This is a genomic window from Lentilactobacillus senioris (genome assembly GCF_026798195.1).
GTDB lineage: Bacteria > Bacillota > Bacilli > Lactobacillales > Lactobacillaceae > Lentilactobacillus > Lentilactobacillus senioris_A.
The window spans coordinates 172133-228649 of record NZ_JAPQEZ010000002.1 but is presented as its reverse complement, the minus strand read 5'-3'; the positions used below and the strand labels follow the sequence as shown (position 1 = coordinate 228649).

The following is a 56517-nucleotide window of genomic DNA, read 5'->3' as shown; positions in this document are numbered from 1 at the left end:
AATATATACATTCGTTGTTGTCCAACCGTCAGCATTATTTTCATACTCTGAGTTGTAAACTAGATTTCTTTGTCCGGAATTACTTATATCTTCAACAGTTTGCTCAATCGAATTAGCCGTTTGACTTTTAAACGAATTGAAGTCGTTATTACTTACTTTGTCAGCAATTTGTTGCGCTGTTTGTAGTCGATCGGAATCGTATTGACCTTGTGATACCTTACTATCAATCAGTCCCGTTATTGTTGTAATTTGCGTTTGCGTAGCCATATCTTCAGGAGCGGGTGTCCAGTCGGTAGCCTTGTTACCACGTTCTAACTTAATTTGTGAAATCCAAATTGTCCCTTTTCCATTATTGCCAAAGCCGACATAGGCATTCGTAGTTTTAACTGCAGAGCCAGTTTTAAAAGTAAACGTGATTCTGGTTTTTCCACTAGGGATTGTAAATTCTTTTGCTTCCCATGGATCTGCATTACCGTCACCATGCTGTAAAGCAACTGTGGTTGTCGTTGTAGCACCAACTAACGCAGAGATTACGTAGTAAGCATTGTCATCTACTTTAATCCCATCTTGAGCGTACCCCCACTGGCCACCGTTGGGATTATCTAGTCTCATTAAGCCGGGGGTGTTAGCTGGCCAATCGTCACCGGCCGCATTAATTGTACGGGTAGCCCCGGTTGCACCATTCCAATCGCGCCAGTACTTACCAGTTAAATCAGCTAGGTTACCATTACGAACATAATTCTGACCACCAATTTGAAGGTTATCAATCTTATTCAACGTTAGTTGATACCCATTATTAAGCGTGTCAAATTTCGCTTGTGTATCACTACTTAAATTATCAACACGGCTGTTGACCAATATCAGCTTATTAAGCGCATCTTGAGCATCGCTATAGGCAGAAAGTGCCTTATTGTTAGCATTAGTGATAGCAGTATTTGCATCACTAATTTTTTTGTTAACATCGGTAATTGATGCATTCGCGTCACTGATTTTCTTGTTAACATCGGTAATTGATGTATTAGCGTCACTAATAGCCTTATCAGCAGCGGCAATTTTGTCGTCAGCTTCTTTTTGGTTAGCTAGAATGCTGTCATTGATTTCATCTTTAGATTTATTCCAGTCAGTAACCGCCTGATCTACTTTATCGTTAACGTCGTTAGCGGCATCTTGAGCATTTTTTACATCGTTTACCGTATCGTCAATTTGTTTTTGCAGATCAGATCCGGTTAAATCGTCAGCTTTTAAAACCCATTCGCCATTTTCATAGATGTACATTTGGGTTTTACCGTTAACATCTTTGTACCAAATATCATTTTCCTTAGGATATGCGGGTTCATCTGTGCCAGTGTAAACAAAGTTGCCACCGCCAGCGCTGATTCTGCCGTTCATATCATGAAGAACCTGATTAAGAGAACCTTGGTATGAATAGCTTGAACTGTTAGTTACGGTTTCTGAGGTTGAAGAAACGGCTGAAACCGATCCATCAAAAGTTAAAACATAACTATTATTAGGAACTTTAAATTTATTTCCCTTGGTATCTTCAATTTCTAGAAAGTCACCGGCTTCAACTGCTGGATTACCAAACCAATTCAGGGTATAAGGATAAAAATTAAGTCCTCTAAGTTTGAAAAGTATATCGTCCAGTAAAGATTGGGTCATCGAGGGATTATTCAGTGCAACTTGTGATCCAGTTTCTTTCCCAGTATGAAGAGAGACAGTGGAATCACTTGAATTTCCATCACTATCAGTAGATGTTTTAGTTACTTCACACGAAATACCAGAAAGTGAGTATGGTGTTTCGCTTTTAGTTAACCCTTGAAACTCATAGTTATCTGGAGAGACTGGATAAACGGTATCGCTCAGTCCTCTAATCTCTAATTCACCAGCACGGTTAAACACCACATAGCCACCGACAAATTGAGCCAGCATGCCAAGAGCTGTTCGATAAGTTTGTTTAAAGATAGGAGCAATACTAATTTCAGTAGGAAGCCTTCCGATATTTTCTTCATTGATAACTACTCCAGCCATGTTGGCAATTTCTAACACCCAACTTCTGACTGATCCCGGTGTATTTATTGAAGGCGTATAAGTTCCTTCAAGATACGCCATCTTGTCCACTGCAGTAACAGTGGTTTGCTCGTTATTTCGATCCTGTTCAATTTGATCAGAAACAATAAAAACCCCAAGTGGCGAGTATTCAAACGTTCCGTCTGGAAGTTGAATGCCAATTTGAGGTTTTAAAATATCATTTTGTTTAATGTTTTCTTGTAGTTCAGAAAATACTACTTTAATGCTGTTCTCATATGTTGATCCAATACCGAAGGTATCCCCCGTGTAGGCAGCCGAATCATACTGAACGCTGACAATATCTTCTGACGTAAACGGCTTTTCATCATCATTAATCGTCATTTTAATACTTAAGGTTCGATCAGTATTGCGAAAAGCAGCGTTAAAAGCGTCTGACTGTTTCAGCAATTTATCACCTCCTACTGTTCAATGAAATCACATTGCAGTCCTTGCCAAGCAGACAATTTTAATTTTTCGTTCCACGAATATGCCGGCGATGTTCGATCACCTACATAAAAAGTTTTAGTCATCATTTTACCTTCTTGTCCATCAAGATAAGTGCATTGGAAGAATGGATCTTTGATAGCTTGAAGGATTTGGCTAAGTTGTTCAATCGACAACGGCCCCCAATTAATTGTAAGTTTACGTTTAACTGCAACACGATCTCTGGAAAGTTTTCCATTTGCGTTACGTGTTGACTTACCGTCAATATCGTTAACGGTAAAAGAATACTGATTCGGTGCTGGTAAGGTGGTCCCGTTGACTGCCAAATAATAATTCACCGTCTTTCATCTCCTATTTTATAAATCTAGCATTTGTCGACCGTTTTTTCGGTTGACCTTGTTAATACCTTTAATAGTATGTTTGGCAAGTGTTTCATCGCCCACTTTAACAGTAATCTCAATAGGCTTTTGGTTGCCTTGAGAATTACTATTAATTTGTTGATTAGCAAATGAAGCACTGATCGCTTGCATAAGTGCATCTTGAAGTCCACTAGTACCGCCTCCACGGATTTCTGATGGTGAGGTTGATACGTTAGGAATTTCGCTATTAAGGCTTGTCATTGTTTGTGGAATGCCGATTCCACCACTGAAGTTAGTGTGCATAAACTTCATTGCGCCTTGGATCAAGTCCATAGCTCTTTCAGGTTGTCCAAGCGGAAGAATTACTTCTGGGGTGTCATCTTCGGACAAGCTATACATGCCGCTCTTGTTTACAAATCCACCATTACGGAAGTGCAAGTGACTTAAACTGTCCAAACCGCTTAAGTCAATATTGAATCCACCGCCACCAAAAATTGAACCTACTGAATCTTTAACGGAATCAGCAGCTTTTTTGGCTGCATCGTATGCTGCTTGTGCTGTTTTTCGAGCTTTATCTTCAGCCTTTTTAAGAGCATCTTTTAAAGCTTTTTCAACAGTAGAAACAGCACCATCTTTAATTTGGTCAACACCACCCTTGGCTATATCTAAACCAATTCCAGTTGCTGAACCGAAATTCAAGAATTGACTAACACCTTTATTAATAACTTCCTTAGGGTGTGTAGCATCGTAAGCAATGTTACCTGCAATGCCTTGAATGCCACTAATGATGTCTTTTACACGATCTTCAACTGATTCAATAGCACCACTAACAGCCCCACCAATGCCACTAAAGAGGTCGCCAAAATCTGGCATATGAAGATCAAATCCACCAAATAACCCACCAGCATAGTGAGGTAGTTTAGCCTGAGTTTCTCGCAAAGTTTGTTGAGCATTTTTAATGCGAGTTCCGGCTGGCAAGTTAACCATCATATTGCGTTGGGCTGGGAAAATGCCTTGTTTACCATTAGGAAGTTGATAAGCTTCTCGGTAATGTTCAGCATTTTCATCATTGACGATTGCTAAGCCGCCTCTATGTTGACCACCAGTAGCGAACTTAGGAACGTCCCAATAAGATAGACCACTTGAAGCACCGTGAGCGCCAACTTTATCAAGAATCCATTTAATACCTTTGATAACGCCATTAACAGCTTTACCGATAGTACCTACAATTCCATTAGCGATTGAAGCAGCAGCATTTTTAATGGCAGAAACGCCATTCTTTAAACCTTTAGCAATTTTGCCACCTAAACCGCCTGACCATTTAGAAATGGTTTTGCCAACGCTAGTAATTCCTTTGCTTACCCAGCCACCAACTGTTTTACCAGCTTTAGAAGCAGCAGACTTACTACCAGATACATGTTTGCTGATAAAAGATCCTAAACCCTTAGACCAAGACTGAATCTTTTTGTTAACGCCGGAAATGCCAGAATGAACCCAGCCACCAACTGTCTTACCAGCTTTAGAAGCCAACGATTTAGCTCCAGAAGAAGCTTTATTTATGAGCGATCCTAAACCTTTTGACCAAGATTTAATTTTTGTATTCAATCCAGAGATTCCAGAATGAACCCAGCCGCCCACAGTTTTACCGGCTTTAGAAGCTAACGATTTAGCACCAGAAACAGCTTTATTAATGGTTGATCCCAAACCTTTAGCCCATGACTTAATAGTCGTAGATGCCTTAGAAATACCAGTGTGTACCCAGCCACCTACCGTTTTACCAGCTTTAGATGCTAAGCTTTTGGCTCCTGATATTTTGGAATTAATATCTTTACCGATATTTTTAGACCATGTTTTTATGGCTGTTGAGCCTTTTTTAACGTTATTAGATACCCAATTACCAACGTTTTTACCAGCTTTTTCAGCCCACTTTTTGCCGGAAGATATTTTGTCACTTATATCTTTACCAACATTTTTGGCCCAATTAGTAGCTGCCTTAAGGGCTTTTTTACCCCATTTCTGAATCTGCTTACCTGTTTTAGTGTCTTTGAGGAACCAGTTAGCAATGCCACCAACTGGATCTATGATAAATAGAGCTACATCTTGCCAATTCTTCTTAAGCCAATCAATGGCCTTGCCCATCCATTTTTTGATGTTGTTATAAATTCCGTTAACGAAATCTCGGAATTTTTTATTGTGCTTATACAACGCAACTAAGCCAACAACTACTGCAGCAATAGCGGCAGCAATTAGTACATATGGATTAAGTGCCATAACAACATCTAAAGCTTTTTGAGCGACCGCAGCTGCTTTGCCCCAAATTGACCAGTTCTTAAGAGCTTGCCAACCATTAGAAATTGCTGAAGCAAAACCTTTCCAGTTGTTTTTGGCATACCCCCATAAGTCTTTAACGTTAGAAACAGCGTTTTTAAGGTCTGTAACGCCTGTGATCTTGCCGAAAAATTCCTTTAATAGCGATTTTTTACCACTAAGCTTAGTGCTGCTTGTTAGTAAGTCTTCAACAAGTCCAGCACCTTTGTTTAATGCGCCAAAGCTCGTTTTAACAACGAAAATAGTACCAAGAATTTTAGCAAAAGTTTGTACAGCTTTTTGATGTTTATCAATCCATGTAGATAGTTTGCCAAGCGCTTTAGAAATACCCTCAATAGCTCCAATACCTTTACCACCCGTGAATCCAGCAATAGGTTTTAAAAATCCATTGATTAGGGATTTTCCTAATGGCGCTAAAGCTTTTAAAACTGAATTAATTACTTTGATAGCTCCAGAAAGTAAATCAAAGAAAGCTGGTAATGCTTTGGTGATTGTGAATTTCCCAAGTGGTAAAAGAACATTCTGATAACCCCAACTAAGTGCGTCCCAAACCGTTTTATCTAATCCTTTAATGGATTTAAAAAGGCCTTCAATAGATTTAAGTAGCGGTGTGAAATCTAATTTTTTAGCCCATTTAGCGGTAGCACCAGCCATATCACTAATGTGATCAGCAATATCTTTAACAGCTTCAAGAATGGTATGAAAAATACTTTGACCAGTTTTTCCAGCGTCCCATGCTTTCTTAAACTGACCAGCTAAGTTACCAATGGTCTCACCAATACTTCCTGAAATTTTGAAAATGTCTTTAAAAATGCCAGTTCCTACAGCTCCCTCTTTCCAAGCAGCAGTAAAGGAACTGACAAAATCATCAAGTACAGCAAGGACGTTTTTAACTGCACCAAGCCAACTCTTGAACATTTTTGTTCCAGTATTACCAGACTTCCAAGCGTCACTAAAACTATCAGCAAAAGCACCAATTAATTTCCCAATGTTAGTAACGATGCTAATAAGTTCTTGAAAAATCTTTTTACCAACATTGCCAGAATCCCAAGCTTTTTTAAATGATCTGACAACTTCGTCTAAATCTTTAAGGATCTTGGCAATATCTTCGAGCCATACCTTAAATAGCTTAGTTCCGGCGTCACCTTCATTCCATGCAGCACGGAATGAATCGGCAAAATCCGCAATCATGTTGTTAATGTCGGTGAACAAAATTAACAAGTTCTTAGCAATTCTTTCGCCAGTGCCGTCATTCCAAGCCTTACGGAATGAATTAGTGATGTCATCTAAAAGCTTAAAAATTGCGTCTAATGCTTCAAAGATTGATTGGATGTATTTAGTACCACGTCCGTCATCTTCCCATGCTTTGGCAAACGCCTTAGCAATATCACCAACTAGTTTAAGCATATCTGCTAGCAGTTTCAGTAGATCAGTAAGTGTCTGAATCCCCAGCTTACTATCCCAAACTTTAAGGAAAGACCGCCCAATGTCGCCCAGCAGTCGCCCAATTTCTTTAAGAGCGTACTTCAAGGAGTTAATGACATCTTTACCTTCAGCGTTCCATGCAGCTTTCATAGGCTTGTAAAGATCAGCTAAAATATCACGAAACTTCTTAGCTGCTTCATTAGCACCACCAAAAGATGGTCCGAGGTTACGCAATGCTTTTTGAACACCATCTAATTTCTTAGCTGCAGTATCTAAAGCATCATTTAAGGACTTGGTTTGTTCAGGATTAAAGGTCTTAAGTGCCTCATCGCTACCGTTGTCAGAAACTGTTGGTTTTGGCTTGTACTTTTCTTTATCCTTGTGATCTGCAGTTTTAGGTGTGTAGTCGGGAATTTCTTTAGAAACATCAAGGGTATTGATTTCATCAAAGCCCATCAGATTATTTTTGTAATCTTGATATTTTTTCTTGAGTTCTTCAATGCGTTCTTTTTGTTTCTTGTTATAGGCGGCTACAGCGTCATCAGCTTTCTTATTTGAAGCAGTAATTGCGGCATTGGCCTTCTCAACTGCTTCCTTTCGTTTTTGATTAGCTGATTTGATAGCAGAATTCTGTTCTTGAATTGCTTTACGCCTTGCAGCATTACGAGCTTTAATTCTGGCGTTTTCTTCTTGAACCTGTTTACGTCCAGCGACATTACGAGCTTGAATTGCAGCATTCTGGGCTTGAATCGCTTTCTTAACGGAATCGTTGTTGCTATTAGAAGAAGTACTCTTACCTTCTTCACCAGCAGCTTTAGCACCGTCATACAATTTGATTGCCCCTGCTTGAGAAGCTGCATTACTCATGCCGAAAAGCGCTGAACTAAATTTAGCTAGCCAACCAGTTGCCTTAGATAAGACTTCCATAAATTGGTTGATCCACGGCATAACTGTTGAGTAGAGTGGATAAAAAGCAGCAATCAAGTTAGCCTTGATCTGATTCATGCTGTTATTAAATTGTTTATTTGCCTTAAAAGCATTTGCAAATCCTTCGGAAAGTTTTTGCAGGGCAGCAAAACCAACACCCCAAATTAAGAATTGCGCTGGCAATGACTTAATGCCACGAGATAACTCTTTTAGTTGGCTGTCAGAGTGTTTGATACCTTTGTTCATCTTGTTCAGTGAACTATTGGAACGATTGCCTAGCGAAGTCATAATGCTTCCTAAGCTGCGAGCCTTACGACCCATGTCACCCATTCCGTTTGATCCACGTTTGAGCAAGTAAGAAATACCCGTCATTTTACCGGCAGCACTAGCAACTAACTTCAAAGCTTTTTGAGCCTTAGTTCCAGATGAGCCTAACTCACTTAATGACGCTCTAACCTTACGAGTAGCCGTATAGTTTTCGTTGAAATCGGTATTTACCTTAGGGATTGCTTTACCTAGTTCACCGTACCGATCTTCTAACTTACCATACTGGCTGTTAAGACTATCACTGGTATGAATAGCCTTATTCATTTGCGCTCTGACCTTTGCTACTTGGTCAGCAATCTTGCGTGATTCTTCAGTAGAAATTGTTGGTTCAGCGTTAAATCCTTTGGACGAATCAAACTTCATAGCGTCCTTTTCAGCAATTTCTAGTGCCTTGATCTTACGCTGATAAGTATTAATTTTGGCTTCGTTATCGTCCATCTGACTAGCAATCTTTTCTAATACAGACGGAATCTCCTTGTACTCGTTCTTCATTGAGCGAGCAAGGTCTTTGGCTTGGTTAAGCTGTTTAACCATTTTGGATTGTTCACTGGCTGCTTGCTCATTAGTTTTAGTGGCTGTTTTGTAGTCACCACGGTTACCAGCCATGCCACTAATGTTTTTAAGATTTGACATTCGTTGTTGAGCTGCTCGTGCCTGATCCATTTTGGCATCAATTTCAGCTACCATGGCATCAACATCTTTACCCACACTAGATCGCATCTTCGTAAAATTTTTAGTTACGGACTTAGTACCGTCATCAGTGCCTTCAAGAGAAGATTTAACCTTATCAGAAAACTCATCAATCTTCTGTTGTGTGGCCTCAAATTCTTTACCCATTTTTTCAGTAATGCGAGAAAAGTCGATATTATCACCGGCTTTATCGGTTTCTTTTTCTGTAGTATCAGAAATTCCACCTAGTGATTCAGAAATTGTCTGCTTCAACTGATCCAACTTAGGCTTGATGCGTTCGGTATTCATATCAAAAATAACTTGTAAAGTGTCTAAATCCAAAATTACCCACCTCCTTTTTTAGCGTTATTAGTTGCTTTGATGAGTTCAGCTTGCTTCATAAACTCAAGCCGATCTCTTTGCCAATCCTCCATAGGTTCAGATTGATCCGCTGCTTTGTCACCATCATCTAAAAAGCCATACATCTTATCGACGTCCGGCATTTTATTAGGTTCATTAAAGGCGTAAGCCATTAATTGTGATAACTTGTGATCCATAACAGCTCGTTCCTTTAATTCACGCATGTGGCGCTCTTTGATCCCTTTAGACTGGACAATAATTTCTTCAAGTGTCATGTCCCAATACTCTGTAGCATCAATGCCAGCATTAACGGCTAGAGGATACATGGCCCACAACATTTCTGAAATTGTTTCGTATTGTTCAGTCTCTAAAGAATTTCTTCCTGATCGTCCAAGCTGTTGTCCAGAGTTGCTTCTTCCTCTTGTTCGTCCGAATTCTTCTTCCCGAAAAAACCTGCAGCTTCAACTACTTCAGTTAATTTCAAGAAAAGATCCATAGTAGTATTGCCTTCATCTAAATAAGTTTGGAAGTTCTTAACTAACATCGCATCATTCACACCACTAGTTTGATTAGCAGCTTGTAAAACAATTAGAACTTCGTTAGTAGCAGGTAATTGAACGCCACCATTGCCACCCATAAAAAGACCCATGATTGATTTTCCTAAACGTTTTTCAGCTTTAAGCACTGCGTTACCATCTAGTTTTAAGTTAAGAGTTAAAGTACCAAATTGAAGTTCGATTCCGTTAGTAATTGCAGTTTTTTTTGCAGTCATATAATTGTTCCTCCATAAATTAAAGTAATAAAAAAGCCGCCCCATTCGGTATTGTGAATTTCGTTGGCGACTATAAAAATTATTCAGTTATCTGCTTAGCATTTTCTTCATCAGATAAAATATTTTCTGATAATTTAGGCGTTACTCGGTGCTGCTTCACCAGTAGATGGTGAGTCAGTGAAGTTTGGTCCATCTGATACAGAAACCGTGATGGTATAAGTTAAAGCACCGTTAGATTGCGCTTCACCAAATTGAATTGAGAAAGATCCAGTAAAAGTTGCTTGCATTCCATCTGGATAAGTAACTCGCCAGTTGTATTGCTTACGATCACCAGATTTGGCATGAACTTTATTCCATGATGGCCCCTTGTATTGAACAGAAAAGGCAACAGATGTTGCAGCTTTAATCCCTTCAAGTTGTTTAACTTGATCATCAGCCAAAGTAGTAACATCAACTTCTTGTGGCGCACCACCTAAAGCAGGAACGGTTTTGATGTCAGCAACATTTTCATAGTCGCTGGTGTTACCCGGTTCAGCCATTTCCAAAAGTGTACCAGTTGATACAAGCCCACGGACTGAATCAACTTTTTCTGCATCTGCAAAGCGTTGTAGGTTTAAACGCACTTGATAAATTGAGTTCTTTAAAGAAGTTTTCATTTTATAATTCCTTTCTTAGTTATCGAGCTTGATAAACTCGATTTGACGTGTTGTCAACAACACCAACCAGCGTAATAATCGAACGATTAAAGCCAGCTTGATTGGCTTGTTGAACAGTAGCAACGAAACCGATATTGGCAAAAGCTTGAGTTATTTCATCAACGATAGGAGTTAAACTCCCTTCTTGAATAAAAACATCAATGACAATCTGCCATGAAGTATCAGTTTCAACGTTATGCGCATCTCGACTGTAGGTGGTACGCCTCGTTTGATATACCGCCATTGGAAAAGTCGTGATTTCATCAGGATACGCTGGACGAACAACCTTTAAGGCATGTACAGACTTCAAAATGGAATTCACATCTTGATTGACGTTATAAATCACTTAGCTCACCTAACTTTCTATGAATGCGATCTTTAATAATATCTGGAGCTTTTTCGCCAGCTTCTTTAATTGCTGGGGTCATAAATTGCCTTGCTGGTTGACCATTAGTCCGGTAATACTCTTTACCACCTATTTTGATAAGCGGCATACCATAAACCTCATTTAGGTCAACATCAACTGCAGTAGCCGGAATGAACCATGGGTGTTGAGTATAAACGGGGTCAACCCCTGTAGGTAAATCTTTACTGGATCGCTCACCGACAAGACCAGTACCAAATTCACGGTACATTGCGACCGGATCATTTGAAAAAAGACGACCACGTATATGGCCATCCTCATCTTGTGATACCTCGTAATGTAGCGAACTGGCTAATTCACCGCTGCTGTGGATCATAGACGATTGCAGCTCTCTGACTGCGATTTGATCGGCTTCTTCCACAACATCAAAGTTAGCGTCCCAAAGGGCATCACTAAACTTTTCAGGTAGCATTTCCAGCTTTTGCATTAATCCATCCAGGCCCTCAACTCTTACCTGAGGCATGAGTATCCACCTTCTTAATTAAGACCTTTAAATGGTCAAAATATTGCGATATGGAAGTTATCTGATAATCAGGGTCATTCGTGCTGTCAACATTTAAGCAAATACCATCATTTTCATTTTGAGTTTCAGCAATTAGATCTCCTTGGTACAACATCACTTTCATGTAGGCTAAATCCTGCCCATAAATGGCCGTATTAACACTTCCACCTGCGGACTGAATATTTACCTTAATTGGGACTGGATCACCCCAAGAATCAATGGTATTGCCCTCAAGATCTTCACCAGTCACTCTATGCTTTAAATAGACAGTTTTTAGACCTTGCCTTGCTAATCTCATCTGGACACCTTCTTAAAAACTACTCTCCGGTAGCGATTAAGTGATTGCTGAATATCTAGAGGAATCCCTTTTTCAAAGTAGCGGCTAACGCTTCCTTCGTTTCGTTGGGTTTCGCCCTCAGTATTCATGCGATTGTAAGCTATCACTGCCAATTGCTTAGCATAAACGGCCATAGTTCCAGTCATTTTAGTTCGATTAGTATAGTCCAGCACTTGAGCCACTGCATCAGTGTACAAATCTTTAAGGATTGAAGCTTCATCGGTGCTGGGGTCAACACCGAATCGAGTTAGCAAGCTATTGATTTGAGCATCGTTATCCATGCACCTCACCTCCAATTACTTAATTACTTGTGCTTGGAATACTTCGCTTGCGCCAGGGAATGAAGGCAATGCAACAGCAGTAACCTTTGCAAAAGTGCCAACTGGATCTTTGGTTTCGGTGTAGACGGTAGCAAACAAGTTACCAATAGCAGTCTTTTGTACGCTAGGATCACCAGCTAAACCAATTTCTTCTGGTGTAGGGCCAAATAGTTTTTCACCGGGGTTATCGTCACCAAGCAAAACGAATTTGTTTTCTGGGAAGTAACGCTTAGTAACGTATTTACCAGTAGCGCCTTGGTCACGGTATTTGTCATCATAACTCCGAATAACTGGTAACCCTTGAGCTTCCATGAAAGCATCAAGATCAGCTTGTCCCAAAGCACGGGTAGAAGTACCATAAATCGCCTTTAAAACATTTTCATTTTGAGTAAATAACCGATAAATTTTCCGAGATGTAATAACACGGGTGGCAGTAATATCCATTGCGTCTACCCAGTTTTCAATATCCTTTAATGGATTAGAAGAAGCATCGTCCCAAGCAGTTCCCTTTGAAGTCAAGTTAGCTTGATGAGCAGTAGGAACTTTATAGTCAAACAATGTTTCTTTACCACTATCGGGGTCAATAACAGAAACTTTACCGTTAGCCAAAGCGTCCATTGACATCTTTTCTACTTGAGCTAAAACTCCTTGGCTCAAAACATCAATATCATCATAGACACGATCTTTAAGATACTTAGCTTCTGCAGCAGTACGTGGATTTTGCAAAGCGATTAAATCTTCTTCAGATAGCTTCATTTTCCGCTTGATCAAAGCAAGTTCTAAAGAACTCTTGTCCGCTTCACGACTACCAATTTCAGCTTCAGCATCAAAGGCAGCAACGTGAGCCATAACCGGAGTACGGTTACCTGCATAAACTTGATCTAACTTTAATGAATTTACCCGTCGTGATGGGAATAATTCATCACCCTTAAAAGCTGCATATTGACGATCACGAACGTAATCTAAGATTTCTGGGGTACTAAAGTTTTCAGCGATTGAAGCAAAACGTTGTAAGTTCAACGCAATTTTTTCTGTATACATAATTTTCCTCCTAATTACTTTTTAATAGATTATTTTGCTGGAGTGCTACCAGTATCACCAGTACCAGCATCGCTAGTATCACCAGCATCTGTTTGATCAATAAAGTGAATGCCGGTCATAGCAGTTTTAGCAGCTGCATCAACGGCAACTGGTAGGCGTTTGGTGTAAACCCATGCTCCACGTAAAACGGCTGCCATTTGTGGTCCTTCAGTAAGATCAACGCTATCAAGCAAAATACCTTGAGCTGTAGCATCGTTAGCAGGCACTGGAGTACCCGCCTTAATAATTTTGTGACCTGTTACTTCGTCCACGGTAGCCAATGCGTTGTCAGCATCAATCATCATTGAAAAAGGTACAGTTTTATCAGATGCTAAAAAGTTAATTTCTTCAAAATGTTGGTTTTTTCCTACAAACATAATTGTTCCTCCTATTTGGTTTTCCAAAGACTGTTGCCAGTCGTCTGTTTATTGCTATTACGGCGTTCCGCAGCACTTTGACCTGCTGACTTAGTAGCAGATGATCCAACGCCCGGAATGACAGCAGATCCAGCAAGTTGCTTATCCACGCCCTCTTTAACTGCATTACGGTAAGTATCAGTAACGCTCTTATAGGCTTCATCAAAGTTTTCAAAATCAGCAAGTGCCGGTTCAAATACTTTAGCTAAAGCAACTGGCAACTCATCATCAGTTAATTGCTGGATAACAGTTGCACGATTTTCGTCAATCGTTACTTTGCGTTCCCGTTCAGCTAATTCTTGTTCACGTTGATCAGCGTCATAGGCACGTTGTTCTTCTGGCGTCATTTCTTCATAGGATTTCTGGGTAGCTTTTTCCTTTTCCCAGTTAGCCCGTAAAGTATCTGTAGCCTTGTCTAATCGCTTATCAAACCAGCTATCAAGTTCTGACTGATTTTGAAAGATAATAGCGTCTGGGTTACTCCCTTGGCTGCCTTGATTGTCGTTTGATAGATTTTCGTTGTTTCCACCATCATCACCGCTACCACCGTCACCATCATCAGCAAACATTTGTAAATTCAATTTCAATAAATCACGCATAAGTAAAATCTCCTTACTCACACACGCCTAATTTCCGGATAACAAAAAGACACCCCACAGAAACCTAACGGCTCCCACACAGTGTCCTCGATACTTTCCATTAAACCCATGCAAATATAATTTTATTAGCAGTTTAACGACATGCTTAGGTCGGCTATTATGCAAGAACTAGTGCTGTTACCATTACCACTGCCCAACAAATAATTGAGGCAATACAAACAGCAGCGTACTGCTGATATTTTTGTCGATCGCCTAGTAAATCTTGGCTAAATAACGCTAAACACGATAGCAGCATGACGATAAACATTCCAATACTAAAAAATGTAATCATTTGTGGTCTCCTTTGATAATCATTTGCTCCCATTCACGATAGGTTGCATCACGTGGAATCTTCATTGTTTCCTTGGTTTTTGGATCACGAGCAGTACGATAACCGCCATTTTTTGACTTCCCATAGTAAGCAACTGGAACAGTACGGCAGAAAGGGTGAAACGGTGGGAAGTTGCCATAGAAGCCATTGCATTTTGCATCGGCTACTTTATAAACTCGCCCATCATGATCCCGACAGAATTCAGAAGTTCTGAAATCTAAAACGGCCACCAGTGAGTATTCCTCAACGTGGTGGTCGTTCCATGCTTTTAGTCTGGCTTGATTAGCCATATAAGCTGATTCAGTTCTAACAAGTCGCCGTGCTTGATAAGCACTAACGCCGAATTCTTTTTGTAATCGTAGTCTCATCTCACGCTCTGGCATGCCCGATAATTCTTTGGCAGTGAATAATTCTTGTAAGCGATCAGCCAATTCATCAGTGTTCTTCCAGATACGTTGAGAGTAGTTCTTACCTTCCCATGGAGCAGTCAACTGCTGCTTAACTGTTTCAGTAGTAAGCTCTGTTAGCTTAGTAGTAGGCTTATCAGGCATTACATCAACTTCATGCAGTACCTTACCCGATTCAGGTTCAGTAAACTTGATAGTTTTCTTAACCTTACTAGCTTCCGGAACAGCTCCATTTTGATAGACGTTAAAATCTTTTTGAGTTTGTCCAATAATAGAACTGGCGGCAGTGTGTTTATAGGCATCTTCAATGGTCTTGGTGTAATACTTGGTAGTTTCAGTTAACTGTACGTCAGCAAGCTGCTTAGCTACTAGATAGGCTTTAGCTTTAAGTAACTCCAGCCGACTAATACGTCCTTTAGCTGCTAAACCACTTAAATAAATTTGCAACTGCTTTTTGAGTTCTTTATTCTCGGTCTTTTTAACCATGGCCTTAAGCTCTACCAGTTGGTCCGAGGTAATAGCGGTATTAAGAATTTTATCGACTTCACTCTCGCTTAACCCTGACCTACTCAAGTATCGCTTGTAGATCTTTTCAACTTCACCAGTAAGATACTCTTGAGCGATCCCGTATGACTTAGCGAGCTTAGCAATGACTTTATCACCGTCATCATGGTTAGATTGCTCCAGCTCTAATGCACGCCGTTCCCAATAACTAAGCTTATCCTTGTCCGTCATAACTAATCACCTTGAATCAACGGAGGAACGTTATCCTGAATTAGTAAATGAACATTATCAGGATATTGTTCAGCAATTTCTTTTACAGTATCCTCAAACATGACTAATAATCTCCTGTTGGCTGGGTTGACATCATCAGCAGAAATAATCGATTCGTCACCAATAAAATCAACTACTGGGTTACTTAAGTGGTTCGCAACCGCTGTAAACAATACGGAGATAGCAGCACAAACAATATCCTGCCCATATGGTGCAGACATTGCATGACCACGCACGCTGATTTCAACAGTTGAAGAAATAGCAGAAAGTTTATTTTTCGTCTTCGTTATTTGTACTTGAATCACGGTATCCCTCCTGATCTTCTTCATTTACATTAGCAGTTGATTCTTCGGGATCACCCTCGCCAATAGCATCTTTGTTCTGTTGAATTTGCTTAGCATTCTGCTCATCCATCATTTCAATAAGCTTTTGTGGGTCATATCCTTCCGGTAGCCAACCAAAGGTTACTTGACGTGGGATAATGCCATCGGCGTTGCGGATATTGGTGATAGTATCTGTCAGGTTAACCGGAATGTTAGGAGTTAACTGAATTCTTACCCCCGTAATATCAACAGCCTGTTGCTTAACTCCACCAATCATGTGAGCTAGTAGCTTAAGGCGTCTTTTCAATCCTTTATTTAGGTATTGCTCTTTAACTGAAATTAAATTAAGTAAGCCAAATAGCTTATACTTCATAGCCTCACCAGAAATATTACCGGCAAAGTCTTTGTCAGTCATATTAGGAACGTTAGCCATTTCATGGAGATCATTCTTGATTGAATCTGACAAAGTTTGGACGTCATTTTCTTCAAGGGCTTTAGTTAGCCATTCAATCTTTGCATCCGATGGCAAATCATCTAGCATCTGCCCTTTTTGAAGATTGCCTTCAACAGATGTTCCATAAGCCAACAGAATTGAATCAATAAAGTTATCTTTATCAGTAATCCGATCTGACTGTAAAGAATTATATGAATCAATCAAAGGAATAAGCTGTTCAAAGTCCCCTTGCTGTTGGCCGTTGTTGTAGAACTCGGTGATAGGTTCTTCGCTCCAGTAACTTTCAATTTCAGTAGTCTCATCAATGTTGCCTTCACTTAACTGGTACCCCATTCGGGTTCGATACTGAATTAATTTATCAGGTGTATAAACGCTGATCAGATAACCATTGTCCTCACCTTTTAAAGTCTTTTTAGGCTGCAAGTAAATACCGTAGATTTCGTTCTCTTCTTCAGTATCATCAGTAATCACAATGGTGTATCTAGGATCTAAGCAGGCAATTTGCTCTTCAGTTTTAGCGCCCTCAACTACTTTTAAGTAAACCAACTCATAACCCACACCATAAATGCTTAACTGCAATTCTAGGTCAGTGTCATGGGCTGCAATATCCATTTTGCTTAATGCTTCAGTAATCGCATCAATGTTGTTGCCATCTTGTGGCACGTAAGTGATTGGATTACCAGTCATCATGCCAGTGATCATATCAGTAAAATACTTAGCGTGATTAACAACTACATGCTGATCATTAACGGCAGGATTACCAAAGTTTCGATTTAATATTAACTGTTGACCAAGATAGTAATTGTAGAGCTTATCGTATTCCGTCCATTTGTTCATTTTTTCAGTGATAGCGTAATTCAACAGATCAAATGACGGATCGTCAACATTTTCAATTAATTTTGCATCAATTTTTAATGCCATATTTACCTCCTTATCTAAATGCTTTTGGCTTAACTTTAGGTTTCACAACGCCACCAGTTCTTATTACACGGTAAACAAAGTATCTAACAGCATCACAGGCATGGTCATGTTGCTTGATAACTTTATCTTCACCATGCTCTGCTGCTTTAGGGTCCCATGCGTAACTGGCTAACTCTTTAAATAAATTAACCAAACCGGGCGCAAACATAATCTTGCCAAGGTTCATTGCTGATTGGGTTTCACGAATACCATCTAAAACATCGTTTTTTGCTTTCTCAACACTAACGCCCTTGGCTCGTAACTGTGCTATAAAACTAGCAGCAGACGGATCAACAATCGCCTTTACTTTTAACTTGCCAACAAACTCAAGAAAGTCATTAGCATATTGTTCGTCAGTCTTTTGGCGTGAGCTGTGCCGCCCATCATAGTAATACTCTTTCAAGCACCACCAAACGCCATCAAAACGACCCCACAGCAAGAATACCGTAGGGTTTTGCGTACCATAATCGACTGATACATAATACTTTTCTGCTACACCTTTTGGTGGAGTGGCAACCATAGTATCTTTATTGAAGTTGTCATAAACAATTCCATCAGATAATACCCACTCGCCTAAAATATAGCGCTGATAAAACACCCCTGAAAAGGTTCGCCTGTTTCTATCTTTAACGGATTCTGCTAGTGACGGATTGTCATCCATAGTGAAGTGAATGTGAATTGCCTTATGTTTTTTTAATTTATCTAGCCATTCGGTCTTGAACCAATGATAAGGGCCAGCCGGATTACAGTTAAACCACAGCTTCCCACCATCAACAGAAACACGTCCAGCAGCCTGATTGACAAAGCTTTTTGGCATTAAAGCTACTTCATCAAAAAAGAATCCTGCTACAGTTAAACCTTGAACCAAGTCTTGGCTACCTTCATCTTTACCACCAAACAGGTAGTAATGATTAGTGACGCCGTTGTAGGTAATATCAAGAAGATTATCAGCTCGTCGATCTTTAACCCTGTAGCCTTTACGTCCAGCCAACATGCGTTTTAATGGTGTGATAACGTTACGCCTTAGTGATCCAATCGTCTTACCAGCAATCCCAAATTGTTCATTGCTGTAGTTAGTCATTGACCACTCAATGTAAGACATGGACATAATCAGCGTCTTACCTGCACGAATAGATCCGTCAGCAATCAAAACTTCTTTATCACTGCGGTTAAGCCACTCCGGATGCTTTTTTTTAACTTCCGAAAGATTGCCAAATTGTTTGGCTCTTGGATCTAGCCACCAACTTAAAACCTGCAACTGTTTCCGAGAGAACGGAGCGTATTTGAATTGTGGCGCCTTTAAATGCACGCTACTCATCGTAATCACCATCCTCATCGTCGTCATCGTTCAACTGGGCTACACCTTTACTGATAGCTGACAAGAACCCATCAGCTTCTTGATCGTCGAACATATCAATGTCGCCCTCAATTCTGGCTCTAGCTTCGGCAATATCTGCTTCGGCGTTAGCTTTTCTGATTTGAGCTTTCCGCAATGCTGGGTCAGTTTGGTCATCAGTGTACTTTTCACGGTAGTTGTTTTTCAAAAAGAAAATCATTGCGGTAACATTGCCGCTCTTAGCTTTCTTATACAACTCATTTTCGATAACAAAGTTAGCTACTTCCTTACCGCCTTTTATAGCCTGACGAATCTGACTATGATCATTTTTCCAACGTTCAAATGTTCGATGAGAAATACCGATGTTATCTGCTATTTGCTCATCAGTTAGGCCCTGCATCTTCCAACCACGAAGCCTAACCAAATTCTCTGGCTCTAGCCACTTTTCGTATTTACCTTTTGCCATTTCATTGATTAGCCTCCTTTCGGTTAGATTACACTTCGTTGCCCAATGAATAGCCGCCATCAATGCTAATCACTTGACCAGTGATGTACTTAGAACTATCAGACGCCAAGAATAAAGTTAAGTCAGCAATCTCTTCTGGTGCAGCATAACGATTAAAAACTGTTTTCTTTGCCAGTCGATAATCTAGTCCACTTTCAAAATCGTCTCGTACCATATCAGTTTTAACTAAGCATGGCGCAATAGCGTTAGCTCTGACACCACGTCCACCATACTCAAAGGCAATTTCTTTAGTTAAACCATTAATGGCGTGCTTTGATGTTGTGTAGCTTACTCCACCACCACTAGCAAACAATCCAGCGTAAGAACTCATATTTACAAACGTTACTGGCTTATCCTGCTCAATCAATCCTTTGGAGATTAAAAACATAGCGTCCAAATTAACTTTCATAATGTCAGAAAAGTAAGAGTAATCTGTACCCTCAACACTTAGAAAGTCATCTAGAATCCCAGCAGTATTACATACAATGTCAAACTTACACTGCTCTATAAATGTTTCTAAACTATCAGTATTTCTTAGATCCATACGGATTGATGAATAATTCGGATCAACTACATCACTCTTTTTAATATCCAAACCAGTGACATTTGCGCCTTGCTGTAAAAAGGCAATTACTTGCGCTCTACCAATTCCACTAGCTGCTCCGGTAACTAATACCTCTTTACCTTTTAAATCGTCATAGCGAGCCATTATTTAACGACCTCCCAGTCATTAGCCAATACCTCACATGAATTTGGTTGAAAAACAGAATATGCTGGTACTTCATTGGTTTTAATCAGCATAAAGGGATTAATGACGTTATCTCCCCATTTGTGGTTAGCAACTTCAAATACAAATTCTTCTCCAGCACTCCAAGAAGTTCTCCGGATCCGCTTGCCTTTTTTTAATTGTGTTAATGCTTCACTAAATTCCATTTGATTACTTCCTTTTCCCGTTAGTAAAATCAATTCTTTTACTTAGCATTTCAATTACCACTGCACCTACCGCCATTGATAGCATTTCACCTACAAATACTGAACTTAATGTAAGCCAGAACGGAATGTGGTTCACAATAGTTAATTCAGACGCTACTAAAATCACACCCGGAATTTGGCATAGGCTAGCAATCATATACCACCATAAATGCTTAGTTGTTTTTCTAGTTAAGTAGTAGGTAGCAGTTGAGCCAATTAAAGTACCAGCCGTACCGACAACAATGTCAATGATCCCCAGTGGGCTAAACATGTTAACGATCAAACAGCCTAAAATCAATGAGTAGATATATCGTTTATTAAACGCTGCTAAATGATTAAACATTTCCGCAAATCTTAGTTGTACTGCTCCAAAACTAATTGGTGCTAAAACTAAAGAAATCGCCACATATAATGCAGCGATCATTGCAGGTAATGCGATGTTTTGTGTTTTTACTTTTGTTGCTTTCAAATTAAAATACCACCTTAGTTTTTTGAGTTAGGCAGGAAATTACGAACTGCCAAATTTTATATAGATCGTGATTGACGTGATCCCACATGGCGTTATAGTAGTCAGCTAACTGCATATACGCTTCAAGACCTATCGTCATCAATTCTTTAGTGTCAAAACGTCCAGAAACATTTTTAGTCTTGATCCGCCCCCCTTGATAAGTCAGAGCGTTTCCGTAAATTGCTCCTTGTTTCCAAGAAGAACTATCTACATAGTCAAACGGAACTTTTCGTAATACCTTTTGGCGGGTCATACCTAATGCATGGACTTTTTTACCCCTGTGGTGGGCATAGTTAACAAACTTATTAAACTGGTCATCTGAAATATCTTCATTTTGGAAACCAGCAACGGCGATGATATCACCCTTAGTTTCCTTGACCATTTTCTTAAATTCGCTAATACCTCGGTTTTTATGCCAAACGGGGATAATTTTATCTGTAGCCTGATCCAATATCTTTCTTAGTTCCAGAACTTTCTCATAGCCGATGACGTTATCAACGTCCATTTCAAAGAAGCCAATAATTTGATCACAATCAACTTTTTTGATCCACTCTGCATAACGTTTGGTGTACTCAAGCCAACTCACGCGAGCGCCACTCTGGAAAGAATGCGCCCCGCTATCGACTAGTAGTTCATCGCAACGCATTTGAATATCTTCAAGCAGGTTTGGACGGCTCTTTTGGTTCTTTTCTAAGTAAAAATAACTAATCAAACCAGACTTAATTTTCTTGCCTTTTTGGTCTAAGTAGTTAAATGTTGAATCGACATTATTTTCTAATGCACTTAGGAAAATCCTCATGACTAAAACACCTTATTTTTAAGCCACTCTACAAAACTTTCGCCACGGGTAGTTTGGTCAAACAGATCATAAATTTCATTAAGAGCGTCTAACTCCATACCGCCAAGGTTAATAGTCGTGCCGGGCCATTTTAGTTGCGTTTTGGTTGAACCATCGCTAGGTTCTTCGTAGTCGTCTAAATCTTCGTCTTCATCATCATATTCAAAGTCAGAGAAACCAAACTCAGTCATATCAATATCCATAATGTCAGACAATTCAGAGCCTAATTTATCGAAATCCCAGTTGGCTAGCTCACCAGTCTTGTTATCAGCAAGTCGGTAAGCCTTAACCTGTTCTTCTGATAAAGTATCAGCAACTACTACTGGCACTTCCTCCAGTTTCAACTGCTTAGCTGCCTTTAAACGGGTATGCCCAACGATAATCACTCCAGCTTTATCAACCACGATAGGTTGCTGCCAACCAAATTGTTTGATTGAGTTGGCTGTGGATTCTACGGCATCGTCATTACTTCTCGGATTGCGTTCATACGGCTTAACATCATCAATGCTCCAATTTTCAATCTTCAAGTGATAACCACCTTTCTAAATTTGCGTATAAAAAAAGCGTGCTATTAACACGCTGCTACTTTTTGGGAATTAAAAAAGACGTTCCCAACGCCTTTACCTTGTACTTGGTTTGAGTACGTCTATTCGATTGTGTGCCTCATACAAGTTCAACCACAACGTTAATTTTTGACAAGAAAGAGGGGGTATCCTCCTAGTCTTTTTTAAAGTTGGGTTCATGTGGTCTACGGAGTAGCGAGGATTTGAACCTCATAGCCTTAAAGCCTACTCCAATTTGCCCCAGATTAGATGAAACGTTGCTTATGGCAGATTTTTGAATTTTAATTTTTGAACTTTGATGTTTTGTGGGGCAAAATGACTAAACGTGGAATCGAACCACCATGTGTCTACCAGTTAGAGTTCAGTCACGGGGGTCATCGCATAACCTGTCAGTCCGCTCTCCCCTTTAATCCAGTCTAAACTGCGAGGTAAATACACTGGATAAACTCGCTTATACCGGCTGTTATGTAAGCGTAACAGTCACACTCGGAAGCATAGGCGATAAAATATCTAGGGCGGGCTTAAACCGCCATGCGTTCTTAGCGCTAGACACTACCAATCATGACTTTTTTTAAGGAGGCAAATGATCGAAAACCATTATCCAAATCATCTACTCTACAATAATACCAGCTAGGCTCTATCAACGGACTATCAACTATCTTCCAATCGCTTTAAATTACTATCAATTTACTATCATCGCTTATAAACGACTAAATCGGAGTAATCTTCGCCGTTTAATGGCAACGGTGGGCAAATTTCAGCGAAGCAGTAGCATGCAGCATTTTTCTTCCGGTAATACTGCGCTTCGGACAAACTAGCACCAAATGAAGATGAAATATTTTGGATAACATCTTTACCCGTATAATCGCTATCCTTGATATAAACATCAGTCAATATTTGCTGGTAAACATCATTTTCAATGGCTCTGATCACGTGCCTGACGATTGAGCAATACTGTGAAGCTTCCATACGGCTGATATTTTTATTTTCAGAAGAATTGCCTGAACCAGATCCTCCACCGGGCAAGTCTGAAATCACAGACGCTTGAATGCTTTCCTTAATCTCCACCCGATGTAATCTTTGGTAGCTGTTTAACACCTGCTTAGCTTTTTCGATTGTTTTTTTAACGTCGATTTTGTCGTTGATCAAGTCTAACTCTCCTTTAAAATTTAATTACGGCTTACACCTATAAAGATTTGATAAAGTCAACGGGCTCCCAAGCATCATAAAATTCAAGCAATCCAGCATCTTTATAAGCTACATAGAAGTCCCAATTTCCTTCTAGCCATGAGATAGTAAATGTTGTTTTGCAATAACCCTCTTCTTCTTCGAAATCTGACAAACCAAATATGTCATCTTCCTCAAAAAATTTTAAAAAGTTGTTTTGCCTGTGATAATCTGAAAATCCTTTAACTCGTACGTAATACTCTGGATCAGCAAGCTCAATATCAAAACTATCAAGAATTGAATCAAAGATGAGACGAGCTTCCTCAATCTCCTTTTTTAACCAGCATGATTTGTGGTTTAAGGCGTAATTCCAAAAAAAGCCAGCCACAACAATAGGATCTTCCCCATTGTGTAGTGCAATTACTTGTCTATACATGTCGTATAATTCTTTACTTTGAATTTGTACTTCCATGATTTCCTCCTAAAATGTGATTTTTATTGATTTCTCATCATTATTCCAACCGTAGGGAGTGTTACTAAAACACCTGCAACTATTGCTAAAATTTTTAAATGTAAAAAATATAAAATTAAAGGTAATAAAAGAACAGCTAGTAATACAAATACAAAAAACAGAAACACGATCCCTAATAACCCGTTACCCAAAGCAGATAAATAGCTTTTAATATATTTCATCATTACCCTCCAATCACATACATAGATTGTCCGGTTTCGTCATCACAAATTTCAATGCCACCTTGTAATTACCTCCAATGAAATTGTTATTTTATTTCCATATCCAGTGGTAGCCCTTTTTGCTTAGCTTCACTTTCAGGTAAGTACCCATACATCATTCCGAGCGCAACAACTATTTCGTGATTATCAGCAAAATGTTTGTCACGCCACTCTTTAAATTCATCAGATACCGGAAGCCATTCACCGCCTTCCTCACAGTCTTGCTTATCACGTTCTTCATCGTAAGCAAAAATAAAATTCAAAGCTCCTGTGAACAGCAATCCATCTCCCATTTGGTCAACGAAAAATTTGATTCTGTCAGCTACCGCATCAGGGAAAATAATTAATGGTACCTTTGGTTTCCCATTTTCCTCATCAACAGACCATCCAAAAATAACTTTTAATTCGTTTTTGTAATCTGAAATTTTGTTTCCCAATTTTTAAACCTCCAATAAAACCGCTATTTTAATGCCATTGCTTCACTTAGCAACGTTATAAATACATCATTAGACTTAGCTTTAAATATCCAATCACTGAAACTGTAATCAAGAATATGAGTTCCTAAATCTTCTGCTGAATATCCAAGTAAAGTTTCACTCGGACCGAATTTTTGGGTAATATCGTCCATTGAGTAAAGTTCAGCTTCATTAGGATCATTCGTATATCCGCCAAATGAACGTGTTTCATTATCTTTGGTACGACTACCCCAAAATAAAGGGTGTTCTACTGAAGCATGTTTAGAAGTCATAAGTACATATTTCCGTTCTGAATTTTTCATCGCTATTCCTCCACTTCTACCTGCGTTACGGTGTATATCAATTCTTGAGCGTTGTTATAAATAAAATCTTCAACGTTTCCACCAGATTTAAACTGCATAGCGTGGTCAATTTGAGATAGATCTTGAATAACGCTAATAGCCTTTTTTCTGGTTTTGAATACTCCTATAGGGGCAGTGCTGCCGACTTCTTTAGTTTCGTCGGAATATTCCGTTGAGTAAGCCAAATACATCTTCATCATTTCGCCTCGTTGAATACAGCTACATAACCATCAACATCTTCGGCGATTTCGCTAGCTTCGTCATAATCGCTGAAGAAATGAATGTTTGAAACATTGCTAGTAACCATAATATTGTCACTCAAAGATTCATAGCTTCTTAAAAATACGACATCATTAAATTTAACTGCGTAAACTTTCATCGCTATTCTCCAATCTGGCAACAATCACCAATCTTCATGATGACGATTCCTTTTTGATTTTTAGCGTCTTTTCTGGCTCGGTAGGTATGAATATGCCCCCACGTGGTATTTAACGCCCCACGATCCATCATGCCTTTTAGTGTGGAACTGTCAGCGATAACCTTTGCACCAATTACGGCTACAAAATGGTCATAGCCTTCAGTTTTATGAACTTTCGGCTTTCGTTTGGGCTTTTTCTTTTTGTTTTCGGGATTGTCCGGATCATAAAGCGACTGTAATTTCTTGTAGTCTCGGTCATCATCAGTCACTTTTTTAGTCCAATTCAACCCGTAACGGTCTTGAAGCTTAAAAATCAGGCTGTACATAGTTTGCTGCTTAGGATTAAGCAATCTAGTTTTGTTTTCGCTAAGTTTAATCACTTTTTTCACCTTTCCAAAAGGCTGTATAACTCCGATCAGTTACCACTAGCGGATCGCCTGTATTAACCTGATAATTGCCAATTTTGAGCATTTCAGCAATTTCTGGAGTAATCTTCAAGCCTTTGACTTGATACTTCTTCATAAAGGTTTTAATGCCGATACCGTGCTGCGTAGTATGATGTTCTCGGCACAACGCCATGACGTAATTTCCAATATGGCTGATTTTGTTTCGGTTACGTCCAATTCCAACGGCATAGACGTGAGCAATATCAGCATGCTTACCGCAAATAATGCACTTACGGTACTCTAGGCATTTCATATCCCAGTTGTACTGCTCTTGGATCATATCCAGCGGCATGGTTAAAAATGGGACGTTTTCACGTAAACAGTAGTCAATTAGAAACTCAATGAACTTATTAGCCAAACTGATTGAGCAGTCACTGAACGAAAATTCGTGATAATACTCGTTTTCAACACAGAACTGCTCTTTCAGCTGTACCTTGGTCATCTCTGGCAAGTAGTTACCCATATGAACATCAATTTCGCCGATCATGGCATGTATTTTTTTACGTTGATCTGGACTGATTGTGCGTTCATCATCGACATTAAAGTCAACGCTGGGGGTCTTTCCGTCTAGCAGCATGGACAGCTTGTCAATGTCGGCGTCTTTATCCAAATGAATCAACGCCCAACGCTTGTTAATCCGCTTTAAAACACCGCTAAACAGCATGACTATTCCTCTTCTAGGTAACTTGAAATTTCACCAGCCAATTTTGAACTGGCGTCATTTAGAATTGATAAGTATTGAAGCATTCCTTTATCACTTAAGACAACATGGTGTTCGACTGTGTCAAAAATCCATGCTATCAATGAAAGCATTGCTTTTTCATCTTTTGGCAACTTGGTGGAAAATCCGTCCTTACTCAAAACCACCGACAATGATTGATCACCAAACATATCAAAAGACATTTCACCAATTACTTCTTCAGCACGTTGCATTTGATCATCTTGATTTGACTGATTTTCTTGGTCGTCCTTCACGTTGTTTAAAAATTGTTCGGCTAATTGCTTTAATAATTCTTCGTTCATTTTGATTTCCTCATTTTCTTTTATTAGTTGATTTCTACTACCCTAAATCCTTAGCTTGCTTCCAAAATCCTTTTGTACCGGAATTTTTATGTTTGCGGTAGTCCATGGCATTTTGGTAGCCATATAATCCAAATTCTAGTAGTAGTTGCTTTTTAAGCTGCAAAATACTGATACATAAATCATTCAAATCATCAGGAGATAAGTCATAAAATTCACGTTTCCAGTCATACTTTGAAGCTACATATCTTGGCCCTCGGTACTTCTTGATAACGTTGAATCTGTAATTCAAGTGCTGCTTACCTTGATGATCGCTTATCCGAATGCTGTACAACAATCCATAGTCAAGTTTCAGATAAATGCTGTTAGTTGAGTAGGAATCATATCTCATGATCTTGATTCCCCTGCTTTGAAAGAAATTAATCAAAGTCCGAGCTGCTTTATTAATTTTCATTGCTAACTTCCTTTTTTATTTACTTTATTTCTTCATGAAATACTTTTGCTTTGGCGTCCCACTTGGCGATAACTACTGGAACTCGGTACTTTTCCATAAACATCACCATACGCAAGCGAGAATCAGCAGTTATGGTGGCATTCCCACCTTTACAGTCAATTACACTTACTAGTTCGCCTTTGCTGTATATCGTGAAATCTGGCGTATAAATACGGTGCTGATAATTCTTACCTGACAGTGAAAACTTAGGTAAAATTTCAAACGATTCATGATATTTAAAGTCAAGCTTCAACGCTTTGATGTGCAGGTAGTAATTACCCTCTAGCTGGCTATCAAACTCAATACCGTCAATAACGACGTGACGGTTATTAAATTTACTTTTGCGCTTAGCCTTACTATTTCTCTTAGCTTTAGGGCGCTTAGTGCCAGTTGGATACTTAACCATGAACTAATTCCTTAGGAGCATATGGCGCCCATTCTTTCCTGATTGCTTCAATTCGCTTGTGTGATTCTTCTTCACTAATTGGCCCACATACTGGACAAGGTTCAGCAGTCATTTCAAACTCCGGACCCGACCAGAAAACGTGAGTTCCACTACATAAAAGACAGTCTGTCATACGTTCCGTACTCCTTTCATTCCTTCAAAAATTAATTGATGAGCAGCATTATCTGGAAACAATCGGTTGATCAATTTGTGATCGTACATCTGTTCCAGTTCGCTCTGGGTGTTGTTAGTGGTGATGATCGTTGCGCCTTTGACTTTGTTGTTATTGAAATCAACACGGGCATTGGCTACTTGATACATAAGGTCTTGCATATCTTTATGAACGGGTTTAATGCCACTCGCTGTCATGCTTCCCTCTGTTCCAAAATCATCAAGAACTAAGACATTTGCTTCAATCATTGACCGTTTAATACGGTCTATTTTTTCGTTTAATGACGGATCATCATAGCGCCGATTAATCAAGTTCAACAGTTCGGCAGTTGAAACAAAGATGACACTTTTCTTCGCTGCTTTTAAATCACTCAGCATAGCTAACGCCAATGAAGTTTTCCCAACACCTTTATCACCTAGCAAAACGACGTTAAAACTTTTAACTCGTAACTGTTGAGCTAACGTAAAGGCTTGGTTGCCTAACGCTCTGGCTTGATCTCGATTAGTTTGTAAATCAACATTCCAATCTTTAAACGTGAAATTCAACTCTCGATTACCACTCCACAACGAGTGCTTGAAATAAATTTTTCGTTTCTTTTCCTCGTTTTTTTCAAAAGCTTTTTGTAGTGTTTTCTGGTTGATTTCTTCTTTGGTAGGCAAAGTGTCCATATCAACACCATGTTCTTTGGCGAATTGTTCAATCTCTTTTTGAGTGAATAATCCTTTAATTGACTTGAGCATTTGTCCACCTCTTTTCACCAGAACTAGTAGTATCAGTAGTATCAGTCATCTTAGCTTGCAGCATTAACCTATCAAACTGTTTCCGCAAATTCTTTGGTGACAAGATGTTTGAACACCAGAATGGATCTTTTTGTGTCCAATCAATAAGTTTCATAACATCACGCTTAGAACGCTTATCAACATCAAATATTAGGTGAAAATCATTAGCCCAACTTTGGTAATTCGGTTCTTTAGCGTTGTCATTATTACTTTTGATTTTTGAAAAAAGATACTTGGCTGCCTTGAACTCTTGCGAATCCTCAGAATATTTTGGCTCTTGTTTTTTAGGCTTTTTCGGTTTCTGTGGTTTGGGTTCTTCCGGTTCAGGTGCTGGATCTTCTTCCACTTGCGTACTGCCTTGCACACCATCTTGCTTACTATCTTGCGCACTTGGTTGCACACTTACTTGCGTACTATCTGACGTATAAAGTACGCAAATGTGATAACTAGTGGCATTAGTGCCATGCGTTTCAAAGTCAATCAATCCCAGTTGTTTCAAGGTATTTCTGGTTTTTAAAACTCCTGATCGTGAGAGACCACTACTAATTTCAAGCGTTTTGCTGGCAGCAGTGAACCAACTTGCCCACCCAGTCTTGTTGTTGATACTCATAAGCGCATGCCACAAACTGACTTGACCAGCGGAAAGGCGTTGTCGATACATCTTATAGTCATCAAATGCCAGAATCTGTTGTAAATAATTCATCAGCGCCTCCTAATTAGTTTTCGCCGGTAAGAAGAATTGATACCTATCTGTTTCAACTTTCCCCGCCTTGAGTGTTCTGCTTATATAACCGCTATACTTCCCCAAAAATTTATCTGCTTCTGAAAAACTTAAACAAAAATAAGTTTGGGTAGTTTTTTTATCAACTAAAACAATTTCATTATTTTTTTCATTCAAATGATTCAAATATGCGTGGTGTAGATTTTCTGAATAGTTACACCATTCAAGATTAGAAACTTGATTATTTGCTGGATTACCATCTTTGTGGTTGATAAGTTCTTTCCCTGATATTTTAGGAATGAATGTTTCAGCAACTAGTTTATGAACCAGATAGGTTTTTTCTTTACCGTTTTTCCATAAGCTAACTCGCTTATAATTTCGATGATCTGTTTTTTGTTTTAAGATTCGTACCTTCCAATGACGCACACCATGCCATCTTGTATACGTAGTTTTACCTGGAGCTGTTCTAACATCGCCAATTTCATTAACTTGATAAATATCTTCATATCCGGGGATATCTTTCCAATTATTCATTTAAGACACCCCCATTAATCAAAAGGGAGATCGTCATCAGAAATATCAATGGGATCACCATTGTTAGCAAATGGATCGCTGCTATTAGCAAACGGATCGCCTGCATATGGATTGCCTGCTTGATTATTTCGATTGCTGTTGCCATTTGAATTAGTATCTCGGCTTTCTAACAGAGCAAAATTTTCAACAATCACTTCTGTTACATAAACCCGATTACCTTGTTGATTTTCGTAGTTGCGAGTTTGAATGCGCCCGTCAATCCCAACAAGCGCTCCTTTATGAGTAAAATTGGCAAAGTTCTCTGCTGATTTGCGCCAGATGACGCAACTTACAAAATCTGCTTCCCGTTCACCTTGTTGGTTTTTAAAATTACGATTAACTGCAAGATTAAACGTTCCAACGGCTGTGCCGCCTTGTGTGTAACGGAGGTCAGCATCTTTGGTTAACCGTCCGGTTAAAGTAACCCTATTGAGCATTAGCCATTGCCTCCTTAGTAGCTTTTTGTTCAGCTTCCATCAGTTGAGTTTCAACTTCTTTTTTCATGACAAAGTAGTCGGTTTTAGTTAAGTTGGCCCAATCATGAGCATTTTTATTTTTTCGGATCGTTTCCAAAACAATGTTTGGATCTTCTACATCAGCAACAACTGCTAATTTTCTGATCAAATCAATTAGTTCTTGTCGTTGTTTCTCATCAGCTAAATTAGCAGGTACTGGTTGAGGACGCTGTTGTTTATTTGGTGCTTGTCGTGGTGCTTGAGCGCCGTTTTCGTATGATTCAGTAGCAAGTTCCCCGTCATCGTCTGCATCGCTGCTAACGCCAAATGTCGCACTTAGTGAATAACGCTTAGCGTAAGTAATTGCGCTACCAATGTCTTGAGCTGAACCCTTTGACGGAAGCTCTGTCCAACTACTAGCTTCTGACCAACCATTTACGCATCTTAGTACCGTACGCACACGGGTAAGCCCATTGGCGTTAACTGTATCTTGCGTCCAAGTAATGCCGGTATCTTTAATCGCTTTATCAATAGCGGCAATTAAATCATCAAGAACCACATAGTCGTATTTAATTCTTCCACCTTTTTTACTTGGAAAATTAGCATGACCATTTTTCTTAGGGGCTTCTACTTTGGATCTAAACTTAGCAAGACCATTGTTAAACTCTGCTTTGAGTTCCATGAGGTACTTAGCCATTTCCATATTTCCGCTTTCGATTGCGGCGTTTAGCAATTTTTCATCTGCCATTATTCTTCCTCGCTTTCTGATAACCCGATTGCTTCCATATTAGGCTTGTAAGTTACTTTGGTTTCTTCTTGAGTAGTGATTCCCTCAACGATTTCACCATTTTCATCAACTGCCTTACCATTTACTGGCTTAAGCGTCCTTTTAAATTCGCCCCATTTAACTTTGGGATTGCTTTCGATAAATTCTGGGTGATTGGATTCAACGTAAGCCAGCAATACATTTTCGTCTTTGATGAACTTCTTAGTAGTTCTGACGGACGTTTTACCTGACGGAACATTAACCTTTCCGTCTGGCTTAGTTAGCCGATATTCTTCAATCAAACCTTGAAAATAACTAATTTGATCTTGAATGCTGGTATTTTGCGGGTTATACCAGTCATCAATTCGCTTCTGGTACTTCTTGGCAAATTTTTCTCGTTGGTTTTCTAACTGTTTGGATTGGCGTTTATACCCTGCCAGCTTTTCAAATGCCCAATCAGCTTCATCATCATTTTTGAGAAAAAAACGTTCTTTAACTTCGTCCATTTTTTATTGCCTCCATTTCTACTAACTGGATTTTCCAGACATTTCTTCGATTCATAAGTCCAGCGATATAACCATCAGAACTACCTTTGGCCAAAGCTTTTTGAATTTTGTTATCAAGCTGTTTAACGTGTTCATAACAGTTGATCATCTTTCGTTTTTCTCCTCCCACTCATGGTCGCCATTTAAATAGCGATCGTTTTCTTCTTCATCAGGATCAACGGGATCTTTAAACAAAAAATTGTTGTCTCCCGGAAAATATCCATCTTCAGGCCCCATCAGAATCCTCCTTCAGCATCAATCATTTGATAGAAAACCGAATATACTTCAAAACTAAATCCGGGTTCGCTTTCGTCTGTTTGATCCTTGTCAACTTTCCCTGACTTCAAAAGATCTTGATAAACATGATGAATAGAATTTATCAATTCATGCTGGTTATTTAAGTTTAAGAAGTTACGTTTAACTTGTTTCAATTCGTCAGTGGTTAAAATGCCGTTATAAAACCAATCCCACTTCAAGTCGTTTAGCATTTCAGTTTCATAGCTATTTAATGACGGAATGATATATTTATCCATGTATCTTTCCCACTCTTTAGCAACGGGTTCGTTACGATTAGTCATTAGAAGTCTCCTTTAATGCCGGTTGATAGCATTGAACACTTGGATTGGACGATCGATATTTACGAGGTACATATCGTCGCCAATTGGCTCAACATCAAATCGGTAACGGTTTTCTTTGTTCATTGTCTTACTGGCTTTTTTGATTTGTTTAACGATCGCATCTGAACCAAAAGCATATCCTGTACCCGTGCTATGAACTGACCATGTTTTGGAATCAAATTTTTCAACTTCCCGCTTAAAAATTAACAAAAGTTGTTGCTTGTTAATCCGGATTTCAACACTCTTATAGGAAGGGTGATGATTTCTAAAAGCTGTACTTAATCCCATTATTTTAGAAGCGACGGTGAAAAATTGTTTATTGCCATCTTGTTGTCCTGTTATTTTTAACAATGGCTTAAAGCTTGAAACGTCTACAACTGTTTTAAAATTTGAAATATTCATTACTTTTCTCCTTTGATTTGCTTAACAAAATATTGAAATAAGTTAATTTTGGGCTTATCATTAGAGGTAATAACATTTTGATAAGCAATTAACTTTTGCTTCGTAGCTCTAGACAATGCCGGTTGTTTAGGGCTATTTTTTTGTGCTTTTTTCAGTTCCGAAAAAATCATTGGTTAATTCCTCCCACATATCTTTAACTTTGGGAAAGTCAAACAACGCTTTGCGATGTTCAATCACAAGAACGATTGATCCATAAAAAGCTAGGCATAAAGCAAAATTAAAAATTCTTTCTAGCATTTTGTTATCCTCCTTAAACTGGTTGACTGCTGTTTAACATCCAACGCTCAACCGCTTTGCGTGAAAAAACTTTTTGGCTTCCTTTGTGGTTCACTGGAAAACCGGGCTGATATAGATAAAAATTTGTAACCATTTCCGCTGAACAATGAAATACTTCAGTGGCTAATTGCTGGGCGGTTAAAAACTCGTCATTCTTGGTTTTTTCATCAATCTTTTTATCCACAATCGGCATTAATTTATCCACAACCTTGTTGGCTAGTAGCTCTAAAAATGCGTCTGTGCTGACATCAATGTCACTTACAGTAATTGCCATTTTTTCTCCTTTCTAGATTGCTTTTTGCGGAAACTTATTAACCTGCCTATCACGCTTATAAGCCATTTCTTGCCAATTCTCATCTGGATAAGTGCTATACAAACTAGCAAAGAAATTAGTTAAAAATTTAAAAACGTCATAAGCTTGCTTAAAAGCTTCAACAACATCACGCCTATCAGTTACCACGCTAGGCATTGACCTTAGTTCATCTGCAGCGTCATTAAATGCAATAATCATTTGTTTGATCTCATCTTCAACACGACCGGTTAAATCATAAGGATCAACCCTTATTAGCTCGCTGCTGACCGTTGACGGGATCATGTGGCCTGTTATTTCAGAAGCAAAGTTAAACGACAATAGCGCCGCTTCTCCCGGCTGCAGCTCCTTCATAAGCCTTGGAAAATCTTCAATTTTTAACTTCATATTCCCTGACTTCATTTTGGAAATAGAAGATTGGTCATACCCCAAAACCTCTCCGGCTTTGACTGTGGTTAAATGTGAACGCTCCATGGCTGTTGCCAGCACACTGCTGACATCTGCTTGATCTGATACGGTAATTAGGTTCATCGCCATCATCTTCTTTCATAAGTTGTTATTTCATAGGCGTTTAACACGTCATACAATTAAGTTAATAAAGCAACACGGTAGTGAAGCCTTGAGAACGTGAATCCCTAACGGTTTTAACAAAATTGTTAATTTGATCATCGGAATACTTTGCTAACTGACTGGCGTCATTTTTAATCTTTTTCGCCATGTTGTAGCCGAGATTGCTGTGATCCATCAAATACTTGATCTTTTCATCACGTGACATAAAAACACTCCTTTCAGTCATTTTTTAAATATTTTGTTTAACTTTATTGCGCAAAAAAATATCTGGCGAAATACCCAAAGCCTTAGAGGCTTGGTCAATCATTTCCAAAGTTAAACTATTAGCCCCGTGCTCTATGTTCCATAGATGTTGCGAGCTTTTAAGCCCCATCTTGGAAGCTAATGACACTTGACTTAACCCACGTTTCTCACGTTCGATTCTTAAGATCTCACCAGCGTTTTCTTTTACCAAAGGAATTTCCATTTTTTCACCACCTTTAAATATTTTGTTTAACTTTATGTATTAAGTATACTTAAATAATTTGTTTAAGTCAAGATATCTTTTAAATGTTTTGTTTAAAAAACTAAATTTTTAATTTAATGATGTTATTCTATTTACCAGAGAGGTGTTGTATATGGAGGAATTGCCAAAGTTATCTAAAAAATTAATTAACCTACGTGAAAGCAAAGACTGGAGTAAAACCTTAGTCGCTAATAAATTGGGCCTTAAAAACATGCAAACCTATGCTAATTGGGAATATGGCAAATCAGAACCAAGTTCCGAAATGATAATTAGACTTGCTGAAATATACGGAATAACTACCGATAAATTGCTAGATAAATATAATACCGCAAGTAATATCATTCCCACCTCCCCCACTGACTTCACTGAAGTTCCGGTAGTCGGAACTATCAAAGCTGGTCCGAACGGTCTAGCACTTGAAAATTATCAAGGGGTTGAAAGCGTATTGAAGAAAGATCTTGGTGGAGGTCATGATTATTTTTGGCTTGTTGTTTCTGGTGATTCTATGATTGGTGACGGTATCTATGACGGTGACTTTGCTTTAATCAAGCGAACTCCTGAATTTAACAATGGTGATATTTGTGCAATCATCGTTGACGGTGAAGAAGGTACTTTAAAACATGTCACCAAATCAAAAGATTCAATCGTGCTGACAGCTTCTAACCCTGTTTACCAACCAAGAGTTTTTGTCGGATCTCAAATGAACGAAATTCTTATAGCCGGTAGATTGGTTGAAACAAAAAGAAAGTATTAGAAATTTTTTCGTCACGCTGCTAAGCGATGACAAAGTATTATTTTATTTAGTTTAGTTTATGTTTAGTTTAGTTTATATAATGGCGTACAAGTCTCGTACAACTCTCACACTAATTTGCGTACAAGTCTCGTACAACTCTCACACTAATTTGCGTACTATCTTGTGTACTAACTTGCTTACTATTTAACGTAGTGAAGCAAAAACAACATTTAAAAGGGGTAATTACTATGGAAAATAATGAAAAAGAATCCAGCAACAATAAGCATGGCGAAGTCTTTAACGGCGTTATCATATTCTGTCTAGTTGGTTTTTTAGGATTTTTTGTAAGTATGTTTACTGGTATTCATCATGTAGGCCTTACAGCCGGCTTAATAAGTGGCTTTGCAACTTGGTGGTTTAAACCTTTAAGTGATCGTTTTTCGTCATGGGTGGATAGCTCAAGCAACAATAATCACAGTGCAAATAAAGATCATGAGGTTATACATACTAAGGCTGTAGTAAGCGATCCAGCCGAAAATATTTCGGTATCTAAAAAAGAAATCAAAAAACAGGCTAAGCAAAAAGAAAAAGACAGTAAGGCCTTAGCTCAGCAAATTGTTTTGGAACAACAAAAAGCAGAAGCCAAAAAGAAAAAACATATTTCCAAAAAAGTACCACATTGTCCCAAATGTAAGTCTACTAATATCCAAATTTTGGATAACAAGCGCCACGCTTTTTCTTTAACTAAAGGAATCATTGGTGGCAGCATAGCTGGTTTTAACGGTAGTCATGGTAAAAAATATCGTTCTGTATGTATGGATTGTGGCCGTAGATTTATGATCAAATACTAAATAATACCCCATTTGGGGTTTTATTTTTGAAGCCAAAAGAACATACGTACCCCTAAAACTAGGCATAGTCAAGAACCGATCATGAATTATGGAGGAATCAAAATGAGAAATTGGGAACCGATGAAAAAGCACCCAAACATTTATGTATATGAAACTAAGAAAGGCAAGCGTTATGGCGTGCGAACCAGATATAAAAAACCTAACGGTAAGTTTTCCGAGTGGACAAAATCTGGATTTTCAAGTTGGCGTGATGCCGACGTTGCGCTTAAACGCTTTGAAGTTGACCTTGCTAATGGCTTAGTTGGCAAAATTGAGGGTAGAAACGTCACTTTAGACGCCTACTTCACTAGTATCTATGAACGTAAGGTTAAACTAAATATTTGGCGTCCAATTACTGCCAGAAGTATGAAAAACTACTATAATAGGTGGTTTAAAAAACCGTTTGGCAAAGATAATCTTCAAGACATTAGCCGCCAGAGTTATCAGGCGTTTTTAGATGACATTAGTACCAAAGGACTTGCTGAACTCACTATCAAACGCATTGATTCCGTTATGCAAATGATCATGAATGACGCTGAAACTAATGACGTTATTTTTAAAAATAAGCTTCGCCACATGAACATTAACGGCCAATCACCCAAGAGCCAATCTTTATCTAAAGAAGATTATGAAAAATTTATGAGCTGTGCAAAAGAACATCTTACTAGATACAACTACTGCATGATCTATATGCTTACTCTAGGTGAACGACGTTCTGAACTGATGGGATTAAAAAAATCTTCTTTTAAATTTGAGTATGATGAAAAAGCCAAAAGAGAAATTTGTGCAATTACTTTTGAAACTGGTAGAACTACAGTGGCTAAAAAAGGTGGCCCATTAAAGACCCCCTCTGCTTATCGGACCATTTGGGTTTATGGTGAAATTGTCGATATGATCAAAGAAGCCATTGAATACTCTGACAGCATTTTAAAAAATAAAGGCATGGAAGTTACACCAGATCATTTTTTGTGGCTCAATCCAACAACTGCAAAACCATACCACCCCGCTCAACCCTCTACCTTAATGAAGCGATTATCAGAACGTTCAGGAATTAAAGTTCACCCTCACTTGTTGCGCCACTATTTTGCTACACGTGCTATGGCTAACAGAATGTCCAACACGGAAACCATGCACTGGTTGGGTCATGCTAATATCCAGCAAACCGCTGATTATACTAGGGCTTCTAAAGACGGAGCTTTAGATCTGTTCAGTGGTGTGGAAGATGATATTAAAAATTAAGCTCGTTTGTGGTACATTTTTCAAAATATTTTTTGTACCACAAGATGTACCACAATTTCATCGAGTTCTATCGAATTTAAATAGATTATTGCAAACAAAAAAGACTGACAAATTAACGTCAGTCTTTGATACGATCCTATATGATCCAATAGAATCTTTTGGGGAGTTATTCCCATTCAATTGTCGAAGGCGGCTTGCTCGTAACGTCATACACTACGCGGTTAATCCCTTCTACTTCGTTTACGATACGGGTTGAAATTTTTTGTAGAACGTCCCATGGTAACTTAGAGAAGTCAGCAGTCATACCGTCAATGGAACTAACGGCCCGAATAGCAATGGTGTAGTCGTAAGTCCGACCATCACCCATGACACCGACACTCTTGAAACCAGGTAAGACGGTAAAGTATTGCCAAACTTCTTGATCTAAGCCAGCTTTAGCAATTTCATCACGTAAAATCCAATCGCTTTCGCGAACGATTTCAAGTTTGTCTTCAGTCACTTCACCGATTACCCGAATTCCCAAACCAGGTCCTGGGAATGGTTGCCGCCAAACTAAATCATGAGGAATTCCGAGCTTTTCACCTAATTCCCGAACTTCGTCCTTAAATAAGGTGTTAAGCGGTTCGATCAATTCAAAGTGCATGTCTTCTGGTAATCCACCAACGTTATGGTGAGACTTAATGGTTTGCGCAGTGTCAGTCCCACTTTCAATCACGTCAGTGTACAAAGTCCCTTGAGCTAAGAAATCGATTCCTTCTAGTTTTTGGGCTTCGTCGTTGAAAACTTGGATAAATTCATTTCCAATGATCTTACGTTTCTTTTCAGGATCGCTAACTCCGGCTAACTTAGACAAGAACCGTTCTTGCGCGTTCACTTGGACGATGTTCAATCCAAATTTGCCGGCTAAACTATCCATTACTTGTTCCGCTTCGTTTTTCCGTAACAAACCGTGATCTACAAAGATGCTAGTTAATTGGTCGCCAATTGCTTTGTGCAATAAGACCCCAACCACACTAGAATCTACCCCACCAGAAAGGCCGAGCAATACTTTTTTATCGCCAACGGTATCTCTGATTTTTTGGATTGAAAGGTCGATGAAATCATCCATTGACCAATTAGCAGTGGCTTGGCAAACGTTAAACGCAAAGTTCTTCAAGATATCAATACCATATTCGGTATTGCGAACTTCGGCATGGAACTGAACACCATAGAATTGGCGCTTAGTATCTTGCATTGCTGAAATTGGGCAAGATTCACTAGTTGCAACGGCTTCAAAGCCTTCAGGTACTGAAGTAACTAAATCGCCATGACTCATCCAAACGGTTTGTTCCCGTGGTAAGCCTTCAAATAAACGAGCGCCATCATTAGTAATCTTAATGGTGGCGTGTCCATATTCACTGTTATCTGCTTTTTCAACTGTCCCACCAAGATCGTAGGCCATTAATTGCATCCCATAACAAATTCCCAGGATTGGAATCCCTAGGTTAAAGATTTCTGGGTCAATATGAAAAGCACCATCATCGTACACACTGTTAGGTCCGCCAGAGAAAATAATCCCTTTAGGAGCCATTGCCTTGATTTCAGTTGCGGACATTTTATGAGACTTAAGTTCAGAATATACGCCTAAATCACGAATGCGCCGCGTAATCAATTGGTTATATTGACTACCGAAGTCTAGCACTAAAATTTTATCGAATGTTGATAAGTCAACGTTTGCCAAGAGGTCCACCCTTTCAAATTTAATATTACTATTCTATCCATTTTTAGTCCCGAGGTCAATACATCTTCATAAAAGACAAACATTCATCAATATTTGCGTAAATAAAGTTTATCAAAAATATGATGTTTAGTTTTATGCATAATCATGTCGGCCCTACTGCGAGTCGGTAAAATATTTTCTTCCAAGTTAGGTAAATCAATCGTATCCCAAACATTATTGGCAATTGCAAACGCCTCGGCCCGGTTACCTTGGGCGTATTTATAGTAATGGTTTTGCGGATCTTGAAACGCCGTCTCCATTAATTTACCGAATCGTTCTAAGTACCATTCCCGAATTTGATTAGCATCGGCATCTACATAAATCGAAAAATCAGTAAAATCACTCACATAAATTTGTTCGTTGCTTGGTAATTGTAAAACATTGATTCCCTCAATAATCAAGATGTCGGGCTGATCAATAATATCAAATTCTCCTGGCACAATATCATAGACTTGGTGGGAATAAACCGGTACCTTCACGTTATAAACGCCGGATTTGACGTTATTTAAAAAGTTAATCAACGCTGCCATATCGTAACTTTCTGGAAAGCCCTTACGATCCATGATTCCTTGACGTTTCAGTTCTGCTGTCGGGTATAAAAAACCATCCGTGGTAATTAGTTGGACTTTATTTTCCGGAAAATAATAACTTAACAATTCCTCTAGTAAACGGGCGGTGGTAGATTTGCCCACCGCCACGCTTCCAGAAATCCCAATGATAAATGGCACTTTGCGGGCTGCTTTATGTAAAAAATTAGCCTTAGTTTCTTGCCAGTCGTTAAAGCTGTTTAGTTGTAGCGATAACAGGTGCACTAACGGAATATAAATATCAGATACATCTTGGAGTGAAATTTTATCGTTAAACGCCTTAATGCTCCGTAATTCTGAAGCAGTGAGGGGAACCGTTTTCTTTTCATAAAAATGTTTCCACTCGTCTTTGTCAAATGAATAGTAATTAATTAAATCATTCATGATTCACAACAACCTCAGCTTATTAGTAATAAATAATTATAACATTGAAATCGGTTTCATAGAACTTATTTTTTGTTGAAATCATGCATTTTGACTAAGACACCCACAAGCAGTGTAAATACAATTGCTACCAAAACTGTAGCTAGCCAACCACTTTTAGCGTGGGAAAACGGTAAATCCACATTTTGTCCAAAAAATCCGAAAATAATGGTTGGAATTGCCATTAAAATTGAAATTACGGTTAAAAATTTCATTGTATTATTCAAATCATTGTCCAATACATTAGTGTATGCATCTGACAAGTGTGCAATCACTTCACTGGCCATTTGAGCCATTTCTAGCCCCTGACGCAATTCAACGTTAATGTCATCAATCAACTCTTTATCTGCTTCAGAAACTTGAAAATTTCTAGAATAAGACATATCTGCCACCACAGAAGTGTTAGAACGCAGTGAAGTCAAATAGTACACCAAGTTAGTTTGTAAATCCATCAACTGAGTAATGGAATCCCGACTAGTTTTAATTTTTAAGTTCTTTTGGAGGTGTTGCCGGCGCTTATCAATAGCGTGAATCACGTCAAAATACCGACCAGATAATTTGTACATCACGTGAAGCATTACTTGTAACGCCGTAGCATGCTTAGCTTGTAACTTAGTTTGTTCAAGTAACAACTGTTCCACTACAAATCTATTAATTGGTGCTGAAAAAATCACCAACGTTTCTCCATCTAAAGCAAATGTAATTGGCGCGGTTGGATCCTTCTCACCATCACTGTCCTTTGAAACTACAACGTCATAAACAATTAACGTTAACGGGGTATCATCTGCTGATTCAATTCGAGCTCGTTCGTCAATATCAAAGGCATACCCAAACATTTCATCGGTCATTCCATAGTGTTTTTGAAGGTGCTTTTTTTCGGTTTCATCCGGCTGAAATACATCAACCAATTGACATTCCGGAGTAAACTGCATTGATTTAATCATATTATTCTCTCCATTAATTTCTATTATTAACGTTACCGATTAGCATTAGGGAAGTCAACTATTGAGATTTTAGCCACAAAAAAGGAACCTAATCTAAATAGGTTCCGAATTTTTAATCTGTAATCAATTCATATTCTGTTTTAGGGACGCCGTTAAATAACGGTGAAAGTTGTTCAATGGCAACAATCGTTAGGCGATGCATTGCCCGCGTACAAATCGTGTACACCAATTGCCGATCTGCATCATCCGGATATTCAGTCGCAGAAGCATTCCACATTACCACACTATCAAATTCTAGTCCCTTAGCTAAGTAAGATGGCACGATAATCACACCATTTACTAACCGTTGATTTTCGGTACGAATCAAAGTGGATCTAACTCCGGCCGCTTTCAACAATTCAAAGATGCGCTCACATTCTGCTAAAGTTTTACCAATAATAGCAGTCGTTTCATGGATTTCTAGGTTAGAGGCCACTTGACTTTTAACGGCTTCTAAAGCCTTAGCTTCGTCAGCTGCCACGTGAATTTGCGGTAATTCCCCTGGCCGATCAAACGCTTCGATGGCGGCACCATCAGTGAGTAAGTACTTCGTAAAGTTAGTAATTTGAGCGGTTGAACGATACGACTTAGTTAACTGAATTACCCGCGTTTTGGCTTGATCGAACATGGTCCCTAACTCATTTAGTAGTTGTTGGCTATTTTCATGAGTAAAGATGGCTTGGTTTAAATCTCCCAGCAACGTGAATTTAGCCCGCGGAAAACTAAACTTCAAAAACGCCAACTGAAAGGCACTATAATCTTGCACTTCATCAATAAATAGGTATTTGATATCTTTTTGACCCCGTTTACCGGTCATCAAATCATATAAGTACAAGTATGGGGCTACATCAGCCATTGCCAGCTTGTTTTGCTTAATGTCTTCAATTACGCTGGCCACATTATCCAGCCATTCTTCTCTGGTTAATCCATAATCTTGCAGATTAATAATTTGAGGTACGCTTCTTAAAAAGTGCACAAATTGATGGGTAATCGTTAGGAAGTGGTTCCGGACAATTTGGCGCCGCACCTTTTGGAAGGCCTGGGTTACGATCGCTCGTGCCAAGAAATTAAACTCCTTGTCGGCATCCTGAATTTCAGTTTCGGCATCGTGATGCATTCGTTGAATTTGTTCTTTAGTTAAGTTTTGGACTGCTTCTTCCGCCCAATCAGTTTTCATTTCTACGTGAATTTTCCGGTTTAAAATCTTGAGTAGGGCTTCTTTAGTACCGTCCAATCGGTTTCTTAGATTATAGTTTTCATTGAAACCATAATAGATTTCAGCGATTTTTTCCTTAGAAATCAACACTCGGCCCTTAAAGACGATATTTCTAAATCGCATATCTTCTTTATTTAAGTGGTTCGCGTAGGCAGTGACTGCTTTAAAGTATTGCAGGCTGCCCTTCATAGTGGTAGCCGCCTTTTTTTCGGGGTTAAACTGTTCGTCAAACCGTTCTCCTAAAGTTTCTACCTGCATGTTAGGTAGTCGGTGAGAACTATATTGATAAAAGGTCATCTGCACCATGTTTTGTTCGCCTAATTCCGGTAACACTTGGTTAATGTAATCGTTAAAAAGCTGGTTAGGTGAAAATAAAATCACTTGTGCTGAATTTAAATTACCGCGGTATTGGTACAGCAAATACGCCACCCGTTGCAAAATTGCCGCTGTTTTCCCAGAACCAGCTGCCCCCTGAACGAATAACAAATCAGATCTGGTATCTCGAATGATTTGGTTTTGTTCTTTTTGAATGGTAGTTACGATACTTTTCATTTTAGTATCGGATTGGTTACCTAACGCATCTAGTAGCATTTGGTCGCCGACTACTTCTTCAGTATCAAAGACCGTTTTAATTTCACCGTCAGCAATTTGGAATTGGCGTTTGAGTTTGACGTCAACGGTTTGTTCTCCTGCAGGAGTTTGATAAGTAACTTTACCGATTCCACCATCGTAATAAATACTGGAAATGGGAGCCCGCCAGTCGTAAATCAAATAGTGATCTGGCCGGTCGGTAAAAGAGGCCATCCCGATATAAATCGTTTCGGCGTTTTGTTCGCCATTTTCATGGAAATCTAATCTGGCAAAATACGGATTAATTTCCATTTTTTGCAAGGTAGCCAACTGCTTAGCAGCATAACTCTGACGGGTTTGCCGTTCAGTCAACATTTGCTGTTGTTGGCGAATCGTCAAGGCGGTTTCCATCATGCCACTATAAGTAGTGGTTTTCAGCCGCACATCATTGTAGAAATTATGGTTGATTTCATCAACGTCTTGTTTAGCTTTGCTACCCTTTTGTTCTTCCACTTTTTCAGCTGCTCGAACCTTGCTGATTACTTCGTCCAAATGGGCCTGTTCTTGTGCTTTTACCTTATCAGTCATCATCTGTCTCCCCTCTAACTTGACATAATAGTTTAGCACAAATGACTTTACTTGGCAAAAGCGTGTAACCGGTTACCAAATTGGTATACTTGCGATAAACGGGAGCCTTATGGTACAATGTAAGCGTTTTGATAGCAAACATATAGGAGGATTTTTATGGCAATCACATTATACTGTGTCCGTCACGGACAAACTTACTTAAACAAGTACCACCGAATTCAAGGAGTGGCTGATTCAGCCTTGACGGACCAAGGAATTGCAGACGCCATTGATGCCGGCAAACGACTAAGAAAGGTTAAATTTGACCGGGCATATAGTAGTAATTCCCCTCGTGCCATCCATACTGGTAAACTTATTTTAAAAGAAAACCCTAGTGACTTAGACACCCCGATTGTTGAACCCGCCTTTCGCGAAGAAAACTTCGGTTACTTTGAAGGTAATGACAATACTAATACCTGGCATATTGTAGGTGGTCCGTTAGGCCAAAATTCCTTCAATGAAATCATTGCCGCTAATACTATTGAAGGCTCCAAGGATATGATTGCGGCCGCTGATCCTTACGGTGACGCTGAAACCAACGAACAATTTTGGGCTCGGTTGCAACCAGGTATTGACCGAGTTTTAGCCGATGCTAACGATGGTGATAATATTTTGATTGCTACTCACGGGACTCTCATCCGCAGTATGGTTAGCAAGTGGAATAAAGATATCAACGTGGCCGAATCTACTTTAAATGGTAGTGTCAGCAAGTTTGTCTGGGACAATGGCCAAATGACCGTTGAGTACTTTAATAACGTTAGCGAAAACATTTAATATTTAACTGACAGCGAGTGATTTATTCACTTCGCTGTTTTTTAATGCTTAAAAAACATCCATTGAGTTCGGCACAATGTTAAACGTGCTATACTAGTAACACTAATCAAGGAGGTCAGACGAATGTCACAAATGAGAATCACTCCAGTAATTATAAAACGAGTGACAAACTTATAGCACCCATTCAAGGAGGACTAACGAATGACAGAAGTAACCCTTACTCCAGTAATCACCATTGCATTGGATCTTAACTCACCGAACTTTACTTACGCGGTGGAAGAATTAAACAACTTAGTCGAAGCTAATAACATGGAAGTTGCCGAAACTTTAACCCAAAAACTTGATCGACCAGATCCCGCCACTTATTTTGGCAAGGGAAAAATCGAAGAACTTAAGGAATTGGTCATCGAAACCGGTGTTGATACCGTCATCGCTAACGACGAACTTTCTCCTAGTCAAATTCGAAACATTGAAAAAGCTATCGATGCCCGAATCATCGATCGAACCGGTTTGATCTTAGAAATTTTCGCTAACCGGGCTCAATCTAAAGAGGCCAAACTCCAAGTCGAATTAGCTAAGTTAAAATACCAATTGCCTAGACTCCACACTAGTGCTAGCCAACGACTAGATCAGCAAACTGGTACCAGTGCCGGCGGTGGATTTACCAACCGTGGTGCTGGTGAATCTCAATTAGAATTGAATCGCCGAACATTACAAAAACGAATTACCCACGTTCAAGAGGAATTAAAGGAAGCCCAAAAGGCCGATGAGACTAAACGGAAACAACGCGATCGCAGTGAACTACCCACTGTAGCGCTAGTTGGTTATACCAACGCTGGTAAGTCGACGATTATGAACGGCCTCATTAAGCTATTTGGCGAAAACGAAGAAAAACAGGTACTGGTTAAAAACATGTTATTTGCCACCCTGGATACTTCCGTACGTAAGTTAACGCTCCCCGATCAAAAGAGCTTCTTACTTAGTGATACGGTTGGGTTCGTTAGCCAATTGCCCCATCAATTAGTCCAGGCCTTCAAATCAACACTGGCTGAAGCTGCTAATGCTGACTTGCTAGTCCAAGTAGTAGACTATTCTGATCCAGATTACAAATTGATGATGGAAACTACCGCTAAGACTTTAGCTGAAATTGGGATCGAAAACCGCCCAATGATTGTTGCTTTAAATAAGGCTGACCGAATTGAGGGTCCTTATCCCACCCGAGAAGGTAACGATTTGATTATGGCCGCTACAGACGAAACTTCCCTTCAGGAATTAACTTCAATGATCGTTGAACTAGCCTTTGATGATTATGAAACCAAGACGTTATTAATTCCGTTTAACCGGGGTGACGTAATTAGTTACCTTAACGATAACGCTAACGTTTTGGCTACTGATTACCAGGAGGAAGGAACGCAAATCACCGTTGAACTAGGTGGTGCAGATCTTAACCGTTTCGATGAATTTATAGCAACTAATTTAAATTAACCGTTTCAATTGTAAAAAAGCTCGCTAAGGACTGAATTGTCCTTGCGAGCCTTTTTTATCTAGTTAATTTACTCCCACTTCACTAACATCATCTTCTACCACCGCCCCGTTACGTTGCAACCGGCGTTCAAAGTAATTGGATAGTAACGATAGTGAGTAACAAACCACAAAGTACATGACTGCTAAAGCAATAAACATCGGAATCGTATAGTTAGTATTTTGCCCGTAAATAATCTGCGCATGATTCATCAAATCTGGTAGCACAATAATGGTTGCCAGTGAAGTATCCTTCACTAAGGAAATAAACTGACTAACCAGTGCTGGAATCATGTTTTGAATGGCCTGTGGAACGATAATGTATCTTAACGTTTGCCAAAATGTTAGTCCGTTGGAGCGAGCACCTTCCATTTGGCCGTCTGGAATAGATTCAATCCCTGCGCGAACGATTTCTGCAATCATTGCCGATTCAAAAATGGTTAACGCAATAATTGCGGCCCAAAATGGAACTGGTTTAAATCCAATGTTTGGAAGGCCAAAATAAGTGAAGAACATGATCAAAATCAACGGTAGATTTCGAATAATATCGATCACAAACCCTAACGCCGCTGATAAGACTTTTACTCGAATATAGCGGACCACTCCCAAAATCATTCCCAAGATAGAACTAAGCACAATTGAAATTACTGATACCTGAACCGTTACCCATGCTCCCTCCAAGAGGAAACGAATGTTAATAAACGAATAGGCATTGACTAAATTATCCCACATAAGCGTTTCCTCCTTTACGATAAGCGGTGTTCCAAGTAACGCATGTAGTAACTAAGCGGTAGAGTGATGATTAAATATAACACCCCGACACACATATAAGTACTCATACTCTGCAATGAATCAGAAGCGATAACGTTACCTTGATACATCAAATCAAACCCAGCCACAAACGCTAGTACTGATGAGTTCTTGACTAAGTTGATAAATTGATTGCCCAATGGTGGTAAGACATACCGAAAGGCCTGCGGTAAAATAACATAACGCATCGCCTGCCAGAAAGTTAACCCGTTTGCTCGGGCGCCTTCCATCTGTCCCGTATCTACCGATTGAATTCCAGCCCGGACCGTTTCAGCGATAAACGCGGATGAATATAAAATCAGACCGATGGTTCCAGCCACAAATCCACTAATGTCTAGCACATACATAGGAATTACCACGTAAAAAAACATAGTGATTACCAATAGCGGAATATTTCTAAAAATTTCAATGTAAGTTCTAGCGATTATGCGCAGCCATCGAATGGGAGTGGATTCTAAAATAGCAAATCCAGAACCAATGATGAGGGCGAAAATTAAAGCAATAATACTACATAAAATGGTTTCGCCAAATCCCCGGAGCAACGCATCACCGTAATTTTGAAAGATTTCAATCATCTGCGCACCTCCTTGTAATCAAAGCCCTTTACGTGTCCAAACCATTTATACAAAATTCGATTATATTCACCGGATTTTTCGATCTTAGTTAAGGCCTTATTAATCGCATTTCTAAAATTCGTTTGGCCTTTGTTCACCGCAATTCCGTAAGGTTCTTTGGTAAACGTCCCCCCTACTACTGAGTAACCAGGGTTTTCTGCGGCCATCCCGTATAAAATCCCGTTATCGGTAGTTAAGGCATCACCCTGTCCGGATTTAAGGGCGGTTAGCGCTTGGGAATAATCGGATAATTGTAATAATTTAGCTTTAGGAGCAAATTTTTTAATCGTCTTCACCGAGTTAGACCCCACCACTCCTAAAATAGTGGAGTGGCTATTGTTTAAATCATAAACGCTTTTAACTGGACTACCGTTCTTTACCAGAATCGATTGACCGGCATCAAAGTAGGAATTACTGAAGTCTACTTGCTTAGCTCGCTCAGGAGTAATCGTCATCGTTGCAATAATTGCATCGATATTACCGTTAGTTAGTAATGGCATTCTGGTTTGACTATTTACCTGAATAAACTCCGCCTTACCATCCTTGCCCAAAATTTGTTTGGTTAATGCTTTAGCAATATCAATTTCAAACCCTTTAATTTGGTTGTCCTTCACATCCATTAACCCAAATAATTTCGTATCTGCTTTTACTCCCCAAGTGATAGTTTGACTTTGTTTATCTTCTTCTAAAACATCTTGATTAGCTAATGATTGACTGCTACACGCCGTTAATACCAATGCGAGGAAGAGCAATGCCAAGACCCCGCCTATTTTTTTCAGCTTGGTTTTCATGGGATCCCTCCTCTCTTTTAATGAGCGATAATGTTACTTAAGAACCGTTTAGCACGTTCATTCTTTGGTTCACCGTTGAAGAAAACATCACTGCTATCATCTTCTAGAATCTGTCCTTCAGCCATAAAGACCACTCGATTAGCCACTTCGCGCGCAAATCCCATTTCATGAGTCACCACAATCATGGTCATATCAGAATCTCTAGCGATATCTTTCATAACGCTTAACACATCACCAATCATTTCAGGATCCAACGCACTCGTTGGCTCATCAAATAACAAACACTTAGGCTTCATAGCTAGCGACCGGGCAATTGCGGCCCGTTGTTGTTGCCCACCTGATAACTGTGCTGGAAATTTATTAGCCTGACTGGTTAGGCCAACTTTTTCTAGTAGCTCATTAGCAATCTGTTTATTTTCCTTTTCATTTCGATGCAACACAATTCGCGGAGCTAGCATGATATTTTCTAAGATCGTTTTATTAGCGTATAAATTAAAATGTTGAAATACCATGCCCACGTCTTTGCGGATTAAGTTAAGATTAGTTTTTTTACTAGCCAAATCATAGCCGTTAACAATTAACTGTCCCGATTGAATTGACTCTAATCCATTAATGGTCCGAATCAGCGTAGACTTACCTGATCCCGATGGACCAATAACTACCACCGTTTCACCGGAATCAACCTTGAGATTGATGTCCTTTAAGGCGTGAAAGTCACCAAAATATTTCTGAACGTTTTTGAATTCTACCATTGCCATGGCCGATCCCTCCCATATTCCTTGCTCTATCTTGATGAGCAAAAAGTTTTCTTAAATTAATATTATTGGAATACTTTTTCGGGGTCAAAATTGACGCTTGAATATAAATGATCACAATTATAATTTATTTCCTATGTATAAATTAGCGCACAAAAAAAGAGCAACCCTATTGTTGCTCACTTTGGTCATTTTTTTGGTACGCTACTTGCACCGCCAATTGATAATCTTGCTGGTGTTCAAAAACACCAGAACGGCCTTTAATTTTATACGGCCCACCAACGATTACCACGTTAGCTAAGAAGAAATCTACCGCTAACTGATCAGCTGCTGACATAGATTGCAATCCCACTTGCTTGATTGCCCCTAACGGCAAGACTTGAGCTTGATTAACGCCACCATAAATCACGTATTTTTCGTTTTCATGTCGCAATTCAAAGTATGGCAGCATCACTCCAGACCCAATCGCATAAATTGGTTTTCCATCACTATGCTTTAATAAACCAGCAATTTGGGCATCTGTTTGGCCCTGATAATCCGGTACTAATAACCGTTGCTGCATTAAAATAGTTACTATAGATTTTAAATTTTCTTGTTCCATTGTAGTAGTAATTATCTTAGCAGGTAACAGATGTTGTTGATCAAATAAGCCGTTAGCTGGCATATTAATCCCCGCATTAACCGAATTAGTTTGTTTATTTTCTGGTTGCCGTGGATGTAAATGTAATTTTCGAGCTAGCCAAGGTGAAATATCATACTTAAATTGTTTATTAGTAAAGTAATAAAACAAATTACCAATTGCAAAGTAAAATAATACTACTGCTAGCGCCAAGAAGAGTAACCCGCGGGAATAATATTGATTTTTCAGTAACCGAACGGCTACGTAAAATAGATACCCATCACCTAAAAGACCTAAAATAGTGTAGATACGACTCTTCACGGTGACATTAATATTAAAGTAACCTAGGTAATGGTTTACCATATCTAAAAAACTAAACATAGACTAGCTTCCCTCCTCTGTGGCATCAATATCTGCAGATTGAGTAGCAGTCTTCGTAGTGGCAGCTGCGGTTCCACCCTTGGTTTCTGTATTAGTGTTAGCAGACTTATTGGTTGCAGAATTAGCATTGGCATCAGTCTCACCATTAGCGTCATCTGAACTGGAGTCACTATTAGTTCCAGCAACGTTAGAATCGCTACTATCAGTTTTAGAAGAGTTATTGCCAGTACTAGAATTACCGGTTTTATTACCACCAGATGTTGTGCCATTAGAACTAGAATCGGTTTTTTTATCACTACTAGTATCGGAACTATCACTGCTGTCATTAGTAACTGATTGGTCGCTACTTTCTTTAGCTGCTGAATCAGATGATTCTTTCTTATCGGAACTACTATCTGTTTTAATTGATTCGCTGTCTTTTTTAGCATCGTCACTAGAATTAGTTTTTTCCTTGTCGGAATTACTAGAACTAGTTTTACCGTAAATAGCATCTGAAAGTTTCTTTTGGGCAGAGGTTTGTGATGAGCGTGGAGCGCCTTCGTCAGTAGAAGTTGCGTTATTAACTACCACATTAGTTGCCCCAAGCGCCAAAGAAATCGATAAAATGGCAAACGGCGTTAATAATGGGGGAATTCGATTGTCCATTGAAGAACCTTCCTTCACAAAATTGATTAAGCCCAATTATGCCACAAATATATCAATAATCCGTAACAAAAAACTTAATTATTAGTTAAGTTATGACCGTTTAGCACAGTTCTCACATAACCCATAAATTGCAAAGGAATGCCCGGTAATTTCACAATCTTTTAGTTGATCTTGAACCTCCTGGCTAAGTGGGCACGCACTCAATTCCCGAACTTTACCACAACCACTGCAAACAAAGTGGTGGTGATGTTCATGAGCAAAATCACACTGAAACTTAACGGCAGCTTGATCACCACGGACATTACGTTCCACTATTCCTAAATCAGCAAATTCAGCGATATTCCGGTAAATAGTATTGTGGCTCATCTTCGGAAAGCTTTGCCGCATGAATTCATCAATGCTAGTAACATCCACATATTGATTAGTAGCGGTATTGATCAAATAAGTCAGCATTGCTTTACGCTGCTTGGTAATTTTAAAATGGTTGTCTCGCAACACCTGAGTTGCGTTATCAATAACAGTTTTCATTGGAATGCCCCCTGTCACGTTAAAAGTAATCATTACTGTTAAGCAGTATAGCATATTAAAAGCTAGACCAAAAGGTTGAATCAGTTTCGAAATTAGTTTTTTCATTGAAAATAAAAAAGAAACCATCGTCAACTTGGTTTCTTTAGTAAATATTACTTAGTTTCAGTTATCACTTGATCTACTTGCTGTTTGGTAGCTTCCCAATCAACATTACTGATAACATGGGACTTACCAACCAACTCTTGAGGCAAATGCAGATCCCGTTGATTTTCCGGACTAGCTAATCGTTGTTCGATTAATTCGGGACTATCTCCGCGTTTTTTCATACGCTCGGCTAACTCAGCAAAGTCAGCTACCTGCATAAAAATAATCACGGCTTGATCCCCCAACTCATTAGCATAGGTAATGGCGCCCTTAGTGTCTAAAACAATCACTGCGTTAGAAGAGTTTTGCCAGGCCCGTTCAATTCCTTCATATGAAGAACCGTATTGATTACTAGAATATTGAACCTGCTCTAGATAATGGTTTTGCGGAAACGTAGTTGGACTTTCAAAATAGTAATCCACTCCGTCTCGTTCATTTTGACGGGGGGCCCTCGTTGTATGGGTAATCACTTTACTCATATGATACTTTTCAATCAGATACCGCTGTACTGAAGTTTTGCCACTTCCAGCCGCACCGGTAATTACATATACTAACCGTTTCAAGAGCGATCCCCAATTCCTTCTTTTGTTCGAATATACTTGTCAGCCATTGCCAGTAACTCCCGTAAATTATCATAAGTTAATTGGTGGCTAGCTTGATCGTAGTCAAACCAGGCATAGGAATAAATTTCTTCGTCTTGCTTCTTAATCACTACCTCTTCAGGAACTCGACTAACAAAGAAGTCGACTACCTTATGGTGACCGTTTTTCATATCGTATTCCACTCGTTCGTGAAAGCCGTCATCAATTTCAGTGTTTAAGCTAGTTTCTTCTGCAATTTCTCTAACTGCCGTTTCCACCAAATTTTCGTTAGCTTCGACGTGACCCTTTGGAAGGCCCCAAAAATCATCAGTGGCACTTTGTAATAATAGGTATTCTAATTGCCCATTATGGATTCGATAAACTACTGCTCCGCTTGCATATTCGGTTGTCATATTGACTCATCCTCTCTTTTTTTAATTTGATTAATGGCCCATTTTAACATGAGTGGCGCTAAAATCGTGGTTAAAACGATAACGATAATTAGTTCTGAATACAATTCTCGCTGTAGTAAATGAGCAGAAATTCCTAGTTGAGCAATAATCAACGCCATTTCACCACGTGAAATCATCCCAGTTCCAATCAGACTAGCACTGTGCCAGTTATCACCAGCTAATTTGGCTCCTAATGCTCCACCCAAGTACTTAGTCAAGAGGGCCGCTACGGTCATAATAACGATGAACCAGATGTGTTGACCAATTCCGTCAAATTCCATTGCCATTCCGATGCTAACAAAGAAAATTGGAATGAAGAACGTGTTCCCAACTGGGCCTACGTTTTGAACCACTTCGTGTTGGTACTTAGTTTGACCAACCGCTACTCCAGCAAAGAACGCCCCCACTACGGCACTTAGCCCCACAGTATCTGCCAACCAGGCCATCGCTAAACATAACGACAATGACGTAATTGCTACTGCACCCGGAACTGGAACCCGCTCAGCAAAATGCAGTAACCACGGTGCTAACCATTTGACTAAAACAACTACACCAACAAAATAAATTACTTGAATTAAGCTAGTAACTACTAAATTGGCGGATTCATTTCCAACACCGAAAGTACTGGTAAAAATACTAACTAGAATAACGGCAATAATGTCGTCTACTACGGCCGCTCCTAAAATAGTGGCCCCTTCTTTAGTGCTTAAGTACTTAAATTCTCGTAACACCTCAACACTAATGGAAACCGAAGTAGCGGAAAAAATTACGCCCCAAAAAATCGAGCGTTCAAACCCTTGATGATTTAACATTCCCAGGTAATAAAAAACGATCATCGGCAAGATTACTCCCAATCCGGCCACTAATAGTGCCGGTCGGAAATATTTTTTTAGCTGAGTTAAGTCACTTTCAATTCCGGCCAAAAACATTAGGATAATTACCCCAATTTCTGATCCTACCGTCATTAGCTCGCCATCACTTATTAAGTGCAACACACCAGGTCCTAAAATAACCCCAATTAGTAACTCACCAATCACCATTGGCATCTTAAATCGTTGACTAATTGCACCTGCTAACAGTGTTGTAAATAAAATTAAAGCAATTTCTCCAATATAGTTCAAAATGTGGGCCCCTTTCTTTGAAATTCAGTTAATTAAATTTTATCATGGTCTTAACCGGTAATCCAATTCATACCGGATAAGTTCTGGAGTATAATAAGATTATCAATTGATGCTTTTTAACATAGGAGGAACGCAACCGATGAAGATTAACCAGTTTGCCATCATTGACACCGATCATGAACAGATTATCAAGGAATTAAAAATGATTCGCTTCTTATCACCTAGAGCCCTTAAAATGGCCGATCCAGTGATGTTATGGCGAAACTTTTTGCTAAAGTTTTATATTGAGCACCAAGGTCGCGCCACTCGAATTGAAAAAGTAAAGGGCTTAATGGCTACCGATACCCAAGATGCTTACGAATATACTACCAAGCACCGATCAGTATCTAAGCAAGCTTTTTATAACGTAGCTTTACAATTGCTAGGCTTTGAAGTTAATGAAGATTTTCATTTAAATGCTCCCATTGCTGCTCTTGAAGAAATGGGCTTGCCAGTAGCACAAGTTGGCGATGAATTAAACGCCGACGACTTAATTGACGCTTGGTACCTACTGTTAAATACCCGTACTAAAAACGGCCAAAGTTTAATTGACTACCTAGCTAGTCAAGGTTACTATGCGCAATACTTTACCGATAACGTGTTACCCCAACCATTATTTTTCAATGGTAAGGCCCAAGCTGTCTTTGACACTCGCCAATTAATCCACGATGTCGTTTACGTCGAAAGTGACTTAGATAGTGACCGTGACGGAAAGCGCGATTTACTTAAGGTAGAAGTTTTACGGCCAGCAGAAACCGAACCTGATTTAGATAATAGTTTGACAGTTCCAGTAATTTACACCGCCAGTCCTTATAACCAAGGTACTAACGACACTGCCGGCGAACAAATGATGCACCGGGTGAACCGGAGCTTAACTCCTAAACCAGCTTCTAAAATTACTAAAGAAGCCATCACCACTTCATTTACTCTTCCTACTCCTCCCAAACCTAGAGAAGCCACAGGAACTACTTCCACTGCCGAAGAAACCTTTGCTCACACTTCTAGCTATACATTAAACGACTACTTCTTAGCCCGTGGCTTTGCCGTTGTTTACGCAGCAGGAATCGGAACTAAGGGCTCAGACGGGATTCGGACCACCGGTTCTGAATTAGAAACCCTTTCTACTACAGCCATAATTGAATGGCTAACTGGTGACCGCCCTGCTTACACCAATAAAGTTGATGACATTCAAATCGATGCCTTTTGGTCTAACCATAACGTAGCAATGACTGGACGGTCTTACTTAGGAACCCTTGCCACTGCAGCAGCTACTACCGGCGTCAAAGGCTTAAAAACTGCGATCGTGGAAGCTGGTATTTCTAACTGGTATGACTACTACCGTGAAAACGGCTTAGTAATCGCTCCGTTAGGCTTCCAAGGTGAAGATGCCGATGTCTTAGCAGAAGAAACTTTCAGTCGGCAAAAAATTGCTGGTAATTACCGTAAAGTACAAGGGGTTTGGGAAGACCAACTCGAACAAATTACCGATGGACAAGATCGTAGAACTGGTAACTACAACACTTTCTGGGATCACCGCAATTACTTGAAGAACGTTAAAAACGTTAAGGCAGATATGTTTATCGTTCACGGTTTAAACGACTGGAACGTTAAAACTAGCCACGCCTTTAATCTCTGGAATGCCCTAAAAGACACTAAGGCTACCCAAAAACTAATTTTGCACCAGGGCAAGCATATCTACATCAATAATTTCCGTTCGTTGGATTTCAACGAAATGATGAACCTCTGGTTGTCTAACAAACTCTACGAAATCAATAACGGCGCTAACGAAGTTCTACCAGATACGTTAGTTCAAGACAACGTCTCACCCGATACCTGGACCGAAGAAAATGATTGGGGTGGAGATCCAGAAATTCACCACACCCACTTAAACGACGGTACTTGGGGTCAAGCCGCCATTGACGTAGAATCTTACAGTGACCACCTTACCAAAACCGAATTTGAATTATATTCTAACGACATTAAGCAATGGGAAAAGGATATGATGGCTAACGAATCTCCACTGGAAAACAATCGGATTCGCTTGCTCACCCAACAAATCACCCAAGCCCACTACCTCGATGGTCAACCTAGTGTCGATCTTAAGATTAGTTCTAACGCTGAAGTTGGTATGGTCAGTGTTGCCTTGGTTGATTACGCGGAAGCTAAGCGTTTAACTGAAGATCCCGTAGTCTTAAAAGCCAACGGTATCGATACTGGATTTAGATGGCGCTTTGATGATTTAAAGGAATTCCAATTAGATTCTCACGTCACTCCTTACAAAGTAATTTCCATTGGTCACATGAATTTACAAAACCGAACCAATGCTTACCAAAACGATGAACTTAAGCCTAATAAGTTCTATTCCGTTCATCTAAATCTCCAACCTAGCTTCTATCACTTACCTGCTGGGCATCGCTTAGGACTAGTAATCTTCGGGACTGACATGGCTACCAGCATTCGCGGTAACCAAGATATCGAATACAAAGTTGACTTAACTAAGTCTCAACTAAATCTTCCCGTAAAAAAACACGTCTAACCATTTATCCTTAAATCGTGGTATTATGGAAATTAAAATTGTGAAGGGAGCATCTCGTATATGAAACAAGGTACTAAAATTATCACCCTAGATAACGGTTATCATCTCTGGACCAACACCCAAGGAACTGGTGAGATTCACTTACTAGCTATGCACGGTGGCCCTGGTGGAACCCATGAATACTGGGAAGATACTGCTAAGCAACTTGCAAAACAAGGTTTAAATGTCCAAGTGCACATGTACGACCAACTTGGTTCATGGTACTCAGACAGTCCTGACTTTAGCGATCCTAAGGTTGCTAATGATATTTTAAATTACGATTACTTCCTTGACGAAGTCGAAGAAGTCCGTCAAAAATTAGGCATTGATCAATTTTATTTGATTGGCCAATCATGGGGTGGCGCTTTAGTTCAAATGTACGCTGCTAAATACGGCGATCATTTGAAAGGAGCAATTATTTCTTCAATGGTTGATCGAATTGACGATTACACCGAAAACCTTAACAAGGTTCGTGAAGAAGCCCTCACCCCAGAACAATTAGCTTACATGAAAGAATGCGAAGCTAAAAATGATTACGATAACGAAAAATACCAAGCTTGCGTTGATATTTTAAACAAAGGTTACATCGACCGGAAACAACCAGCTGCCATTTCTCATTTGGTTGACACTATGAACACTGATGTTTACGGTGCCTTCCAAGGTGACAACGAATTTGTTGTGACTGGTAAGTTGAAGGACTGGAACTTTACTGATCGTTTGAAGGATATCAAAGTTCCTACTTTGGTTACCTTTGGGGAACATGAAACCATGCCAATTGCCACTGGTAAGC

At 39.3% G+C, this 56517-nt stretch carries 74 protein-coding genes (2 of these 74 only partly in view); 7 read left to right on the top strand and 67 right to left on the bottom strand.

Features of this window, described 5'->3' with window-relative positions; translation table 11 throughout:
* The 53 genes from OXT66_RS03305 to OXT66_RS03045 all read right to left on the bottom strand — a co-directional run.
* Positions 1-2475 carry the 5' portion of a gp58-like family protein gene (locus OXT66_RS03305; protein ID WP_268595682.1) on the bottom strand. The gene continues 2667 nt to the left of window position 1, outside the view, so 2475 of the gene's 5142 nt are visible here — the first part of the coding sequence; the start codon lies at positions 2473-2475; its stop codon lies off the left edge, out of view.
* 11 nt (positions 2476-2486) lie between these two features.
* Complete coding sequence (locus OXT66_RS03300; protein WP_268595680.1) at positions 2487-2849, bottom strand: DUF6711 family protein; 363 nt, start codon at positions 2847-2849, stop codon at positions 2487-2489.
* Positions 2850-2867: 18 nt separating this feature from the next.
* The gene (locus OXT66_RS03295) at positions 2868-8888 is read right to left on the bottom strand and encodes a hypothetical protein (RefSeq protein WP_268595678.1); all 6021 of its coding nucleotides are present in this window, start codon (positions 8886-8888) and stop codon (positions 2868-2870) included.
* Positions 8889-8890: 2 nt separating this feature from the next.
* On the bottom strand, positions 8891-9232 hold the full coding sequence (locus tag OXT66_RS03290; RefSeq protein WP_268595677.1) for a hypothetical protein: 342 nt from the start codon (positions 9230-9232) through the stop codon (positions 8891-8893).
* Positions 9233-9273: 41 nt separating this feature from the next.
* Complete coding sequence (locus OXT66_RS03285; RefSeq protein WP_268595675.1) at positions 9274-9678, bottom strand: DUF6096 family protein; 405 nt, start codon at positions 9676-9678, stop codon at positions 9274-9276.
* 134 nt (positions 9679-9812) lie between these two features.
* Positions 9813-10334 (bottom strand): phage tail tube protein, encoded by a 522-nt coding sequence (locus tag OXT66_RS03280; RefSeq protein ID WP_268595674.1) that lies wholly within the window; start codon positions 10332-10334, stop codon positions 9813-9815.
* 19 nt (positions 10335-10353) lie between these two features.
* Positions 10354-10719: a hypothetical protein gene (locus OXT66_RS03275; protein WP_268595672.1), complete on the bottom strand. Its 366-nt coding sequence runs from the start codon at positions 10717-10719 to the stop codon at positions 10354-10356.
* Entirely contained in the window at positions 10709-11209 is a 501-nt protein-coding gene (locus OXT66_RS03270) for an HK97 gp10 family phage protein (protein ID WP_268595670.1), read from the bottom strand. Before OXT66_RS03270 ends, OXT66_RS03275 begins: the two co-directional genes overlap by 11 nt.
* Before the next feature lie 31 nt (positions 11210-11240).
* A complete protein-coding gene (locus OXT66_RS03265; protein ID WP_268595668.1) occupies positions 11241-11597 on the bottom strand; it encodes a hypothetical protein in 357 nt (118 codons plus the stop codon).
* Complete coding sequence (locus OXT66_RS03260; protein WP_268595666.1) at positions 11594-11917, bottom strand: phage head-tail connector protein; 324 nt, start codon at positions 11915-11917, stop codon at positions 11594-11596. The genes OXT66_RS03265 and OXT66_RS03260 overlap by 4 nt, the downstream gene beginning before the upstream one ends.
* Before the next feature lie 15 nt (positions 11918-11932).
* Positions 11933-12997, bottom strand: a complete 1065-nt coding sequence (locus OXT66_RS03255) for a major capsid protein (protein ID WP_268595664.1) — start codon at positions 12995-12997, stop codon at positions 11933-11935.
* A gap of 29 nt (positions 12998-13026) precedes the next feature.
* Complete coding sequence (locus OXT66_RS03250; protein ID WP_268595662.1) at positions 13027-13413, bottom strand: hypothetical protein; 387 nt, start codon at positions 13411-13413, stop codon at positions 13027-13029.
* A gap of 11 nt (positions 13414-13424) precedes the next feature.
* Positions 13425-14051: a DUF4355 domain-containing protein gene (locus OXT66_RS03245; RefSeq protein WP_268595660.1), complete on the bottom strand. Its 627-nt coding sequence runs from the start codon at positions 14049-14051 to the stop codon at positions 13425-13427.
* A gap of 157 nt (positions 14052-14208) precedes the next feature.
* Positions 14209-14382 (bottom strand): hypothetical protein, encoded by a 174-nt coding sequence (locus tag OXT66_RS03240; protein ID WP_268595658.1) that lies wholly within the window; start codon positions 14380-14382, stop codon positions 14209-14211.
* Positions 14379-15563: a minor capsid protein gene (locus OXT66_RS03235; protein WP_268595656.1), complete on the bottom strand. Its 1185-nt coding sequence runs from the start codon at positions 15561-15563 to the stop codon at positions 14379-14381. The genes OXT66_RS03240 and OXT66_RS03235 overlap by 4 nt, the downstream gene beginning before the upstream one ends.
* A 2-nt stretch (positions 15564-15565) precedes the next feature.
* Positions 15566-15907, bottom strand: a complete 342-nt coding sequence (locus tag OXT66_RS03230; protein WP_268595655.1) for a ribosomal-processing cysteine protease Prp — start codon at positions 15905-15907, stop codon at positions 15566-15568.
* Positions 15873-17300, bottom strand: a complete 1428-nt coding sequence (locus tag OXT66_RS03225; RefSeq protein ID WP_268595654.1) for a phage portal protein — start codon at positions 17298-17300, stop codon at positions 15873-15875. Before OXT66_RS03225 ends, OXT66_RS03230 begins: the two co-directional genes overlap by 35 nt.
* A 10-nt stretch (positions 17301-17310) precedes the next feature.
* Positions 17311-18657, bottom strand: a complete 1347-nt coding sequence (locus OXT66_RS03220) for a PBSX family phage terminase large subunit (RefSeq protein WP_268595652.1) — start codon at positions 18655-18657, stop codon at positions 17311-17313.
* Positions 18650-19141 (bottom strand): small terminase subunit, encoded by a 492-nt coding sequence (locus OXT66_RS03215; protein WP_268595650.1) that lies wholly within the window; start codon positions 19139-19141, stop codon positions 18650-18652. The genes OXT66_RS03220 and OXT66_RS03215 overlap by 8 nt, the downstream gene beginning before the upstream one ends.
* Before the next feature lie 28 nt (positions 19142-19169).
* On the bottom strand, positions 19170-19889 hold the full coding sequence (locus tag OXT66_RS03210; RefSeq protein WP_268595648.1) for an SDR family oxidoreductase: 720 nt from the start codon (positions 19887-19889) through the stop codon (positions 19170-19172).
* Positions 19889-20113 carry a DUF2829 domain-containing protein gene (locus OXT66_RS03205; protein WP_268595647.1) on the bottom strand — a complete coding sequence of 75 codons (225 nt, stop codon included), beginning with the start codon at positions 20111-20113 and terminating at the stop codon, positions 19889-19891. Before OXT66_RS03205 ends, OXT66_RS03210 begins: the two co-directional genes overlap by 1 nt.
* A gap of 4 nt (positions 20114-20117) precedes the next feature.
* A complete protein-coding gene (locus OXT66_RS03200; RefSeq protein ID WP_268595645.1) occupies positions 20118-20621 on the bottom strand; it encodes a QueT transporter family protein in 504 nt (167 codons plus the stop codon).
* Between the two features lies 1 nt (position 20622).
* Entirely contained in the window at positions 20623-21459 is an 837-nt protein-coding gene (locus tag OXT66_RS03195; RefSeq protein ID WP_268595642.1) for a hypothetical protein, read from the bottom strand.
* A 2-nt stretch (positions 21460-21461) separates the two neighbouring features.
* Positions 21462-22025: a ParB N-terminal domain-containing protein gene (locus OXT66_RS03190; RefSeq protein WP_268595640.1), complete on the bottom strand. Its 564-nt coding sequence runs from the start codon at positions 22023-22025 to the stop codon at positions 21462-21464.
* Positions 22026-22754: 729 nt separating this feature from the next.
* Positions 22755-23210 (bottom strand): ArpU family phage packaging/lysis transcriptional regulator, encoded by a 456-nt coding sequence (locus OXT66_RS03185; RefSeq protein ID WP_268595639.1) that lies wholly within the window; start codon positions 23208-23210, stop codon positions 22755-22757.
* Positions 23211-23247: 37 nt separating this feature from the next.
* The gene (locus OXT66_RS03180) at positions 23248-23700 is read right to left on the bottom strand and encodes a hypothetical protein (RefSeq protein WP_268595637.1); all 453 of its coding nucleotides are present in this window, start codon (positions 23698-23700) and stop codon (positions 23248-23250) included.
* A gap of 23 nt (positions 23701-23723) precedes the next feature.
* The gene (locus tag OXT66_RS03175; protein ID WP_268595635.1) at positions 23724-23924 is read right to left on the bottom strand and encodes a hypothetical protein; all 201 of its coding nucleotides are present in this window, start codon (positions 23922-23924) and stop codon (positions 23724-23726) included.
* 83 nt (positions 23925-24007) lie between these two features.
* On the bottom strand, positions 24008-24397 hold the full coding sequence (locus tag OXT66_RS03170) for a hypothetical protein (RefSeq protein ID WP_268595633.1): 390 nt from the start codon (positions 24395-24397) through the stop codon (positions 24008-24010).
* Between the two features lie 23 nt (positions 24398-24420).
* Entirely contained in the window at positions 24421-24738 is a 318-nt protein-coding gene (locus tag OXT66_RS03165; protein ID WP_268595632.1) for a hypothetical protein, read from the bottom strand.
* A 2-nt stretch (positions 24739-24740) separates the two neighbouring features.
* Complete coding sequence (locus OXT66_RS03160) at positions 24741-24977, bottom strand: hypothetical protein (protein WP_268595630.1); 237 nt, start codon at positions 24975-24977, stop codon at positions 24741-24743.
* A complete protein-coding gene (locus OXT66_RS03155) occupies positions 24974-25156 on the bottom strand; it encodes a hypothetical protein (RefSeq protein WP_268595629.1) in 183 nt (60 codons plus the stop codon). Before OXT66_RS03155 ends, OXT66_RS03160 begins: the two co-directional genes overlap by 4 nt.
* Positions 25157-25158: 2 nt before the next feature.
* Positions 25159-25575: a hypothetical protein gene (locus OXT66_RS03150; protein WP_268595627.1), complete on the bottom strand. Its 417-nt coding sequence runs from the start codon at positions 25573-25575 to the stop codon at positions 25159-25161.
* On the bottom strand, positions 25568-26305 hold the full coding sequence (locus OXT66_RS03145; protein WP_268595626.1) for a putative HNHc nuclease: 738 nt from the start codon (positions 26303-26305) through the stop codon (positions 25568-25570). Before OXT66_RS03145 ends, OXT66_RS03150 begins: the two co-directional genes overlap by 8 nt.
* 2 nt (positions 26306-26307) lie before the next feature.
* Positions 26308-26664, bottom strand: a complete 357-nt coding sequence (locus tag OXT66_RS03140; protein ID WP_268595625.1) for a hypothetical protein — start codon at positions 26662-26664, stop codon at positions 26308-26310.
* Between the two features lie 37 nt (positions 26665-26701).
* Positions 26702-27115 carry a hypothetical protein gene (locus OXT66_RS03135; protein ID WP_268595624.1) on the bottom strand — a complete coding sequence of 138 codons (414 nt, stop codon included), beginning with the start codon at positions 27113-27115 and terminating at the stop codon, positions 26702-26704.
* 19 nt (positions 27116-27134) lie between these two features.
* A complete protein-coding gene (locus tag OXT66_RS03130; protein ID WP_268595623.1) occupies positions 27135-27560 on the bottom strand; it encodes a DUF1064 domain-containing protein in 426 nt (141 codons plus the stop codon).
* Positions 27553-27732 (bottom strand): hypothetical protein, encoded by a 180-nt coding sequence (locus tag OXT66_RS03125; protein WP_268595622.1) that lies wholly within the window; start codon positions 27730-27732, stop codon positions 27553-27555. The genes OXT66_RS03130 and OXT66_RS03125 overlap by 8 nt, the downstream gene beginning before the upstream one ends.
* Complete coding sequence (locus OXT66_RS03120) at positions 27729-28511, bottom strand: ATP-binding protein (RefSeq protein WP_268595621.1); 783 nt, start codon at positions 28509-28511, stop codon at positions 27729-27731. The genes OXT66_RS03125 and OXT66_RS03120 overlap by 4 nt, the downstream gene beginning before the upstream one ends.
* The gene (locus OXT66_RS03115) at positions 28495-29253 is read right to left on the bottom strand and encodes a hypothetical protein (RefSeq protein WP_268595620.1); all 759 of its coding nucleotides are present in this window, start codon (positions 29251-29253) and stop codon (positions 28495-28497) included. Before OXT66_RS03115 ends, OXT66_RS03120 begins: the two co-directional genes overlap by 17 nt.
* A gap of 9 nt (positions 29254-29262) precedes the next feature.
* On the bottom strand, positions 29263-29805 hold the full coding sequence (locus OXT66_RS03110; RefSeq protein ID WP_268595619.1) for an NUMOD4 domain-containing protein: 543 nt from the start codon (positions 29803-29805) through the stop codon (positions 29263-29265).
* Positions 29806-29819: 14 nt separating this feature from the next.
* Positions 29820-30281 carry a single-stranded DNA-binding protein gene (ssb, locus tag OXT66_RS03105; protein ID WP_268595618.1) on the bottom strand — a complete coding sequence of 154 codons (462 nt, stop codon included), beginning with the start codon at positions 30279-30281 and terminating at the stop codon, positions 29820-29822.
* A complete protein-coding gene (locus tag OXT66_RS03100) occupies positions 30271-31047 on the bottom strand; it encodes an ERF family protein (RefSeq protein ID WP_268595617.1) in 777 nt (258 codons plus the stop codon). The genes ssb and OXT66_RS03100 overlap by 11 nt, the downstream gene beginning before the upstream one ends.
* Positions 31047-31571, bottom strand: coding sequence for a host-nuclease inhibitor Gam family protein (locus OXT66_RS03095; RefSeq protein ID WP_268595616.1), 525 nt, complete (start codon positions 31569-31571; stop codon positions 31047-31049). Before OXT66_RS03095 ends, OXT66_RS03100 begins: the two co-directional genes overlap by 1 nt.
* Positions 31558-31719 (bottom strand): hypothetical protein, encoded by a 162-nt coding sequence (locus OXT66_RS03090; RefSeq protein WP_268595615.1) that lies wholly within the window; start codon positions 31717-31719, stop codon positions 31558-31560. The genes OXT66_RS03095 and OXT66_RS03090 overlap by 14 nt, the downstream gene beginning before the upstream one ends.
* A complete protein-coding gene (locus tag OXT66_RS03085; protein ID WP_268595614.1) occupies positions 31716-31847 on the bottom strand; it encodes a hypothetical protein in 132 nt (43 codons plus the stop codon). Before OXT66_RS03085 ends, OXT66_RS03090 begins: the two co-directional genes overlap by 4 nt.
* On the bottom strand, positions 31847-32188 hold the full coding sequence (locus OXT66_RS03080; RefSeq protein WP_268595613.1) for a hypothetical protein: 342 nt from the start codon (positions 32186-32188) through the stop codon (positions 31847-31849). Before OXT66_RS03080 ends, OXT66_RS03085 begins: the two co-directional genes overlap by 1 nt.
* A gap of 12 nt (positions 32189-32200) precedes the next feature.
* On the bottom strand, positions 32201-32629 hold the full coding sequence (locus tag OXT66_RS03075) for a hypothetical protein (RefSeq protein WP_268595612.1): 429 nt from the start codon (positions 32627-32629) through the stop codon (positions 32201-32203).
* Positions 32629-32799, bottom strand: coding sequence for a hypothetical protein (locus tag OXT66_RS03070; protein WP_268595611.1), 171 nt, complete (start codon positions 32797-32799; stop codon positions 32629-32631). The genes OXT66_RS03075 and OXT66_RS03070 overlap by 1 nt, the downstream gene beginning before the upstream one ends.
* Positions 32762-32926 (bottom strand): hypothetical protein, encoded by a 165-nt coding sequence (locus tag OXT66_RS03065; RefSeq protein WP_268595610.1) that lies wholly within the window; start codon positions 32924-32926, stop codon positions 32762-32764. The genes OXT66_RS03070 and OXT66_RS03065 overlap by 38 nt, the downstream gene beginning before the upstream one ends.
* A gap of 13 nt (positions 32927-32939) precedes the next feature.
* Positions 32940-33239, bottom strand: coding sequence for a hypothetical protein (locus OXT66_RS03060; protein ID WP_268595608.1), 300 nt, complete (start codon positions 33237-33239; stop codon positions 32940-32942).
* A gap of 12 nt (positions 33240-33251) precedes the next feature.
* Positions 33252-33806: a hypothetical protein gene (locus OXT66_RS03055; protein ID WP_268595607.1), complete on the bottom strand. Its 555-nt coding sequence runs from the start codon at positions 33804-33806 to the stop codon at positions 33252-33254.
* A gap of 61 nt (positions 33807-33867) precedes the next feature.
* Positions 33868-34050 (bottom strand): hypothetical protein, encoded by a 183-nt coding sequence (locus OXT66_RS03050; RefSeq protein WP_268595606.1) that lies wholly within the window; start codon positions 34048-34050, stop codon positions 33868-33870.
* A gap of 24 nt (positions 34051-34074) precedes the next feature.
* Entirely contained in the window at positions 34075-34311 is a 237-nt protein-coding gene (locus OXT66_RS03045) for a helix-turn-helix domain-containing protein (RefSeq protein ID WP_268595605.1), read from the bottom strand.
* Positions 34312-34462: 151 nt separating this feature from the next.
* Between OXT66_RS03045 and OXT66_RS03040 the strand changes: the two genes are divergently transcribed.
* The 3 genes from OXT66_RS03040 (at position 34463) to OXT66_RS03030 (ending at position 37212) form a co-directional block, all read left to right on the top strand.
* Positions 34463-35104, top strand: coding sequence for a helix-turn-helix domain-containing protein (locus OXT66_RS03040; protein WP_268595604.1), 642 nt, complete (start codon positions 34463-34465; stop codon positions 35102-35104).
* A gap of 227 nt (positions 35105-35331) precedes the next feature.
* A complete protein-coding gene (locus OXT66_RS03035) occupies positions 35332-35934 on the top strand; it encodes a hypothetical protein (protein WP_268595603.1) in 603 nt (200 codons plus the stop codon).
* Positions 35935-36036: 102 nt separating this feature from the next.
* Positions 36037-37212 (top strand): tyrosine-type recombinase/integrase, encoded by a 1176-nt coding sequence (locus OXT66_RS03030; RefSeq protein ID WP_268595602.1) that lies wholly within the window; start codon positions 36037-36039, stop codon positions 37210-37212.
* Positions 37213-37378: 166 nt separating this feature from the next.
* Here the strand turns inward: OXT66_RS03030 and guaA are convergent, their stop codons facing one another.
* From guaA to helD, 4 genes are all read right to left on the bottom strand, one after another.
* Positions 37379-38932, bottom strand: a complete 1554-nt coding sequence (guaA, locus tag OXT66_RS03025; RefSeq protein WP_268595601.1) for a glutamine-hydrolyzing GMP synthase — start codon at positions 38930-38932, stop codon at positions 37379-37381.
* A gap of 86 nt (positions 38933-39018) precedes the next feature.
* Positions 39019-39942, bottom strand: coding sequence for a type I pantothenate kinase (coaA, locus tag OXT66_RS03020; protein WP_268595600.1), 924 nt, complete (start codon positions 39940-39942; stop codon positions 39019-39021).
* 65 nt (positions 39943-40007) lie between these two features.
* Positions 40008-40925 carry a magnesium transporter CorA family protein gene (locus OXT66_RS03015; protein ID WP_268595599.1) on the bottom strand — a complete coding sequence of 306 codons (918 nt, stop codon included), beginning with the start codon at positions 40923-40925 and terminating at the stop codon, positions 40008-40010.
* A gap of 112 nt (positions 40926-41037) precedes the next feature.
* Positions 41038-43338: an RNA polymerase recycling motor HelD gene (gene helD, locus OXT66_RS03010; protein ID WP_268595915.1), complete on the bottom strand. Its 2301-nt coding sequence runs from the start codon at positions 43336-43338 to the stop codon at positions 41038-41040.
* A 156-nt stretch (positions 43339-43494) separates the two neighbouring features.
* Between helD and OXT66_RS03005 the strand changes: the two genes are divergently transcribed.
* Positions 43495-44151, top strand: a complete 657-nt coding sequence (locus tag OXT66_RS03005; protein WP_268595598.1) for a histidine phosphatase family protein — start codon at positions 43495-43497, stop codon at positions 44149-44151.
* A gap of 201 nt (positions 44152-44352) precedes the next feature.
* Positions 44353-45636 (top strand): GTPase HflX, encoded by a 1284-nt coding sequence (hflX, locus tag OXT66_RS03000; RefSeq protein WP_268595596.1) that lies wholly within the window; start codon positions 44353-44355, stop codon positions 45634-45636.
* Between the two features lie 63 nt (positions 45637-45699).
* Here the strand turns inward: hflX and OXT66_RS02995 are convergent, their stop codons facing one another.
* From OXT66_RS02995 to OXT66_RS02950, 10 genes are all read right to left on the bottom strand, one after another.
* The gene (locus tag OXT66_RS02995) at positions 45700-46404 is read right to left on the bottom strand and encodes an amino acid ABC transporter permease (protein ID WP_268595595.1); all 705 of its coding nucleotides are present in this window, start codon (positions 46402-46404) and stop codon (positions 45700-45702) included.
* A gap of 14 nt (positions 46405-46418) precedes the next feature.
* Entirely contained in the window at positions 46419-47057 is a 639-nt protein-coding gene (locus tag OXT66_RS02990) for an amino acid ABC transporter permease (RefSeq protein ID WP_268595594.1), read from the bottom strand.
* Positions 47054-47887 (bottom strand): transporter substrate-binding domain-containing protein, encoded by an 834-nt coding sequence (locus OXT66_RS02985; RefSeq protein ID WP_268595593.1) that lies wholly within the window; start codon positions 47885-47887, stop codon positions 47054-47056. The genes OXT66_RS02990 and OXT66_RS02985 overlap by 4 nt, the downstream gene beginning before the upstream one ends.
* A 17-nt stretch (positions 47888-47904) precedes the next feature.
* Positions 47905-48645 carry an amino acid ABC transporter ATP-binding protein gene (locus tag OXT66_RS02980; RefSeq protein ID WP_327058993.1) on the bottom strand — a complete coding sequence of 247 codons (741 nt, stop codon included), beginning with the start codon at positions 48643-48645 and terminating at the stop codon, positions 47905-47907.
* Between the two features lie 166 nt (positions 48646-48811).
* Entirely contained in the window at positions 48812-49642 is an 831-nt protein-coding gene (locus OXT66_RS02975; protein ID WP_268595591.1) for a DUF6681 family protein, read from the bottom strand.
* A gap of 3 nt (positions 49643-49645) precedes the next feature.
* Positions 49646-50287, bottom strand: coding sequence for a hypothetical protein (locus OXT66_RS02970; protein ID WP_268595590.1), 642 nt, complete (start codon positions 50285-50287; stop codon positions 49646-49648).
* Positions 50288-50377: 90 nt separating this feature from the next.
* A complete protein-coding gene (locus OXT66_RS02965) occupies positions 50378-50815 on the bottom strand; it encodes a Fur family transcriptional regulator (protein WP_268595589.1) in 438 nt (145 codons plus the stop codon).
* 152 nt (positions 50816-50967) lie between these two features.
* Positions 50968-51522, bottom strand: a complete 555-nt coding sequence (locus OXT66_RS02960) for a guanylate kinase (RefSeq protein WP_268595588.1) — start codon at positions 51520-51522, stop codon at positions 50968-50970.
* Positions 51519-51953, bottom strand: a complete 435-nt coding sequence (locus OXT66_RS02955; protein ID WP_268595587.1) for a bis(5'-nucleosyl)-tetraphosphatase — start codon at positions 51951-51953, stop codon at positions 51519-51521. Before OXT66_RS02955 ends, OXT66_RS02960 begins: the two co-directional genes overlap by 4 nt.
* Positions 51950-53113, bottom strand: coding sequence for a cation:proton antiporter (locus OXT66_RS02950; RefSeq protein ID WP_268595586.1), 1164 nt, complete (start codon positions 53111-53113; stop codon positions 51950-51952). The genes OXT66_RS02955 and OXT66_RS02950 overlap by 4 nt, the downstream gene beginning before the upstream one ends.
* 139 nt (positions 53114-53252) lie before the next feature.
* Here OXT66_RS02950 and OXT66_RS02945 point away from each other — a divergent pair, with 139 nt between their 5' ends.
* Entirely contained in the window at positions 53253-55688 is a 2436-nt protein-coding gene (locus OXT66_RS02945) for a Xaa-Pro dipeptidyl-peptidase (protein ID WP_268595585.1), read from the top strand.
* Positions 55689-55748: 60 nt separating this feature from the next.
* Positions 55749-56517 carry the 5' portion of a proline-specific peptidase family protein gene (locus tag OXT66_RS02940; RefSeq protein ID WP_268595584.1) on the top strand. It continues 143 nt past the right edge of the window, so 769 of the gene's 912 nt are visible here — the first part of the coding sequence; its start codon is at positions 55749-55751; its stop codon lies beyond the right edge, outside the window.

Coding starts and splice junctions, on each gene's coding strand:
- OXT66_RS03050 (WP_268595606.1), bottom strand. CDS start 34,050: ATGTCACGTGATGAAAAGATCAAGTATTTGATGGATCACAGCAATCTC.
- OXT66_RS03215 (WP_268595650.1), bottom strand. CDS start 19,141: ATGGCAAAAGGTAAATACGAAAAGTGGCTAGAGCCAGAGAATTTGGTT.
- OXT66_RS03115 (WP_268595620.1), bottom strand. CDS start 29,253: ATGAATTATTTACAACAGATTCTGGCATTTGATGACTATAAGATGTAT.
- OXT66_RS03120 (WP_268595621.1), bottom strand. CDS start 28,511: ATGCTCAAGTCAATTAAAGGATTATTCACTCAAAAAGAGATTGAACAA.
- OXT66_RS03160 (WP_268595630.1), bottom strand. CDS start 24,977: ATGATGAAGATGTATTTGGCTTACTCAACGGAATATTCCGACGAAACT.
- OXT66_RS03035 (WP_268595603.1), top strand. CDS start 35,332: ATGGAAAATAATGAAAAAGAATCCAGCAACAATAAGCATGGCGAAGTC.
- OXT66_RS03225 (WP_268595654.1), bottom strand. CDS start 17,300: ATGGCATTAAAAATTGATGCAAAATTAATTGAAAATGTTGACGATCCG.
- OXT66_RS03155 (WP_268595629.1), bottom strand. CDS start 25,156: ATGAAAGTTTACGCAGTTAAATTTAATGATGTCGTATTTTTAAGAAGC.
- OXT66_RS03285 (WP_268595675.1), bottom strand. CDS start 9,678: ATGACTGCAAAAAAAACTGCAATTACTAACGGAATCGAACTTCAATTT.
- OXT66_RS03075 (WP_268595612.1), bottom strand. CDS start 32,629: ATGAATATTTCAAATTTTAAAACAGTTGTAGACGTTTCAAGCTTTAAG.
- OXT66_RS03135 (WP_268595624.1), bottom strand. CDS start 27,115: ATGAAAATTAATAAAGCAGCTCGGACTTTGATTAATTTCTTTCAAAGC.
- OXT66_RS03080 (WP_268595613.1), bottom strand. CDS start 32,188: ATGACTAATCGTAACGAACCCGTTGCTAAAGAGTGGGAAAGATACATG.
- OXT66_RS03125 (WP_268595622.1), bottom strand. CDS start 27,732: ATGACAGACTGTCTTTTATGTAGTGGAACTCACGTTTTCTGGTCGGGT.
- OXT66_RS03210 (WP_268595648.1), bottom strand. CDS start 19,889: ATGGCTCGCTATGACGATTTAAAAGGTAAAGAGGTATTAGTTACCGGA.
- OXT66_RS03290 (WP_268595677.1), bottom strand. CDS start 9,232: ATGTATCCTCTAGCCGTTAATGCTGGCATTGATGCTACAGAGTATTGG.
- OXT66_RS02985 (WP_268595593.1), bottom strand. CDS start 47,887: ATGAAAACCAAGCTGAAAAAAATAGGCGGGGTCTTGGCATTGCTCTTC.
- OXT66_RS03110 (WP_268595619.1), bottom strand. CDS start 29,805: ATGAATAATTGGAAAGATATCCCCGGATATGAAGATATTTATCAAGTT.
- OXT66_RS03175 (WP_268595635.1), bottom strand. CDS start 23,924: ATGATGAAATATATTAAAAGCTATTTATCTGCTTTGGGTAACGGGTTA.
- OXT66_RS02970 (WP_268595590.1), bottom strand. CDS start 50,287: ATGGACAATCGAATTCCCCCATTATTAACGCCGTTTGCCATTTTATCG.
- OXT66_RS03220 (WP_268595652.1), bottom strand. CDS start 18,657: ATGAGTAGCGTGCATTTAAAGGCGCCACAATTCAAATACGCTCCGTTC.
- OXT66_RS03145 (WP_268595626.1), bottom strand. CDS start 26,305: ATGCTGTTTAGCGGTGTTTTAAAGCGGATTAACAAGCGTTGGGCGTTG.
- ssb (WP_268595618.1), bottom strand. CDS start 30,281: ATGCTCAATAGGGTTACTTTAACCGGACGGTTAACCAAAGATGCTGAC.
- OXT66_RS02975 (WP_268595591.1), bottom strand. CDS start 49,642: ATGTTTAGTTTTTTAGATATGGTAAACCATTACCTAGGTTACTTTAAT.
- OXT66_RS03260 (WP_268595666.1), bottom strand. CDS start 11,917: ATGGATAACGATGCTCAAATCAATAGCTTGCTAACTCGATTCGGTGTT.
- OXT66_RS03270 (WP_268595670.1), bottom strand. CDS start 11,209: ATGCTACCTGAAAAGTTTAGTGATGCCCTTTGGGACGCTAACTTTGAT.
- coaA (WP_268595600.1), bottom strand. CDS start 39,942: ATGAATGATTTAATTAATTACTATTCATTTGACAAAGACGAGTGGAAA.
- OXT66_RS02955 (WP_268595587.1), bottom strand. CDS start 51,953: ATGACAACCGAATATGCAAGCGGAGCAGTAGTTTATCGAATCCATAAT.
- OXT66_RS03180 (WP_268595637.1), bottom strand. CDS start 23,700: ATGGAAGTACAAATTCAAAGTAAAGAATTATACGACATGTATAGACAA.
- OXT66_RS03005 (WP_268595598.1), top strand. CDS start 43,495: ATGGCAATCACATTATACTGTGTCCGTCACGGACAAACTTACTTAAAC.
- OXT66_RS03090 (WP_268595615.1), bottom strand. CDS start 31,719: ATGATCAACTGTTATGAACACGTTAAACAGCTTGATAACAAAATTCAA.
- OXT66_RS03130 (WP_268595623.1), bottom strand. CDS start 27,560: ATGGTTAAGTATCCAACTGGCACTAAGCGCCCTAAAGCTAAGAGAAAT.
- OXT66_RS03245 (WP_268595660.1), bottom strand. CDS start 14,051: ATGCGTGATTTATTGAAATTGAATTTACAAATGTTTGCTGATGATGGT.
- OXT66_RS03045 (WP_268595605.1), bottom strand. CDS start 34,311: ATGGAAATTCCTTTGGTAAAAGAAAACGCTGGTGAGATCTTAAGAATC.
- OXT66_RS03055 (WP_268595607.1), bottom strand. CDS start 33,806: ATGAACCTAATTACCGTATCAGATCAAGCAGATGTCAGCAGTGTGCTG.
- OXT66_RS03195 (WP_268595642.1), bottom strand. CDS start 21,459: ATGAGGATTTTCCTAAGTGCATTAGAAAATAATGTCGATTCAACATTT.
- OXT66_RS03095 (WP_268595616.1), bottom strand. CDS start 31,571: ATGGACGAAGTTAAAGAACGTTTTTTTCTCAAAAATGATGATGAAGCT.
- OXT66_RS03165 (WP_268595632.1), bottom strand. CDS start 24,738: ATGAAAAATTCAGAACGGAAATATGTACTTATGACTTCTAAACATGCT.
- helD (WP_268595915.1), bottom strand. CDS start 43,338: ATGACTGATAAGGTAAAAGCACAAGAACAGGCCCATTTGGACGAAGTA.
- OXT66_RS03040 (WP_268595604.1), top strand. CDS start 34,463: ATGGAGGAATTGCCAAAGTTATCTAAAAAATTAATTAACCTACGTGAA.
- OXT66_RS02980 (WP_327058993.1), bottom strand. CDS start 48,645: ATGGCAATGGTAGAATTCAAAAACGTTCAGAAATATTTTGGTGACTTT.
- OXT66_RS03140 (WP_268595625.1), bottom strand. CDS start 26,664: ATGAACGAAGAATTATTAAAGCAATTAGCCGAACAATTTTTAAACAAC.
- OXT66_RS03250 (WP_268595662.1), bottom strand. CDS start 13,413: ATGTTTGTAGGAAAAAACCAACATTTTGAAGAAATTAACTTTTTAGCA.
- OXT66_RS03030 (WP_268595602.1), top strand. CDS start 36,037: ATGAGAAATTGGGAACCGATGAAAAAGCACCCAAACATTTATGTATAT.
- OXT66_RS03100 (WP_268595617.1), bottom strand. CDS start 31,047: ATGGCAGATGAAAAATTGCTAAACGCCGCAATCGAAAGCGGAAATATG.
- OXT66_RS03065 (WP_268595610.1), bottom strand. CDS start 32,926: ATGCTAGAAAGAATTTTTAATTTTGCTTTATGCCTAGCTTTTTATGGA.
- OXT66_RS03015 (WP_268595599.1), bottom strand. CDS start 40,925: ATGATTAAATCAATGCAGTTTACTCCGGAATGTCAATTGGTTGATGTA.
- OXT66_RS03240 (WP_268595658.1), bottom strand. CDS start 14,382: ATGATTACATTTTTTAGTATTGGAATGTTTATCGTCATGCTGCTATCG.
- OXT66_RS03265 (WP_268595668.1), bottom strand. CDS start 11,597: ATGAGATTAGCAAGGCAAGGTCTAAAAACTGTCTATTTAAAGCATAGA.
- OXT66_RS02945 (WP_268595585.1), top strand. CDS start 53,253: ATGAAGATTAACCAGTTTGCCATCATTGACACCGATCATGAACAGATT.
- OXT66_RS03070 (WP_268595611.1), bottom strand. CDS start 32,799: ATGATTTTTTCGGAACTGAAAAAAGCACAAAAAAATAGCCCTAAACAA.
- OXT66_RS03205 (WP_268595647.1), bottom strand. CDS start 20,113: ATGGAATTTAGTGAAGCATTAACACAATTAAAAAAAGGCAAGCGGATC.
- OXT66_RS03255 (WP_268595664.1), bottom strand. CDS start 12,997: ATGTATACAGAAAAAATTGCGTTGAACTTACAACGTTTTGCTTCAATC.
- hflX (WP_268595596.1), top strand. CDS start 44,353: ATGACAGAAGTAACCCTTACTCCAGTAATCACCATTGCATTGGATCTT.
- OXT66_RS03085 (WP_268595614.1), bottom strand. CDS start 31,847: ATGGGGCCTGAAGATGGATATTTTCCGGGAGACAACAATTTTTTGTTT.
- OXT66_RS03280 (WP_268595674.1), bottom strand. CDS start 10,334: ATGAAAACTTCTTTAAAGAACTCAATTTATCAAGTGCGTTTAAACCTA.
- OXT66_RS03060 (WP_268595608.1), bottom strand. CDS start 33,239: ATGGCAATTACTGTAAGTGACATTGATGTCAGCACAGACGCATTTTTA.
- OXT66_RS02995 (WP_268595595.1), bottom strand. CDS start 46,404: ATGTGGGATAATTTAGTCAATGCCTATTCGTTTATTAACATTCGTTTC.
- OXT66_RS02965 (WP_268595589.1), bottom strand. CDS start 50,815: ATGAAAACTGTTATTGATAACGCAACTCAGGTGTTGCGAGACAACCAT.
- OXT66_RS02990 (WP_268595594.1), bottom strand. CDS start 47,057: ATGATTGAAATCTTTCAAAATTACGGTGATGCGTTGCTCCGGGGATTT.
- OXT66_RS03235 (WP_268595656.1), bottom strand. CDS start 15,563: ATGACGGACAAGGATAAGCTTAGTTATTGGGAACGGCGTGCATTAGAG.